The organism is Synergistaceae bacterium, assembly GCA_012728235.1.
Lineage (GTDB): Bacteria > Synergistota > Synergistia > Synergistales > Synergistaceae > JAAYFL01.
The window spans coordinates 57672-115342 of sequence record JAAYFL010000016.1 but is presented as its reverse complement, the minus strand read 5'-3'; the positions used below and the strand labels follow the sequence as shown (position 1 = coordinate 115342).

General features: G+C 37.0%; 49 protein-coding genes, 4 tRNA genes and 2 pseudogenes (1 of these 55 only partly in view). 7 read left to right on the top strand and 48 right to left on the bottom strand.

Annotated features, from left to right (window positions below):
* Both GXZ13_01325 and GXZ13_01320 read right to left on the bottom strand, forming a co-directional pair.
* A protein-coding gene (locus GXZ13_01325) for a ComF family protein (GenBank protein NLX74481.1) crosses the window boundary here: on the bottom strand, positions 1-609 show its 5' portion. It extends 75 nt beyond the left edge of the window; only the first 609 of its 684 coding nucleotides appear in the window; its start codon is at positions 607-609; its stop codon lies off the left edge, out of view.
* Between the two features lie 66 nt (positions 610-675).
* Positions 676-1878, bottom strand: coding sequence for a methionine adenosyltransferase (locus tag GXZ13_01320; protein ID NLX74480.1), 1203 nt, complete (start codon positions 1876-1878; stop codon positions 676-678).
* Positions 1879-2056: 178 nt separating this feature from the next.
* Between GXZ13_01320 and GXZ13_01315 the strand changes: the two genes are divergently transcribed.
* Complete coding sequence (locus tag GXZ13_01315; protein ID NLX74479.1) at positions 2057-3712, top strand: hypothetical protein; 1656 nt, start codon at positions 2057-2059, stop codon at positions 3710-3712.
* Here the strand turns inward: GXZ13_01315 and GXZ13_01310 are convergent.
* From GXZ13_01310 to GXZ13_01295, 4 genes are all read right to left on the bottom strand, one after another.
* A complete protein-coding gene (locus tag GXZ13_01310; GenBank protein NLX74478.1) occupies positions 3651-4619 on the bottom strand; it encodes an RluA family pseudouridine synthase in 969 nt (322 codons plus the stop codon). The two genes, GXZ13_01315 and GXZ13_01310, sit on opposite strands and share 62 nt — an antisense overlap.
* A 34-nt stretch (positions 4620-4653) precedes the next feature.
* Positions 4654-7431, bottom strand: a complete 2778-nt coding sequence (ileS, locus tag GXZ13_01305) for an isoleucine--tRNA ligase (protein NLX74477.1) — start codon at positions 7429-7431, stop codon at positions 4654-4656.
* Between the two features lie 198 nt (positions 7432-7629).
* Positions 7630-9615: a hypothetical protein gene (locus tag GXZ13_01300; protein ID NLX74476.1), complete on the bottom strand. Its 1986-nt coding sequence runs from the start codon at positions 9613-9615 to the stop codon at positions 7630-7632.
* Positions 9616-9635: 20 nt separating this feature from the next.
* A protein-coding gene (locus tag GXZ13_01295; GenBank protein ID NLX74475.1) for a peptide chain release factor 2 occupies positions 9636-10740 on the bottom strand; the annotation gives its coding sequence in 2 pieces (ribosomal slippage) (positions 9636-10667 and positions 10669-10740; 1104 coding nt in all).
* A 120-nt stretch (positions 10741-10860) separates the two neighbouring features.
* On the opposite strand from GXZ13_01295, the gene GXZ13_01290 reads away from it, so the two are divergent.
* Both GXZ13_01290 and GXZ13_01285 read left to right on the top strand, forming a co-directional pair.
* The gene (locus GXZ13_01290) at positions 10861-11328 is read left to right on the top strand and encodes an HTH domain-containing protein (GenBank protein NLX74474.1); all 468 of its coding nucleotides are present in this window, start codon (positions 10861-10863) and stop codon (positions 11326-11328) included.
* A 24-nt stretch (positions 11329-11352) separates the two neighbouring features.
* The gene (locus GXZ13_01285; GenBank protein ID NLX74473.1) at positions 11353-11874 is read left to right on the top strand and encodes a biotin--[acetyl-CoA-carboxylase] ligase; all 522 of its coding nucleotides are present in this window, start codon (positions 11353-11355) and stop codon (positions 11872-11874) included.
* Between the two features lie 68 nt (positions 11875-11942).
* On the opposite strand, the gene GXZ13_01280 is transcribed toward GXZ13_01285, so the two are convergent.
* The 26 genes from GXZ13_01280 to lepB form a co-directional block, all read right to left on the bottom strand.
* Positions 11943-13040, bottom strand: a complete 1098-nt coding sequence (locus GXZ13_01280) for a YjgP/YjgQ family permease (protein NLX74472.1) — start codon at positions 13038-13040, stop codon at positions 11943-11945.
* Between the two features lie 35 nt (positions 13041-13075).
* Positions 13076-13549 carry an HAD-IIIA family hydrolase gene (locus GXZ13_01275; GenBank protein NLX74471.1) on the bottom strand — a complete coding sequence of 158 codons (474 nt, stop codon included), beginning with the start codon at positions 13547-13549 and terminating at the stop codon, positions 13076-13078.
* A gap of 16 nt (positions 13550-13565) precedes the next feature.
* Complete coding sequence (gene lpxA, locus GXZ13_01270; GenBank protein NLX74470.1) at positions 13566-14369, bottom strand: acyl-ACP--UDP-N-acetylglucosamine O-acyltransferase; 804 nt, start codon at positions 14367-14369, stop codon at positions 13566-13568.
* Positions 14366-14842 (bottom strand): 3-hydroxyacyl-ACP dehydratase FabZ, encoded by a 477-nt coding sequence (fabZ, locus tag GXZ13_01265; protein NLX74469.1) that lies wholly within the window; start codon positions 14840-14842, stop codon positions 14366-14368. The genes lpxA and fabZ overlap by 4 nt, the downstream gene beginning before the upstream one ends.
* A 35-nt stretch (positions 14843-14877) precedes the next feature.
* Entirely contained in the window at positions 14878-15696 is an 819-nt protein-coding gene (gene lpxC / locus GXZ13_01260) for a UDP-3-O-[3-hydroxymyristoyl] N-acetylglucosamine deacetylase (GenBank protein NLX74468.1), read from the bottom strand.
* Between the two features lies 1 nt (position 15697).
* On the bottom strand, positions 15698-16729 hold the full coding sequence (gene lpxD, locus GXZ13_01255) for a UDP-3-O-(3-hydroxymyristoyl)glucosamine N-acyltransferase (protein NLX74467.1): 1032 nt from the start codon (positions 16727-16729) through the stop codon (positions 15698-15700).
* A gap of 19 nt (positions 16730-16748) precedes the next feature.
* A complete protein-coding gene (locus tag GXZ13_01250; GenBank protein ID NLX74466.1) occupies positions 16749-18017 on the bottom strand; it encodes a hypothetical protein in 1269 nt (422 codons plus the stop codon).
* Positions 18001-19896: a BamA/TamA family outer membrane protein gene (locus GXZ13_01245; protein ID NLX74465.1), complete on the bottom strand. Its 1896-nt coding sequence runs from the start codon at positions 19894-19896 to the stop codon at positions 18001-18003. Before GXZ13_01245 ends, GXZ13_01250 begins: the two co-directional genes overlap by 17 nt.
* An 87-nt stretch (positions 19897-19983) precedes the next feature.
* The gene (locus GXZ13_01240; protein NLX74464.1) at positions 19984-20634 is read right to left on the bottom strand and encodes a hypothetical protein; all 651 of its coding nucleotides are present in this window, start codon (positions 20632-20634) and stop codon (positions 19984-19986) included.
* A 49-nt stretch (positions 20635-20683) separates the two neighbouring features.
* The gene (locus GXZ13_01235) at positions 20684-21301 is read right to left on the bottom strand and encodes a sigma-70 family RNA polymerase sigma factor (protein NLX74463.1); all 618 of its coding nucleotides are present in this window, start codon (positions 21299-21301) and stop codon (positions 20684-20686) included.
* Between the two features lie 255 nt (positions 21302-21556).
* Positions 21557-21632: transfer RNA gene (locus GXZ13_01230), tRNA-Thr, on the bottom strand.
* 9 nt (positions 21633-21641) lie between these two features.
* Positions 21642-21717 (bottom strand) — tRNA-Glu (locus GXZ13_01225).
* 7 nt (positions 21718-21724) lie between these two features.
* Positions 21725-21800 (bottom strand) — tRNA-Lys (locus tag GXZ13_01220).
* Positions 21801-21875: 75 nt separating this feature from the next.
* Positions 21876-22370 (bottom strand): DUF501 domain-containing protein, encoded by a 495-nt coding sequence (locus GXZ13_01215; protein ID NLX74462.1) that lies wholly within the window; start codon positions 22368-22370, stop codon positions 21876-21878.
* Between the two features lie 123 nt (positions 22371-22493).
* Positions 22494-22916 carry a S1 RNA-binding domain-containing protein gene (locus GXZ13_01210; protein ID NLX74461.1) on the bottom strand — a complete coding sequence of 141 codons (423 nt, stop codon included), beginning with the start codon at positions 22914-22916 and terminating at the stop codon, positions 22494-22496.
* A gap of 109 nt (positions 22917-23025) precedes the next feature.
* Positions 23026-23391 carry a response regulator gene (locus GXZ13_01205; GenBank protein NLX74460.1) on the bottom strand — a complete coding sequence of 122 codons (366 nt, stop codon included), beginning with the start codon at positions 23389-23391 and terminating at the stop codon, positions 23026-23028.
* The gene (gene codY, locus GXZ13_01200; GenBank protein ID NLX74459.1) at positions 23391-24239 is read right to left on the bottom strand and encodes a GTP-sensing pleiotropic transcriptional regulator CodY; all 849 of its coding nucleotides are present in this window, start codon (positions 24237-24239) and stop codon (positions 23391-23393) included. Before codY ends, GXZ13_01205 begins: the two co-directional genes overlap by 1 nt.
* Positions 24240-24265: 26 nt before the next feature.
* The gene (locus GXZ13_01195; protein ID NLX74458.1) at positions 24266-25156 is read right to left on the bottom strand and encodes a tyrosine recombinase XerC; all 891 of its coding nucleotides are present in this window, start codon (positions 25154-25156) and stop codon (positions 24266-24268) included.
* 123 nt (positions 25157-25279) lie between these two features.
* Positions 25280-26617 carry a methylenetetrahydrofolate--tRNA-(uracil(54)-C(5))-methyltransferase (FADH(2)-oxidizing) TrmFO gene (locus tag GXZ13_01190; GenBank protein NLX74457.1) on the bottom strand — a complete coding sequence of 446 codons (1338 nt, stop codon included), beginning with the start codon at positions 26615-26617 and terminating at the stop codon, positions 25280-25282.
* Entirely contained in the window at positions 26604-28745 is a 2142-nt protein-coding gene (gene topA, locus GXZ13_01185; protein NLX74456.1) for a type I DNA topoisomerase, read from the bottom strand. The genes GXZ13_01190 and topA overlap by 14 nt, the downstream gene beginning before the upstream one ends.
* Positions 28746-28759: 14 nt before the next feature.
* Positions 28760-29857 carry a DNA-protecting protein DprA gene (dprA, locus tag GXZ13_01180; protein NLX74455.1) on the bottom strand — a complete coding sequence of 366 codons (1098 nt, stop codon included), beginning with the start codon at positions 29855-29857 and terminating at the stop codon, positions 28760-28762.
* On the bottom strand, positions 29842-31356 hold the full coding sequence (locus GXZ13_01175) for a YifB family Mg chelatase-like AAA ATPase (GenBank protein ID NLX74454.1): 1515 nt from the start codon (positions 31354-31356) through the stop codon (positions 29842-29844). Before GXZ13_01175 ends, dprA begins: the two co-directional genes overlap by 16 nt.
* The gene (locus tag GXZ13_01170) at positions 31353-31808 is read right to left on the bottom strand and encodes a YraN family protein (protein ID NLX74453.1); all 456 of its coding nucleotides are present in this window, start codon (positions 31806-31808) and stop codon (positions 31353-31355) included. Before GXZ13_01170 ends, GXZ13_01175 begins: the two co-directional genes overlap by 4 nt.
* On the bottom strand, positions 31798-32397 hold the full coding sequence (locus GXZ13_01165; GenBank protein NLX74452.1) for a ribonuclease HII: 600 nt from the start codon (positions 32395-32397) through the stop codon (positions 31798-31800). The genes GXZ13_01170 and GXZ13_01165 overlap by 11 nt, the downstream gene beginning before the upstream one ends.
* A 2-nt stretch (positions 32398-32399) precedes the next feature.
* Positions 32400-33233 (bottom strand): GTPase RsgA, encoded by an 834-nt coding sequence (gene rsgA / locus GXZ13_01160; protein ID NLX74451.1) that lies wholly within the window; start codon positions 33231-33233, stop codon positions 32400-32402.
* Entirely contained in the window at positions 33234-33749 is a 516-nt protein-coding gene (gene lepB / locus GXZ13_01155; protein ID NLX74450.1) for a signal peptidase I, read from the bottom strand.
* A gap of 366 nt (positions 33750-34115) precedes the next feature.
* Here lepB and GXZ13_01150 point away from each other — a divergent pair.
* Positions 34116-34190, top strand: a tRNA-Val gene (locus GXZ13_01150).
* A 321-nt stretch (positions 34191-34511) separates the two neighbouring features.
* A complete protein-coding gene (locus GXZ13_01145) occupies positions 34512-34700 on the top strand; it encodes a hypothetical protein (GenBank protein ID NLX74449.1) in 189 nt (62 codons plus the stop codon).
* A gap of 8 nt (positions 34701-34708) precedes the next feature.
* Here the strand turns inward: GXZ13_01145 and GXZ13_01140 are convergent, their stop codons facing one another.
* Both GXZ13_01140 and GXZ13_01135 read right to left on the bottom strand, forming a co-directional pair.
* On the bottom strand, positions 34709-36073 hold the full coding sequence (locus GXZ13_01140) for a glucose-6-phosphate isomerase (protein ID NLX74448.1): 1365 nt from the start codon (positions 36071-36073) through the stop codon (positions 34709-34711).
* Between the two features lie 91 nt (positions 36074-36164).
* Positions 36165-36407: an NrdH-redoxin gene (locus tag GXZ13_01135; GenBank protein NLX74447.1), complete on the bottom strand. Its 243-nt coding sequence runs from the start codon at positions 36405-36407 to the stop codon at positions 36165-36167.
* A gap of 150 nt (positions 36408-36557) precedes the next feature.
* Here GXZ13_01135 and GXZ13_01130 point away from each other — a divergent pair.
* Together GXZ13_01130 and gltA are read left to right on the top strand one after the other, a co-directional pair.
* Positions 36558-37403 (top strand): annotated as a pseudogene (locus GXZ13_01130) (sulfide/dihydroorotate dehydrogenase-like FAD/NAD-binding protein).
* On the top strand, positions 37394-38812 hold the full coding sequence (gltA, locus tag GXZ13_01125; GenBank protein ID NLX74446.1) for an NADPH-dependent glutamate synthase: 1419 nt from the start codon (positions 37394-37396) through the stop codon (positions 38810-38812). Before GXZ13_01130 ends, gltA begins: the two are co-directional and overlap by 10 nt.
* A 77-nt stretch (positions 38813-38889) precedes the next feature.
* Here the strand turns inward: gltA and hcp are convergent, their stop codons facing one another.
* From hcp to miaB, 14 genes and pseudogenes are all read right to left on the bottom strand, one after another.
* Positions 38890-40518, bottom strand: a complete 1629-nt coding sequence (gene hcp, locus GXZ13_01120) for a hydroxylamine reductase (protein NLX74445.1) — start codon at positions 40516-40518, stop codon at positions 38890-38892.
* Positions 40519-40549: 31 nt separating this feature from the next.
* A complete protein-coding gene (locus GXZ13_01115; protein NLX74444.1) occupies positions 40550-41743 on the bottom strand; it encodes an anaerobic nitric oxide reductase flavorubredoxin in 1194 nt (397 codons plus the stop codon).
* A 117-nt stretch (positions 41744-41860) separates the two neighbouring features.
* Complete coding sequence (locus GXZ13_01110; protein NLX74443.1) at positions 41861-42841, bottom strand: DUF1893 domain-containing protein; 981 nt, start codon at positions 42839-42841, stop codon at positions 41861-41863.
* A gap of 204 nt (positions 42842-43045) precedes the next feature.
* Positions 43046-45139 carry an elongation factor G gene (fusA, locus tag GXZ13_01105; protein NLX74442.1) on the bottom strand — a complete coding sequence of 698 codons (2094 nt, stop codon included), beginning with the start codon at positions 45137-45139 and terminating at the stop codon, positions 43046-43048.
* Between the two features lie 186 nt (positions 45140-45325).
* Positions 45326-46783 carry an Asp-tRNA(Asn)/Glu-tRNA(Gln) amidotransferase subunit GatB gene (gatB, locus tag GXZ13_01100; protein ID NLX74441.1) on the bottom strand — a complete coding sequence of 486 codons (1458 nt, stop codon included), beginning with the start codon at positions 46781-46783 and terminating at the stop codon, positions 45326-45328.
* Positions 46783-48275, bottom strand: a pseudogene (gatA, locus tag GXZ13_01095) (Asp-tRNA(Asn)/Glu-tRNA(Gln) amidotransferase subunit GatA). The gene gatB and the pseudogene gatA overlap by 1 nt, the downstream one beginning before the upstream one ends.
* Positions 48268-48606: an aspartyl/glutamyl-tRNA amidotransferase subunit C gene (locus GXZ13_01090; protein ID NLX74440.1), complete on the bottom strand. Its 339-nt coding sequence runs from the start codon at positions 48604-48606 to the stop codon at positions 48268-48270. Before GXZ13_01090 ends, gatA begins: the two are co-directional and overlap by 8 nt.
* Positions 48599-50644: an NAD-dependent DNA ligase LigA gene (gene ligA / locus GXZ13_01085; protein NLX74439.1), complete on the bottom strand. Its 2046-nt coding sequence runs from the start codon at positions 50642-50644 to the stop codon at positions 48599-48601. The genes GXZ13_01090 and ligA overlap by 8 nt, the downstream gene beginning before the upstream one ends.
* Before the next feature lie 7 nt (positions 50645-50651).
* Positions 50652-52175 (bottom strand): lysine--tRNA ligase, encoded by a 1524-nt coding sequence (gene lysS / locus GXZ13_01080; protein NLX74438.1) that lies wholly within the window; start codon positions 52173-52175, stop codon positions 50652-50654.
* A 38-nt stretch (positions 52176-52213) separates the two neighbouring features.
* Positions 52214-53296, bottom strand: a complete 1083-nt coding sequence (locus tag GXZ13_01075; protein ID NLX74437.1) for a tRNA-dihydrouridine synthase family protein — start codon at positions 53294-53296, stop codon at positions 52214-52216.
* A gap of 20 nt (positions 53297-53316) precedes the next feature.
* On the bottom strand, positions 53317-54078 hold the full coding sequence (locus GXZ13_01070) for a type III pantothenate kinase (GenBank protein NLX74436.1): 762 nt from the start codon (positions 54076-54078) through the stop codon (positions 53317-53319).
* A 102-nt stretch (positions 54079-54180) separates the two neighbouring features.
* A complete protein-coding gene (locus GXZ13_01065; protein NLX74435.1) occupies positions 54181-55449 on the bottom strand; it encodes a ComEC/Rec2 family competence protein in 1269 nt (422 codons plus the stop codon).
* A 151-nt stretch (positions 55450-55600) separates the two neighbouring features.
* Positions 55601-56311: a hypothetical protein gene (locus GXZ13_01060; GenBank protein ID NLX74434.1), complete on the bottom strand. Its 711-nt coding sequence runs from the start codon at positions 56309-56311 to the stop codon at positions 55601-55603.
* A gap of 15 nt (positions 56312-56326) precedes the next feature.
* Positions 56327-57640, bottom strand: coding sequence for a tRNA (N6-isopentenyl adenosine(37)-C2)-methylthiotransferase MiaB (gene miaB, locus GXZ13_01055; GenBank protein NLX74433.1), 1314 nt, complete (start codon positions 57638-57640; stop codon positions 56327-56329).
* Between the last annotated feature and the right edge of the window lie 31 nt (positions 57641-57671).

Genomic DNA, 57671 nt, shown 5'->3' with positions numbered 1-57671 from the left:
ACCGCTATCCTCTATTGCCGCTTTTGCAGCACGCATGGTTCCTCCTGTGGTATAAACATCATCAACCAATATTATTTTTTTATTACGTACAGATGATTTTGAAATAATTGAATCTAACGGTAAGGTTGCTCTCTGAATTCCATGCATATCAGTTTGATTAGGTCTATTCTTTTTCCAAACCAAGATAGAGTCATCTAACTTTATTTTACGTGCCTCTGATATTCCTTGGCCTATAAGGCTTGTTTGATTATATTCTCTTGTAGACCTTTTATGTAGAGGAATAGGTACAATTAAATCCGCCGATGGTAAACAAGCATTTTGTGCCACAAGTTTCCCCAGTATAACACCTAAAGATTTTATATTTTTATATTTTAGTCTTAGGAGCAAATCTCGGGGCAACCCATCATGTATTGTTGCTGCAAAACATGGAACAGAGTCCTTACAGCAGGGAACGCCATACTTTCCTCCGCATTCAAGACAAAAAGGAGGTAACGGGTCAATTATGGACTCTATACACTCAAAACAATACGACTCAACTATTTTCCCACAAACTGGACAAACCTGAGGCCATACAAGATGTGTAAGTATTCTCTTTATTTCTTTAAACAACAATGCTGTATGCATAACTTAAGAATTAAAGTCCGTCAAGAAATTACATAAACGGACTTTTGAGTTTTACATAAACCTTTGAGATGCTTCTTTAAGAATCTCTGCCTTGTCTGTTTTCTCCCATGCTGGCATCGGATGGATATCAATCCGTCCCATATGCCCATAAGCCGCGATTCTTTTATATTGGGGCTTGCATAATTCAAGATTTTTTATTATAGCTCTAGGACGGAAATCAAAATGTTCGCGTAATAAACGAGTTATTTGTTCATTTGGAATTTTCCCTGTACCAAAGGTCTCGACCATTATTGAAACAGGATTTGCTACTCCTATCGCATAAGCCACCTGAACCTGACACTTAGAGGCTATGCCCGCAGCTACTACATTTTTTGCGGCATACCTCGCCATATAAGCACCAGAACGGTCCACCTTTGTTGGATCCTTCCCAGAAAAAGCTCCTCCGCCATGGGGCACTGCACCACCGTAAGTATCCACGATAATTTTTCGTCCAGTTAGACCACAATCTGCTTGAGGGCCTCCTCTGACAAAAGTTCCTGCAGGATTAACGAAAATTTTAAAATCATCTTTTATTAGGTTAGTTGGAATAATATCTTTTATCACATGCTCCTCAATGTCTGCTTTTATCTGCGAAAGTGCAACTGCAGGGTGATGTTGAGTGCTTATGACAACAGTATCTATTCTTTGGGGTCTTCCATCTATATACTCCAATGTAACTTGGCTCTTCCCATCAGGGCGAAGGTAAGGGATTGTTTTATTTTTACGCATTTCAGTAAGTTTGCGAGTAAGTTTGTGTGCAAGGGAAATAGGCATCGGCATTAATTCCTCTGTTTCATCACATGCGTAACCCACCATCAGTCCTTGATCTCCAGCTCCAGTTTTATCATTCTCGTCATCAGAATTATCTAGAGCTTCTTTTGCCAAATCAACTCCTTGCTTGATATCTGGAGATTGTTCATCTATGGCCGTTATAACAGCACAAGTTTCACCATCAAATCCATATTTTGCCCTTGTATATCCTACTTCCTTTACTGTTTCTCGTGCTATTTTCGGAATGTCAACGTAACAATTTGTAGTAATTTCTCCTGCTACAACAATAAGTCCCGTGCTTACAAGAGTTTCACACGCTACTCTGCCATCTGGGTCTTCTTGTAAAATCGCATCAAGGACTGCATCAGATATTTGATCAGCGAGTTTGTCAGGATGTCCTTCCGTCACAGATTCAGACGAAATTAAAATCCTTTCTTTGCTCATTTTCAAACACCTCCATTATATTTTGATATACTTCTTAAACAACTATTCTAATCCTTCTAGCATTTTAACCTAGATTTATAATTGTGTATACGCATTTCAAAGTACTTTTTTATTTAATAGTAAGAAATAATAGATTGTGGTAATTTGTATATATTTAATTGTGATGGGAGTGATATTTGTGTCTTTTGGGCCCGAACTAGTTTATGAATGGAACAAAATGCTTGAAACAATTTATAACCATAAAGTACAAAAAATTTATGGAGGATGCAGCTGGTGTACACTTTCATTTTCTTCTACTATCACATTATTGCTTTCATGGAAAGTTCAAAATTGTGGCATAACTTTTATTAATAATGATAATCGTAAAAAACTTATAGGTACAGTAAAACAGACCCATCCAATAATAGGGGCTCTAAAGAGACATTTACACGGCACGGAACTCCTTACCTCGCAACAAATTAAAAGAGATAGAATCCTAATGCTCACTTTTAAAAAAACTTTTGGAGCTGGATTTCATAACAAAAAACATCTTGTTCTAGAAGCAATACAGAACCACGGCAATTTTATTCTTATAGAAGATGACGGGACAATTATTGAAGCTGCAAAACATATATATCCATCAGAGAACAGAGAACGTATTATTGCCTCAGGACACCAATATATATTTCCAGCTGAGTATAAAGGCATAACATTAGAAGAATGGTTAGAAAAACCAAGACAAGAATCACTTAAAAATATAAAAGGTATTGGAGCCCCCTTACTAAAGACTATTTTTGAAATGCCGTTAAACGAACAAAAAAAACATCTTAGTTCATTTTATTCCAATACAAAAAATACAATGAAAATTCAGAAACTAAACAGATATATTTTCCCTTTTCCTGTTAATTTAAAAAATGCCACTGTATATAACAACTTACTTGCTTCCTCTACTGAATTAGTTTTAGATCCTATTTTAAATAAAAATGCGGATCAAAGGAAAAGGGTTATAAATCTTTTTTTAACGAAAGAAATAGCTAGAAGAGAAAAACAAATTTCAGACATATCCAAGCTTCTAAAACAGGACAATTCTCTAACTTATAAAAATTATGGCAATATAATTTTAAATAACATTCAAAATATAAGACGTGGCGAAGATAGAATATCACTAACTAGTTATACTGAGGCTGGCGAACCCGAAACAAAAGAAATCCCCCTCAATCCTGCTTTAACTGCCACAGAGAATGCAGATTTATATTTTAAAAAATATAAAAAAATTACAGCTTCAAAAGAACGAGCCAGTAAAATACTAGAAAAAGTTATGAATGAGATGCAAGATTTAAATGAAGATTTACTTCTTGCAATGTGTATAAATGACGATGAATCTCTTTCTACGATTGAAAAAGAACTGAAAATAAATAGAACAAAAGCAAGAATAAGCAAGGTTCCTAACGAAAAACAATTTCCACCACACAAGCGCATTATGTTGGGTGACTCAATTATATTGATAGGCCTTTCAGCTAAAGGTAATAGGTATGCCACTTTTAAATTTGCAAGGTCGAACGATATTTGGTTTCATGCTAAAGACATTCCTGGAGCACATGTCATTTTGCGCAATAACAACATTGGAGAGATATTTAATGATAATCAGCTACTGAGTTTTTGTGCGTCTCTTGCTGTTTATTACAGCAAGTCAAAAGATTGCGGTAAGGTGAGAGTAGATTATACATTAAGAAAATATGTGTCGCCTATTAATTCAGAAATTGCCGGCGTTACTTACCGCGAATTTAAAACTCTCAATGTGGGCAGTGATTTTTGGGAGAAATATCTTTTAAAAAACTCACAAGATCTTGAGTAAGAGGGCTTACAAAACAAATCGTCTCTCGGGTTTTGGGATGTTTAAAACCTAGCTTCCACGAATGAAGAAACACTCTATTACAACTGTCAAACGATGAATGTCTTCCAGGTGCGTAGAGTTGGTCTCCAACAAGGGGGTGATTTATGGCATTCATATGGACTCTTATTTGATGTGTTCTTCCAGTGTGTAAAGTGAAATGTACAAGGGAAAAACCAGAATTACTCCAAATGACATTGTAGCCTGTTCTCGCATCCCTTCCATCTTCTACAATACTTCTTTTATATCTATTATACGGATTTCTCGCTATAGGTAGTGAGATTTCTCCTATAAGGTTTTTCGGGGTACCGTAACATAGCCCGATATACTCCCTGTTTACACGGCTCGCTTTAAAATCTCTAAACAGTGTTTCCTGTGCAAGACCATTGCGAGCCACGACCATTAGGCCTGAAGTTGTTCTATCTAGTCTGTGAACTATTCCAGGCCTATTTACACCGTTTATATTTGCAATATCAGGGAATCTATATAAAAGTCCATGTACCAAAGTTCTGTCCCAATGGCCTTTAGATGGATGTACCACCAAGCCCGAGGGTTTGTTTATAACAACAATACTGTCATCAAAAAAAAGCACTTCAAAGTCAACTTCTGTCGGAATTAATTCTGTCTCTTTTATTGCAAACATATTAACGCTTACAATATCTCCCTTATTGACCTTAATCGATGGTTTTATGTATCTCTGAGGAGTAAGTTTTACTCTGCCTCCTTTAATTAGCCTTTGAGCATGCCCTCTACTAACAGCTACTTCTTGCGAAATTACAAAATCTAACCTGTGACCGGACTCCTCTTCTTTAACAATAAACTCTACAAGCGTATCCTTATCTCGCTCTCCACCACGGAGCTGGGGATACATTTTCTTCGAGTTATAATTTACATCTGAGTTTTTTTTATCCAACGACATCCTTACAACGATGACAGATGCCGTTAAGCAAAACCTCAGGTCTTTTTTTCCAACAGCGCGGGCATTTTTCATGAGAAGACTTTGTAACTCCAATAGATATCCCTGTATTGGGATCTTCATAAAGCACATTCGCATTTTTCACTTCACTTACAATCTCACAAGAAGACACGATTGATACTTTCTCCCAATCAGCAATAGCTATTTTTGTTTTTAAGTGTTCATATTCATTTCTCAACATAATTTGGATGTGTGCATCAAGAGGGTGTCCGATTTCGCCTGAACTTCTCGCAGACTCAAGGCCTCTTAGTATTGATTGTCTTGCATCCATAACACAGTCCCATGTCTTTTCAATATTGTCATCAAACACGAACTCGTTCTCTAAGGGCCAATCGTTAAGAAACACACTCTTTGATAATGTCGAATCCATTTCTCTTAAATGTTGCCATATCTCTTCTGCGGTAAATGAAAGCACTGGCGATATCATTTGAGCAAGCATTTTAAGAACTGTCCACATTACAGTTCTTACAGAACGTCTGGATAATGAGTCTTTGGAATCTGCATAAAGACAATCTTTATTTATGTCTATATAAAAAGAGCTTAACTCAAAGTCACAGAATTGATGTATAGCTATCATTGGCTGATGAAATTCGTATTCATCAAAACCCTTGGTAACACGTTCCCTTATTTTGTTAAGCTTTGTCATAATATATTTATCTATATCCGAAAGCTCTTCAGGCTTAACAATATCAGTAGATGGATTAAATTCTTTAAGATTAGCAAGAAGAAATCTAGCTGTGTTTCTAATTCTTCTATAAGATTCAATTAAGTTTTCAAATATTTCGTTTGATATGCGAACATCTCCCCGGTAGTCGGAGGAAGCCACCCAAAGCCTAAGGATATCTGCTCCATTTTTATCAATTATCTTTTCAGGAGTCATGGCATTTCCGAGAGATTTAGACATTTTCTTTCCATCTCCCGCCATTATAAAACCGTGAGTTAGAACTGCTTTATAAGGAGCCAAATCTCGGGTTGCTACACTATTAAGTAATGATGTCTGGAACCAACCTCTATGTTGATCACTGCCTTCCAAATAGAGATCTGCTGGCCAACTAAGGTCCTCCCAGTTATCTAATACGGCTGAGTGGCTTGAACCTGAGTCAAACCATACATCCATTATGTCTGTCTCTTTTTTCAGTTTTTTACTTTTACATTTAGGGCATACGGCCAAGTTGCCAATAAGTTCTTCTACTGATAAGTTCCACCAACAATTACTTCCAAATTCTCGGACTTTTTCTGCTACGCACAATACTGTTTCTTTGGAAAGGATAACCTCTCCGCAATCCTCACAATAAAATGCTGGGATGGGCACTCCCCAAATCCTTTGACGGCTAATGCACCAATCAGAACGCTCCTTTAACATATTTGACATACGCTCTTTTCCCCATTCTGGTATCCATTGGACCTTATCTATGCAACTAAGAGCTTTTTCTTTAAATTTCGTTACGGCCACAAACCATTGATCAGTTGCCCTAAAAATTACCGGTTTTTTGCAGCGCCAACAATGTGGATATGAGTGTGAAATTTTTTGATGTCCTAATAACCTATCGGACTCAGTCAAAAGTTCTAATACTTTTTTCCCACCTTCAGATAATGACATTCCTGCAAATATTGGCGTATCTTTATAATAATGACCCGTTTCATCTACGGGGTTATAGATATCGATCCCATATCTCATCCCTGTTTCATAGTCATCCGTTCCATGTCCAGGAGCGGTATGAACACATCCTGTCCCTGATTCAAGAGTCACATAGTTGGCTAATACGAGGGGTGTTATCCTGTCATAAAATGGATGTTTCGCTTCCGAATTTTCAAGCTGTAATCCCTTACAAAGTATTATAGGATTAGTAAACTTTAACCCTGTTGCATGTGAGACGAAATCTCTCATATCTTCTGCAAGAAGATATACTTTGCCATTAGCTTCATAAAAGCCATAGTTAAAATGAGGATTAAGAGCAATTGCCATAGAAGCCGGGATTGTCCAAGGCGTTGTTGTCCAAATAATTACGTTTACATCTCTATCTTTTAGTTCAGGAAAAAGTTTTGCTGCACCTTCATATTTATATGCTACAAATATGGACGGAGACGTTTCATCCGAATATTCTATCTCTGCAGCAGCCAAAGCTGTTTGACAGTCAGTACACCAATAGATAGCTTTCTGACCTTTATACACCAAATCTTTCTGCACCATCTCAGAAAACCCTTCAAGTTGGGTTGCTTCATATGCAGGGACGAGTGTCATATATGGATTTTCCCAATCCGCAATTACTCCAAGCCTCTTAAATTGTTCGGTTTGTACTTTAGCAAACTTTCGAGCATATTCTGCACACTTATCTCGAAGTTCTACCGAAGCAATTTTATCTCTATCGATCCCCTGCTCCTTGAGAACTTTTAATTCAATAGGCAACCCATGTGTGTCATAACCCGGAACAAAAGGAGAAAAATAGCCTCTCTGCCATTTATACTTAACAACAAAATCCTTCAATATTTTATTTGTAGCAGTGCCAATATGTATGCCTGCATTTGCATAAGGGGGGCCGTCATGCAGTATAAAGCTTTTTTTACCTTTGTTTTTCTTTTTCAGCTCTTCATATAAATTAATATCTTCCCAATATTTTAATAAATCCGGTTCCCTCTGTGCCAAATTCGCACGCATTGGAAAAGAAGTTTGTGGGAGAAACAAAGTATCTTTATAATCTTTTTGCATAAAACTGCCTCCTGCTTATTTAAAATATGATTTTATTGTGTGTAACATAAATGAATAACTATGACAACCGCTTATTATAGTCTACTAGGTTATTTTGAGCAAATAATTAAAATTTTACTAAGAAATAATAAACAAAAATTAAAACATTTATTCCTCATCTAATTTTTATTACCCGTCAAACAAGTTTATGTTTTTTGTCTAGTTGTCTTTCTTCTTTTCATTATTTTCTATCTGTGGTACATCACTTATCTTTACGAATTTCCTTAAACTCCCCTCAACAAAGTACTCTGTATCAGTTACTACGAGAGTTCCTTCTTTTATTTTTTCTTGCTGTATTTCATAATTCAAGCGAGAGTCTGTCATATTACTAGGCAAATCAGGTCCAGATTCTCCTTTATTTTTCGCTTTACCAGCAACCGGTGCATTTATCTCTGCTATTATCTGATTATTTTTTTCAACTGCATCTAGCTCCCGCAATAAATCAGAAATATTTGTTATAGATGAAAGTCCATTATTTGATTTAGAATTATTTTCTTTTGCACTTTCTCTGCCGGAACGAACTGAAATTTCGCACATCATTGCGGCATCTTTGGGAATAGCCAAAGAAATACGTTTTTTTCTAGCCTGTTGGCGCCAAATTCTCGTTGTTACATCTAATTCTAGCTTTTCTCCCGGTGCATAAGTGTCTTTTGAATCTACTAGCTCAAGTTTTTCTATAAAGATAATTTTGGGATCTCTTGTTACACTTACTTCAACGCTAACACCAAAAGGACGTATTTCTTGAAATTGGTTCAAAGAAAAAACTTTTGTTAAACCTTCTAATTCTTCAGTCATTGCATCAACAAGCGAATTACTTGAAAAGAAAATATTCTCTCTCTTCCAACTCTCTTTCATATTTCCGCCTGAAAATCTGAGCTTAACTGTCGCCGTCCCTTCACCTTTTCGTCCCCATTCATTTTCAATTAGTGCTTTTATCCCAGAAGCACCTATTGCAGGACCTGTAAATGAATCTGAGAGAGTTTGAAAGCGCTTCAAAACGTCATTCCCCGTGTCTTTATCATGAAATTTTAGTACATAACTAGAAGCCGGTGCATATTGTCCAATTTTTCCAGCTATTGCTACCGGCCTATCCTGCGTTACAGTTCCTATGATGTTCCCCAAACTGCCTAACTTAAATGTATTGTCAAGTCTAGGGATAATTTTGATAATAGAAGCTTCTGTTGCTGGATAAGAAACGGCTCCGGCATTAAGCATTGGATGTGCAAAAGCTAGGAATCTCCCATCTTTATCCACTGCACTTAATGTCCCTATACTACCCATTTGAATATCACCCCAGGCTAAAGCAACTCCTATAGCGGCCCCTGGTTTGAGAATGTTATTGCTCTTTGCATTAAAACTTGATGTCGAGGTAGACCCGTAAGGAAGCATCGTACATCCAATTTTTTTCTCTAAATCTTTTACTAATTCCGGTGACATCCCATCCACTAAAACCGGCATATTTAAAGGGATTAGTTCCCTTTTGCTAAATATTTCGAGCTTATCATTATCCCTTAAGGCTAGGAATTTTGTTAAATTTATTTCTTCAAATAAATCTTCGTCACGCCTACTTGAATATTTATTTTGGATGTTTGAATTACGTTTTACATCGTCTGTGCCATTGTTTTTTTTAGTTTTATGTTTTTCAGCACTATCAGTTTCCACCAAATCTGGACTGAGGGGTGATGTTGGTACAATTTGTGGTATTTCAAAACCGGGGATACGCTCCGGCCAGTCTAAAGCTGAAATCATGTCTTCTATTGGAGTAGCAAGCCCCAAACTCTTTTCTGAGAATGACCACCCATATCCTATAGCTCCTATTAGTTTCCCGTCTATATAAATAGGAGAACCACTCATTCCTGCAGCAATACCACCGTTAGCATTTACCTCCTTATCTTCAATTTTAAATAGTATAAGGTTTTTAGGACTCGTTTTACGGGGAAGAACTCCTAATATGCTTACCTCAAATGGTGTAATTTCTGTCCCGGAAATAACGGTATATGCTTTACCCTTCATTCCAGATTTTATTTTATCGATCGGCATTATAGGCGATGACGGATTAAATGTATGAGCACTGGCAACAGTGTCACCCGTAAAATAAAGTAATAGTAAAAAAATAAACGTCAGTATATAATATTTTCTCTTCACTGTTTTCACTCCTATATAAATTAACCGGTCGTTTTCTGAAATCTTAAATAATTCATTATAAAATCATCTATCTCCCCATCAAGGACAGCCTGTGTATTGCCTGTTTCATATGAAGAACGATGGTCTTTTACTAGTTGGAAAGGATGGAGCGTGTATGAGCGAATCTGACTACCCCATGAAATTTCACGTTTTTCACCTTGAAGATCATCCATATGATTTCGACGCTCTGCCAGCATTCTTTCATATAATCGAGACCGAAGAACTTGCATGGCCGTAGCTCTATTCATGTGCTGCGAGCGTTCTGCCTGACAACTAACAACAATACCGGAAGGTATATGTGTAATTCTCACAGCAGAATCCGTCATATTAACATGCTGTCCTCCTGCACCCCCTGAGCGAAACGTATCTATTTTTAGATCTTCCGGCTTAATTGCTAACTCAACGTTATCAGGAAGAATAGGGGTGACTTCAACAGAAGCAAAGCTAGTATGTCTACGTTTAGCCGAATCATAAGGTGATATCCTGATTAACCGATGAACTCCTTGCTCGCCTCTTAAAAAACCATAAGCATAGTCTCCATTTATAGACACTGTTACACTTTTAATACCAGCTTCTTGATCTGTTATCTCGTCTATTAGTTTTACAGTATAATTATGAGATTCTGACCATCTAATGTACATCCGGTACAATATTGCAGTCCAGTCTTGAGAGTCAAGTCCGCCTGCTCCGGCATGTACACTTAAGATTGCTCCGGCGGTATCATATGCTCCATCTAATAAAATAAGCGTCTGATATTCTTCTATGTTTTTTTGTAACAAAGAGGAACGCCTATAAAATTCTTTTTGTAGTTCAACGTCTTCAAGCTCATTTAAAAGCTCTGCATATGTCTCTAACTCTTCTATTTCACCGCTGACAGCATTCAATTTATTTATTTTATTTTGAAGCATTACTGTCTCTTTAGATATATCCTGAGCATCCTTTAGTTTCCAAAAGTCAGGCTGTTCTGCAATTTTACGAAGCTCTTCTATTCTTTTCTCAATTGTGGCAAGGTCAAAGACTTCCACGCAGTTCGTCATAAGACGAGTGCAAGTTCATCATGACAGATGTAACTGAAAGATCTATCATTTCATAAACCCTCCTAATAATTAAACGTTGCTTTTATTATATGCTTCAAGAGTATAAAGTATAATAGTTTTTTTACCTATTGAAAATCAATCTATATTTTAATTGGAGGGTTACTCTAAAATGGGAAATGATGAGAAAACTCAGCTTAAATTGGACCTGCTTTCTATACTTTTAGAAAACCAGAATAAGCTTGTTCCCTCTTTGTTTATAGAAAGAGAATTAGGCATTACAAAAGAAATAATATATAAACAAATTAATTTTTTAAGAAATGAAGGATTAACTATAGACTTCACGTCTGACGGGAATTATATGCTTTCCAACGTATCTGAAATAAAAAAAATTTCGCCGTCTTATATAAAATTTTTGTTAAAAGAAAATACTTTTTTTAATGATTTTATATATTTTAATGAAGTAGGATCTACCCAAGAAGTTATTAAAAAATATGCTCAAGATGGAGTCCCTCAAGGTCTTGTAATAATTTCAGATCTTCAATATTCCGGGAGAGGAAGAAAGGGGCGTTTATGGTATAGTCCCAAAGGGGAAAATCTTTTATTTTCCTGCCTTTTTAGACCAAATTTTGACCCTTAATATGTTAACTTAATAAATCTTGCAGTGGGAATTGCAATACGATCAATTTTAATTGAAAAGTATAACATTAAGACTGAACTAAAATGGCCTAATGATATTTTAATAAAAAATAAAAAAGTGTGTGGAATTCTTAGCGAGGCAGCTTGTGATTCGGATAAGATACACTATATTTTAACTGGCGTCGGAATAAACGTGAATATGTCGAAAACAAAAATTAATGATGATATAAAAAACGATGCAACCTCTCTTTTAATTGAATCAAATTCATTAGAAAGCATCTCTCGCTCAAACCTTCTTGTTGAAATTTTAGAAAAATTTTCTTCTACCTTGAAATTATTTGATAATAAAGATGGAATAAAAAGAATAATAGAAGAATACAGAAATATTTGTTCAACTATAGGAAAAGAAGTAATGATTATTCAGGACGACGTAACGCTCATTGGAGACGCAATAAATATTTCCAGCCAAGGTGCACTTATTGTTCGCATTAACGGCAAGGAAAATCTGTTTTTTGCTTCAGACGTAAAACACTTGCGGTTAAATTAAAAAAACAAATTATGCCATTCCCACTTTACTTTTATAATTAGTAAAAGCTTATATGTATTCTTGATATTTTAACCCAGCTTATTCGCATTCTTACACATTAAAAGACCTATTATTAGGAATACTATATTCGCTATCCACGCTGCGATATAGGAGGGAATATATCCTGCTTCACCAAGCGACTGTGTCAGGGATAAAATTACATAGTATACAAAGACAATTATTACGCTTAGACCAAGACCAAGACTTGAGCTGGAACGTTGTGGGCGACTTCCAAGAGCTGCTCCTACAAGTGCGAGCACCATACATGCCCACGGGACAGAAATACGCAGGTGAAACATCATCCACAACTTAGAAGAGTTTATCCCGCTCTTTTCATTTAATTTTATAGTTGCTAAAAGTTCTTTCATTGTCATTTGTTCGGGCTGTTGCGTCGATGCTTTTGCTATTTCGTCGGGATTCATATTTATATTAATCTTTTGTTTCTCAAATTTGAACAAAAGACTTACAAGTCCATTTTTATTTACTTCAAAAACATTCCCATTATTTAACCACCAACTACCGTCTATCCAGTTCGCTGATTTAGCCGAATTTATTCTACTTAGACGACCATCCTCAAACTCTTGAACGACTACTTGAGACATGTCTCCGTTTTTTATTTCCATTTTATTTATATATATAACTCTTTTTAAAACTCCACCACTCTCTTCTTTTATAAAAATCTTCTCGTGAAACTGAGGTGGAGACTGTTTCCATACTTCAAAGAGCATTACGTTAGAAGCTGCTCTCTCAGTCAACGGTACAATCGTTTCGTTTATAAAAAAAGCTGTAATTGATATAATAAAAGTAGCGAAAACTACAGGCTTAACAATCCTACTAAAAGACAAACCAGCCGCCTTAAGAGCAATCAATTCAGAATTTGCAGACATCCTTCCAAAACCAGTAAGCGTAGCTAACAAACAACTCATTGGGATAGTGTATGTCATTAATTTTGGCAAATAATATATAAATAAGCGTATAACAACCCAGACAGAAACCCCTCTTTGTATAACGAGATCAGCTATTTGGAATAATAGGCTGCCGGCTATTAATATTATAGTAAAAGACATTATCCCAAATAGAAACGGACCCATTAGCTCTCTTAAAATAAACTTATCTAATGGCTTCATTCTTAAAAGACTGAGAAATTTCTTGTTTTGAATTATCACAGACTGCCACCATTTATTTTATGTATATATTCTGCACACTCTCTTATTGCACCATTTCCACCAGATTGTTCTGTACACCAATCAGCAGACTCCTTAATTTCAACAACAGAGTTCTTAGTGGCGATTCCTACACCAGCCCACTTTATACACTCTAAATCAGGGATATCATCTCCTGCATAGGCTATTTCTTCTTTTGATATTTTGTATTCAATAGCAATTTTTTTCAATTCTGTAAGCTTATCATTAGTCCCATTTATACAAACGGTTATGTTTAATTCTTGGGCTCGTCTCTGAGTTGCGGGTGAATATCTTCCACTTATAAAGACCACTTTGACCCCCGACTTAATAAGAGATGTCAAACCGTATCCGTCTTGAGTGTTAAATCGTTTGTATTCATTCCCTAAACCATCCATATATACGCCACCGTCAGTTAAAGTCCCATCGATATCTAAAGCAAACAGTTTTATCATAACTATAAATATCTCCCTACTTGCTATGCCAGTCTTGTGTAATTCTTGATGCGAAACCGCGTTTCGTTGCTGCAGCAAAGTCCACTATTAGCTTAGCTTCAGACAACTCTCCATATAGCGCAGCGACTTGAGCAATACCATCTTTTATTCCCAATCCTGAGTTATATATGATTCTATATATATCACGTAAAATACGACGAGTTTCCGCATTAAATCCCTGTCTTTTAAGTCCAATTCTATTAATGTCGTAAACTCTACATGGATTCCCTGAAGCCAAGCAGTAGGGGGGAATGTCCTGTATGATTTTTGAGAAGCCTCCCACCATAGAATAATCTCCGACATGCACGAACTGGTGGAACCCACACATCCCACCCACAACAGTATGATCGCCAATATGTACATATCCGGATAACCCCGATTTGTTTGCTATTGTACAAAATGATCCAACTCTTACGTTGTGAGCTATATGAACACCTTCCATGATATATGCATTGTCACCGACACGCGTGATTTCTCCTTCACCTGTTGCCCTATTAACAGTAACAAATTCACGACAAACAACATTATTGCCAATACGCACCCAGGTCTCTTCTCCTTCGTAGCTAAGATCCTGTGGTAATCCGCCTATTACAGAGTGTTCGTATAACACACAGTCTTCTCCTAGTTCGGTAAATTCACATACATGAGAATTTGCTCTTAGAACTGTTCTGTCTCCGATTTTCGTTTTCTTTTCAACAATAGCATAAGGACCAATAGTCACATTATTGCCAATTTCCGCCTCTTTGGACACTATTGCTGTGGGATGTATGTTTATACTCATCTTTTATTCTCCGTCTTTAATGTTAAACCCGAAGATATGACAAAACCCATGACTGCTTCTGTAACTATCTCACCATCTACTGTGGCTGTGAATTTAAATTTACCCACTAAGCCTTTTCTTTTAATCAAAGTAGCTACTGTTTTAAGCTGATCTCCAGGTTTAACCGGCTTACGAAATCTTGCTTTGTCAATTGAAGTTAGATAGGCCAAGCTTCTTTGTTCTCCACGAAAATCTCCTTGGAAACTCAGTAAAATTGCTCCTATCTGTGCCATTGCTTCCAGAATTAGAACTCCAGGCATAACTGGTTCGTCAGGGAAATGGCCTTGGAAAAAAGGCTCATTATAAGTAACGTTTTTATACCCTGTTACTTGCTTAATGTCTGGTTCATCGATTACTTCCTCTATTCTATCTACCAAAAGAAAAGGATATCTATGAGGTAAACATTTTAATATTTGATTAATATCTAATTCCAAATCTTCGCCTCCTCTAATTAATACAAATAAGTATTTTATCGCATATATATTTTTTTTAATCTTTCTACAAGTTTTCTATGAAGTCCATGACCACTGCATATACCTAAGTAGTGTCCCGTAGGAATCGGCCCCATAAGGGCTAAGTCTCCCAAAAGATCTATTATCTTATGTGTGGCACATTCAAATGGCAAACGCAAGCCTCCCTCATTGAGGAGCTTATCTTTATCAAAAACCAGTGCGTTATCTAATGTTCCTCCTTTCGCAAGGTCGGCTTTTTTGAGAAAATCAAGTTCATAAGTCAAACCAAAAGTTCGTGCTTTAGAAATTACACCTAAAAATTTTTCTCTGTTTATTTCGTATGTTATTTTTTGTAATCCTATTGGTGTTCCAGGATAATCAATAATATATGTCATTTTGAGTATTTCTGATGGAAAAACAGAGATTATTTTTTCATCTTTATGTTCTATCACAAGTGGCATAGAAATAACTCTCCTTGGTGTCACCCCTTCTATTTCGACATAGCCTGTCTCATCAATCGCTTTGGCGAACAAATGAGCACTCCCGTCCATAATAGGCACTTCATCTCCGTCTAAAACAATTATTACTGCATCTAATTCCATTCCAACGATGGAAGCCAGTAAATGCTCCGCAGTTCTTACGATTGAACCGTCAGGAAGACGAAAAGATGTTAAGCGGGAGTCCTCTTCTACAACGGCATCTACAATATTATATAGACCGTTTTTTGTTTTAAATCTGATGCCGTAAACATCAGATGGGGACAGTGTTAATTCGTTTTTTTTACCTGAATGAAGGCCTGTTCCCTTAAAATTAATTTCATTTTTTATCGTTTTCATTTTAATCGTCTTTTTGTGTAAGTCCTTCTATTTTTTCTTTTAGTTCTTTAATTTCTTTTATCAATTTCGGAAGGGTTCTTAATGCTACTTGTTGACGAAGCTCCTCCCTATGTTCTTGTGCGGGGAATCCTGAATATATTTTATCTTTAGGGACATCTTTGATAACACCCGCTCTAGCTCCTATTGTTGTCCTTGCTCCGATTGTGGCGTGATTGGCTATCCCTACTTGTGCCGCAATTGTTACGCCTTCTTCTAAAATAGTGCTACCTGCTATGCCCGATTGTGAAACAAGGATACAATTAGCACCAATACGACAATTGTGTCCTACTTTTACGAGGGAATCAATCTTAGTTCCCTTAGAAATTAGAGTTTCTCCAAAAGTCGCCTTATCAATACAACTGCAAGACCCTATCTCTACATTATCTTCTACTACAACGTTTCCTATTTGTGGAATTCTTAACAACCCTTTTTCTCCATCTGGCATAAAGCCAAACCCATCAGAACCTATTACTGCATTTGAATGAATAATACAATTTTCCCCAATTGTTACGAAATCATGTATTACTACACCCTGTTCAATTATTGTGTTTTTACCTATAGTTACATGCTTACCAATCCAAACATTTCCAAGAAGTACAGCATCATCACTTAATACAGATCCTTCTGAAACTACAGAATTTGGACCAATATAAACATTTTCACCTATAGTCGAATGCCCCGACACTAACGCACTTTTTGATACAAAGGGTTTTTCTATTATGAAAGAATCAAAATATTCAAGCAAAAAGACCAGGGCACGACGAGGATCTTCCACTTCTACGCCAGAAGCCCCTTCGGGGATCCAACCTGGCTTTGTAAGCAATACCATTTTAGATGTTGCTAAAGGAACAAATTTACTTTCCCATAGTGGAGAAATAGACCCGACCTTATATTTATCGATAGACGTTATGCTGTTTATTGAAAGTTCTGGATTCCCTTTGAGAACGCCACCTGTCATGCTTAAAATTTCTTTAAGTTTTAGTTTTTTAGCCATAACTTATCTCCCTAAAAGTCTATAAATTTCCCAAAATTCTTAACCCTAACATATTTGAGTCGCGTGAATCATAATGAAGTTCAAAGGATATATATTCTGTAGCTTTCCAGCCTAAAGCAGTGTTTAACTCGCCATCTTCTCTAATTCTAACCCATGCATAAGGTTTGCGTAAACGAGGGTCAATATTTAATCTTACCCACCATAAATCATCTCTTGATGACCATTCTCCACCTAACCATATATCTCCCCACGGGGACCATCTAACTCCTAAGCGCCCTTCAGGATTCCAATCTTGTAACTGAATAATTCCCTCCCCATACACTTCCATTATCCAGTTTGGAATCACTTCAACTCTTTTCCCTAAGTGTACACCAAACTCAGCTGATTTTTCCTTAGTCCCTGCATATACAGAAGCCCATGCCCCTATCGAATAGCGTCGACTTTCTAGTTTAACATTCATTTGCGAAAGAGGGGCTGCTTTAAACTCTACTTTTGAGAAAGATGCCGTTTTTTCTACAATTCCTCTCGTTTGGAGAAAATTTTCCGCCCAATTATTTATTTCTTTGGAATGAAGCTGTACCCATAATACCGGAAGCCCTATAAAAAGAGAAAATTCCTTCATCAAATCTTGTTTTACATCACCTTGCAAAAGTGTAGGAAGGGAATTTGATATAAAACTAGAATTAAAAGCTAAAATTACTGGCATTTCCGGCGAGAAAGTTACTTCTAACGTTGGTAACTCTTCTTTGGAAAAAACAACAAAAGACGTTCGCCAGCCAGGTAAGATATGAGTCAATTCTTTTTCTATTTCTTCTTTTAGCACAATATCACACCAGGCAAGCGATTCTAATGGCAAACCCTCTACTAATAATTCTATTACCCTCTTAGCTTTAATTAAATCGGATTTAAACCACTCTAAGGGTGCTCCTTTTATCTGTGGTTCATTAAATTCTAAAGCCCAATTATTGGGTGGCTGATCTGCTATGAATTTTAAAGAAACTATTTGTGAGTCAACATTTATTGTATCTAGTCTATAACCTTTGAATAACTTTTCTGAAACAGCAGTAAACACTGCAATCAACTCTGTACTGTTCATTCCTGACGATAGTTTTTGAGCCACAGCGTTTAAACTCCGGCTAACGGCTTTCTCTTGCCAACCGGACAACCCTTCTACGTTAACAGAATAAGAATAAGCAGGGGATATGCAGACAGTAAGAGTTGCGGCAATGAAAAATGCCGCAACCCAGCTTTTAATATATTTAATAATGTAGCTAAAATAATTCTCCAAAACCAAAATGGAACCTGTCTTCACTGCCAGAAGCGTAATCAAGACGCATATTGCCAAGAGGCGTATTTAAACGAACACCAAACCCTGGAGCAGACCCTATATCACTTCCCAAGCTTATATTTGTATCTCTGCGCCAAGATCTACCAATATCATAGAATACGACAAATCCAAAGGCTTTCTCTATTGGAATTCGCAGCTCTAAATTAGCAAGCAGCATGTCTTCACCACGAAACTCTTCATCTTTATAACCACGTAAAGTTGTATCTCCGCCTATTGCATACATTTCTTCGTAAGGGACATCACCAGAAGCCGAACCGAGCATCAATCTAGCTGCAAACATCGGTGGTCTGTCTTGAGTATTTGTAAAAATAGAAGACTCAAAGAAGTTTTTAAATAAGTGCCCTACCGGCAAATAGTATTTGGTTTCTAGCCAATATTTAAAATAATTAAAATCCTTTTTATTTACAGTTGCTCTGCCATACTGGAGGTTCAGAATCTGAACATCTCCCTTACTATAAGGAAGGTATTCATCTATGTTTAGTCGGCGGAAAGATAGTAATCCCGAGTAATAATCACCTTCACCCAGGTCATCAATTACCCTTCTTCCCTTATCATTTATTCTGTCCTTGACATCATCGAAAATCAATCCGTCAGTAGGGACATTTTCAACAGTATGCCAGTCCAGCGTAAAGTACCAGTTATATTTTGAAGTGTCACTAAATTTACGACCAAATCCGTAATAGGCTCCTTTTTTATCCCTGTCATACTTGAATCCATCGGGATAGGTATTTCCCTTAATGTAGTAACCCAAATTATTCCAGGCTCGCTTATAGGCTCCTACTCTCCAAGCTGTAACCTTGCCGCTCATATAGGGTTGCTCATAAGTTATCCAATATTCTGATCTGTTACCCAACTCAAATCCTGTGCCCAGCTTATAACCCTTTCCTCCAATATTTGTGTTTTCGTAGCTCATCCCGCCACCAAAACCACTCTCTGTTCCATAAGCTACATTAAATCCAAGGCGACCAGTTTTTCCCTCTTCAACAGTCAAAATCAATATGACTTCGTCCGCCTTTTCACCTGGTTCGAAGTTGACATTAACGTCACTGAAAAAGCCCACAGCCTGTAACCTATTCAAAGTAAGGCGAAGTTTATTTGAATTAAATAATTCACCCTCTTTTATTTTCATATACCGTCGTACAACATATTGCTTCGTTATTTTATTTCCTTGTATAATAATTTGCTCTATTTTTGGCTCTACTATAATGACAGTTATTTCGTTTCCACTTATTTTTACATCAGCGATATTAGCCATTACATAACCGTCTTTTTGATATTTTTCTTTAATTCTCTGGATATCATTGCGGAAAAATGTTCTGTTAAAAATCATTCCGGGTTTTGTAAAAACTAAATCTAAAAGTTTCTCTGATGAATATACCGTGTTTCCTTCGAATTTTATTGATCCTACGATAGGGTTCTCTTGCACAACAAAAACAACTTCCACTCCTCCGTCTTGGTCTTTTACTTTATAATCGGCGGCCGCGAAGAAGCCTAGTTCAAATATAGATTCAGCATCTTTACGAAGTTTTTCTTCGTCTACTGGTTCATCAATCTTCGTCGTTATAGCACTAAGTATATGTTGAGTAACTACTTCTTTATTTCCTTCAATTTCAATCGAAATCACTTTGGGACCCGGAAGATTAGGTATTTCCTGTTGATCTGTGTCGGTTGCTTTTACACTCTCATTTTCATGAGGAACGATATTGGCCGTATCAGTTTGCACAAGGTTTTGTGCCGTTCGTATATTCTCCCCTAAAATAGCATCTTCAGATGCTTGGGATGTTGAAAAAAATACAAATAAAAAAAGTACACCTAACAAAAAAACGTCTTTTAGGCGAAGATGCAAACGAACCACTCCTCTTGGTAATCTTATTTAATTCCTAGACATATTATTATGGTAATAATATTATTTTACAACCTTAATTCCGAACGAATCTCCTCTTAAGGCTCTCTCTCCAACCTGTATTAATGAGAGCAAATCATCTTGAACTGTGGTTTTTACAAATGACTTATTTTTACTTTCCTGGGCATTACTCTTTAGATTGTCATCAAACAACTCTTCTTTGCTATTTCCCTGTTCTTTTTGGTCACTTTGCTTGGCATTATTTTTATGATTAACAGATGTATTGACGTTTGTCTTAAGAGGCGTCAATGCCATACTTGAACCTTCAGCAAAATTAGAACGAAAAACCGTCAACAATTCTGCCTCTTCTTTTGATAACCAGCTTAAATTTTTTATATTGAAACTATTTTCACTAGACACTTTTGAAACTACTGTCATGTTTTCTGATTCTGTTGCTATCGGGATACTAGTTAAGGAGACAATCAACAAAGCTATACCAATTGTTTTTATATGCAAGGGTATTGTAGATAATATTTTTTGGAATCTAAAATCATGTGAATCTTCTATAAGAATTCCATATAATTCTTCTCTCAATTCACGAGCTTCCGCGTTTAGACAATCAGAAGCAGCCACAGCGGAAGACCACTGTTTGCCTTCACAGGCTCTTGACAGTCTATCCAACCAACGCCTCAATCTTATAATTTTCTTTTTCATAATTTGTCGCCTCTATCCGAAAGAATAAGAATCATAACATTATCACAGGTTAAGGAGTAGAAGTGGTTTTTAGCACCTCATTTTCTAGCCACTGCCTTAATTTAGATAATGCATTTCTACGTATTCTATATACATGGCTGACATCTATTTTTATTTCAGAAGCAACTTCTTTTGCAGCCCTTTGGTCTAAAACCAAAGCCTTTAATATATCGGATTCCTTTTTCGACAAATCTGCTATCGCTTTTTCCAAATCAACGCTCCATTCGGCGGATATAGCATCATTGGATAACAGAGACTGTCTCATGCTCTTTTTTATAAACGCGACTTCATCTGCAGGAACCGGGGCCTTACCCTCAACTCTTTGTAGAAAATTTATAAGGCTACCCTTTATTTTATAATATGCATATGTAGAAAAACGGTTATTTCTACTAATATCAAAACCATCTACGGCTTTAATAAGTGCCAGCATGCCTTCTTGTATCATGTCTGGATAAGAACTATATGAAACCTTGTAGTTTTTCGCAAGCCAATAAACCATTGGCCTGTAAGAAAGTATTAACTCTTCTCTAGCTTCATCATCACCGTTAGAACAAGCCATCCATAAGTCTGCTTCATGTTTTTCTTTTATTTTTTTTAATGTTTGCTCGTTGTTATGATCTTCGCTCATTTTGTGATATCTCCACAACTAAACGTTTTGATAGTCTTTTCATCACGCATTTTAAACAATTTTAACATATATAACTATAAAATAACTAATTCTAGGGAGCTCAAAATCTAACTTTGTATCTACTGTGTTTATAACGAGGGAGATGTTTGAAAAAAATCTTTATAAATACAATTTATTATTTATATTTTATAGAATAAATAAATTTTTCTAAAAAAAAAGATCCCCGATATAATAATCGGAGACCTTAATTATCACTGGAGCCAGCGTCCGGACTCGGACCGGAGACCTGCGCATTACGAGTGCGCTGCTCTACCAACTGAGCTACGCTGGCAGAATAATTTGGCGGTCCCAAGGGGATTCGAACCCCTGTTTTCGCCGTGAAAGGGCGGTGTCCTAGGCCTCTGGACGATGGGACCGCGTAAATGGTGAGCCGTTCGGGACTTGAACCCGAGACACCCGGATTAAAAGTCCGGTGCTCTGCCGACTGAGCTAACGGCTCACGCTAACTACACGATGGGTAATTCTACAGTTTATTGCAAAAATGTCAATAGTTTAGTCAAAAATTTAAAGTTTTTCATAATTTATTCGGGTCACAAAAAGCTTCCGCACATTCTAAAACTCCAATTTTATCGTTTAACCATTGAGCAGCAGGGTGTTTCCTCATACCTAGCCATGTAGCCACTTGTAAGTGAAGGCACTTTACTGCAAAAGGAGCGTGTTTAACGTCTATTCCTCCAACCCCTTTACTGAGTAAATATTCCATTGCCTTATCTGGTATTTTTTTCGTACTACTAGTACTATTTATGGGCTTTATGGTTATAAGCTTCTCTCGTAAACTAGAATAGGCTTTATGCCACTCTTCTACTTCCTTTGGCTTGCTTCGGAATATTTCTTCCAAATTACTAATCTGCTTAGCAGATTCAAGCCTCCCACATTTTTTTATTAAGAATGGACATGTCAACCAAAAGACCGTGGGAAATAGGATTTTTTCTAAAGGTAAAGGACTACAAACTAATACTTGTGGATAGCCAAAAGTACAACGTTTTGCAACCGCAACAATGTAAGACAAATGAAAATTACGTCCCCTATTTTGCTTTAAAAGAATTTTGTGATCATTTTGGGTTAAGGGAGTCCAATGAATTGAACAAGATTCTCCTGGACAATAATAAGAGCTCTCGTTTTTAGAATTCATTTAATTAGGTTTTTTAGCAGAAACGCTTCCCCCTCCGCGTCGTTTCGTTCCACGAGAATCTTTTATTTTGTTATTTAAATCAGCCATTTTTTCATCGCTAAACTTTAAGAAGTTGCTTAATTTTTTTTCAAAATCTTCCTCTCTCTGCTGCGGAACAACGGGTTCTGTTTCTTTTTGCTGAGCTATCTTCATTGAAAGGTCAATTCTATTTTTTTCATCTATTTTTATGACTTTTGCTTTTATTTTTTGTCCTATTTCAAGAATGTCTTCAACTTTTTTTACGTACCCGTGAGAAAGTTCTGAAATATGAATCATTGCTTTTTGACCAGATTCAAGCCTCACAAAAGCCCCGTATGGAGCTATATGCTCAACTGTTCCTGTGAGGACGTCACCAACTACAACTGTTGACGATTTTTCTTCCATTTGCGGTTCAAACCTCCAAATTTTATCTTTGTTTTTAAAAAAATCATTTTACTGTCAACGTTGGATTTTACCATATAAAAACACGTTTGACACAATTTATAATGTTTTTTTATTTAATACATATTTTTTTTAGGACAAGATTTACGTCATCAGTCTGAAATGGTTTTATAAGAAAATCTTTAGCACCAGCTACTATTCCTTCTAGGACCATCTCCTGTTGTCCCAATATACTCAACAAAATTATATCAATTTCTGATTGTACGGATTTGAACGACTTTATGCAATCGACTCCGTTTATCCCAGGCAGTAACATGTCCAATATTAAAATATCAGGAGATAACACTTTAATTTTATCCAGAGCTTCTTCTATACTTGTTGCTTCTCCAACAACCTCATAAGAATTTTGCGAAAGAATTTCCTTAAGAACATTTCTATTATGAGCAGATGCTTCCGCTATTAAAATTTTTTTATTCATCATATTCTCCTTTTATTTTCAAAAACGACTCCTAATTCTTCAAGAAATAAGGGATTGATAACTTTTATATACGTTCCCTTCATACCCAAACTGCTGCTTTCAAGTATGCCGGCACTACCTAATTTTCTTAATGCATTTACAATTACACTTCTGGTAACACCAACTCTATCTGCTATTTTACTGGCAACGATAACCCCTTCGGTAGCACCCAACTCTTTTAACAAGTGTCGAATTGACTCAATCTCTGAATATGAAAGAACTTTCATTGCCATCTGGACAACAAGAAGCTCTCTACTATGTTTCTCTATTAGGCGCCCTCTGTCATTTAAAATTTCAAGCGCAAATACAGTAGAGAGATACTCAGCTAAAACAAGATCTCTAGTGTCAAACTGATGGCCAAACCGTGCTAATATCAAAGTGCCGAGACGTTCACCGGAACCATTAATCGGCACTATAAGAACATTTTTATTTGAATAAGTACAAGGTTGATCTGCATATGCACATAATCCATGATCTGTGTAGTTTAAAACAGATTCTTGTATATTATTCATTTTATATACGTAGGATTTAGGCATTGATTCTGCTAAGAGGATGTCATTCATAATAGAACAGTTATATTCACTAATCCAAGCATATCCTAACAAAGTTCCGTCCTTACTCATTACATAAACATTAGCTACGGATAAATCGGACATAAGCCTTGCAAGTTTAGGATAATCAGGTGCACCTACATTTTTGTTTGATTGTAAAACCCGCCCTACAATCCTGGTTTTCTCCAAAAGATCTTGCATCGCTGCTGGGCTATCTATTTTTGGCCGTGCTTCCATTAATTCCTTTGGCGTCTCCATAAAAATCCCCCTTATCCCCTTAAGTTCTATTCATTTGCTCTTGGGTGGGCCGACATATAACTCCTCTTCGCCTCTTCAACAGTTATAGTAAGGTATCTCTGGGTTGTTGCTATGCTCTCATGTCCTAAAAGCTCCTGAATGATTCGAAGCGGAGCTCCGTTTTCAAGCATGTGTGTTGCGAAACAATGTCTTAACGTATGAGGTGATACCCCATGCAGACCAATTTTAGTAGCTGAACGTAAGACAACTCTGTGCACCGTTCTTACTGTTAATCTTTCTGCGTTGCTTTTTTTTGATGTAAACAAAGGGCCTTTTTGTGTCGTGTTGTTTATTAGAGACCAATCTTCTAACAAACCCAATGTTTTCTTACTAAAAGGAACTATCCTTTCTTTCGAACCCTTACCCATAATTCGAAGAGTCCTTGTCTCCAGATCAATCATTTCCCAATTTAATTCAACCAATTCAGAAACTCTCAGACCGGAACCATACATAAGCTCGAGAATTAACCTATCCCTATCATAATTTTTGCCCAAGCTTGGCCCTTCTGTTAAAAGTCTATCTGTATCCTCATATGAAAGGGCCCTGGGCAAAGAAGAAGGTAATTTCGGTCCTTTCAGAGGTGCTGCAGGATTTGATGATAAAAACCCTCTTATAGTGAGCCATTTTAGGAACCCTCTAACTGCCGAAAGTTTCCTAGCAGCAGATGTTTTTGAAATTCCGATGCCTATTATATTGCTTAAGAAAATCCTTACTGCTTCTAAGTCTATATCTTTTATGTCGCCTATACCTTGCTTTTCTAAATATTCTGAAAATTGCTTTAGGTCCACAGAATAATTGACAAGTGTGTTCTCAGAACGACCTCTTGCTTGTAAGTAGTTTATAAAAGAATCAATATGAGAAAGAATATTGTTAGACATATTATGATTTTAACAGTTATAGCACAAATTTCAATAAATTTATTGTGTAGGGATGTAGTAACTTAAAGATAAAAGGAGTGTTTTTACTTGATTGCATTAAAAACTCTAAATACTTGTTCAAAATCAATCTGAGACAAAAAGATGCTTATACGTATTAATAAATCTATTAATATGTTCCTTAGATCTTTTTGCGTAAGCTTCACAACGCAACGTCCGCTTGTAAATTTTTTTCCCAGGTAATTTGGGAAAGATGCCTAAGTTGACATTCATTGGTTGAAAGGTCTCTGGAAGAGCAGAGTATAAATAATATAAAAGAGATCCCATGGCTGTCTCTGGAGGGAAAACAGGCATTTCATGCCCCATAATATGTGCAAACATAAAAATAGCTGAAGCCATCCCTGTTGAAATACTTTCAACATAGCCTTCAACGCCTGTTATTTGACCCGCTAAATACAGCGGTTCCTCGTTAGACAAACGTAAAAAGCGGTCAAGTACTTTAGGTGCACAAACAAATAGGTTTTTGTGCATAACGCCCTTACGTACGAACTCTGCATTCTTAAGTGCTGGAATTAAACGAAAAACCCTTTCCTGCTCTCCCCACTTTAAATTTGTTTGAAACCCTACCATATTATAGAGTGTGCCATCTTTATTATCTTGCCGTAGCTGTACAATTGCACAAACTTTTTTATTATTATCTATTGCAGAAGTTAATCCGACCGGACGCAATGGACCAAAAAGTAAAGTTTGTACTCCTCTTTTTGCTATCACTTCTATCGGCAAACATCCTTCGAAATGGTGAATTTCTTCTTCAAAACTATGTCTCTGCGCCGTCTCAGCCTCCGTCAAAGCTTCCCAGAACTCATGATATGTTTGTTCATCCATTGGACAATTAATATAATCGCCCTTGTCCCCATATCTATTAGCCTTAAAAGACAATTTTCTGTCGATACTTTCATAGGTAATTATAGGTGCAACCGCATCATAAAAATAAAGAAAATCTGCTCCTACTTTTCTCTTTAATTCTTTTGCGAAGGCTGGTGAAGTTAAAGGACCGGTCGCTATAATTGTAGGTAACGACGGCATTGAAATTTGCTCTTCTCGTATTATCTTTATTTTGGGATGATTGCTTATTTTATTCTCAACTAATTCTGAGAATAGATCTCTATCAACAGCGAGTGCATTCCCAGCAGGGACTTTTGTTCTCTCTGCACATTGAAGGAGCAGACTGTTAAGTGTCCTTAATTCTTCCTTTAAGATCCCTGCTGGGGTTGTTGTATTTTCTCCGCCAAAAGAATTGCTACAAACAAGTTCTCCTAAAAAAGAAGTTGTGTGTGCCGGAGTTGTTTTATTTGGCCTCATTTCATATAAATGCACATGAATGCCTCGCTCTGCTAATTGCCAGGCAGCTTCTGTTCCAGCCAAACCCCCACCTATAACTATTACTGTTTTAGTCTGACTCAATTTTCTTTGTTAAAGCAGAACCTTCTGCCCCGTTTTTGTTCGCTTTTAATTTGGGGTTTTGCCACGTTATATAGTCACAGTCAGGGAATCTCGAACAACCGTAGAAAAAACGTCCCTTAACTTTGCCTTTTGTGGCTCTTCTTCTTACAAGTTCTCCCTCTTCGCATTTAGGACATTTGATTCCAATGCTTCGGACTATTTTTCTTGTGTATTTACAGTCAGGATACCCAGTGCACGCAATAAATTCCCCAAATCTGCCATGCTTTATAATCAGCTCGTTTCCACAGTCGGGACATTTTTCGCCAATAAACTCAGGTTCAGGATGCATATTCTCGGCATTTTTTGCCACATCATCTAATATTGGCTTAAAACCACTCCAAAACGAAGATATTATTTCACGCCACTGCTTTTTACCCGATTCAATCTTATCAAATTCTTCTTCCATTTCAGCCGTAAAGTCTTCATTGATAAAATCAGAAAAATATTTTATTAAAAACTTATTTACCAATAATCCTAGTTTAGTTGGGATTAACCTCTTATCTTCTTCAGCAAATTCGACATATCTACGTGTAAATAACGTGTCTATTATTACCGCATAAGTAGAAGGACGTCCTATCCCCTTTTCTTCAAGCACTTTTATTAATCCTGCTTCTAAGTAACGTGCTGGTGGTTTTGTGTATTTCTGATCTTTCTTTATATCTATAACTTGTAAGGGCTCACCATCTACTGCCGTTTCTATAATTGTGCTCTTTACTCCCAGAGGATAAAGTTTTCCCCACCCATCAAAGTCCACTACAATTCCTGCCTGTTTCAAAGTATAGTCTCCACTACTACATGTGATTGTAGATCGAGATATGCGTGCAGCTTCTGTTTGACTAGCTATAAAACGACTCCATATGAGATTATACAAACTATATTGTTCGGGAGATAAAAATTCTTTTATAGATTCTGGTGTTAAAGATGGGTCCGTTGCTCTTATCGCTTCATGTCCATCCTGTATGTTAGCTTTATCCTTGTATTCATTAGCTTTTGTTGGCAAATATTCTTTGCCTAATTCTTTCTCTATATATTCTCGAGCCGCACTAATCGCTTCTGGTGCGATCCTTAAACTATCTGTTCTCATATAGGTAATCAATCCAGTAGGACCTCTTCCTGGCATCTCTACTCCCTCATAAAGAGATTGTGCTATTCTCATCGTTCTTTTTGAGCCGAAACCGAAACGGCGTGAAGCCTCTTGCTGCAGGGTGCTTGTCTTAAATGGAGGCAACGCTGATTTTGTCGTGCTCTTTTTTGAGAAATTATCTACTTTTAGAATATTGTCTTTTATTTCTGTCTCTATTTTTTTTGCCTCGTCGGCATTCTTAATTTTTAAGGACTTACCTTTATATTTATCAACCCGTAAAAGATAGTGTCTATTTTCTCCATCAACCGACTTCGCATTAACATCTATCAGCCAGTATTCTTCAGGAATAAACTTGTTTATTTCGTCTTCTCTGGCACAAATTATTTTTAGGGCTACTGATTGCACTCGACCGGCAGAAAGTCCTTTTTGCACCTTATTCCAGAGCAATGGGCTAAGTTGATAACCGACTAAACGGTCCAACACCCTGCGTGCTTGTTGTGCATCCACCCTGTTCATATCAATTGTGTCTGGTTTAGATATAGCTCCTATTACTCCATTCTTTGTAATTTCATGCATCCTTATCCTACACTTTGTTCTTGGATCTAACTCAAGCAATGTTGCTAGATGCCATGAAATGGCTTCTCCTTCGCGGTCAGGGTCCGATGCTAAGAATGTCGTCTTACTTACAGATGATGCGTTTTTAAGCTCTTTAATTAACTGCGCTTTTCCTCTTACATTAATATACTCGGGGTCAAAGTTGTTTTCGATATCAATTGCCAATCGTGCTTTAGGTAAATCTCTTACATGTCCAATGCTGGCTAAAACCTTATATTCATTTCCTAATATTTTCTCTAGAGTTCTTGCCTTGGCAGGAGACTCAACAATTACGAGTTTTTTCCCCTCAAAATCAGAAACTTTTACGCTCCCCTTTTTAGCTGTCTTCTTGCTTGTCTTTTTAGGAGCAATTTTTTTAGTTTTAATTTCTACATCTTTTTTTGTAGTCATATATGACACCTCTTTCAGATATTTACGCTATACCTGCCGGGAGCTGATGTGTAAACTATTTCTTTTGCAGATAAAATCGCAATCGTTTTTAATACGTTTGCGGCGTCCATCTTAACTTCATTTGCGATATTGTCTATAGTGTGCCCACCTGAACGAAGTAGAAAATGCACTACTGTTATCTCTTCTGAAGACAGGGACTCTATATTTATTTTTTTCAATTTGTCTGACACATTAGAAACAGATTCAAAATGCTCTTGGATACCCCAAAAAACATCATCGTTGATATAAGGATATGCACCATCAAAAATAAGCCTGTTACAGCCTTCTGAAACTTGCATATTTATAGGGCCGGGAACAGCCCAAACCTCCTTGCCTAGATCTATGGCGATCCGGGCCGTGATCATAGCTCCACTTTTTATAGGGGCTTCTACCACTATAAGCTTCTCTGAAAGAGCAGCTACTATCCTATTTCTTCTAGGGAATCTCCACGGTTCCCCTTTTGTTCCTAGCGGGAACTCTGAAATTAACGCACCTTTTTCACGGATTCTAGCAAAAAGCTCTGAATTTGAGCGAGGATAATCTATATCTACTCCATTTCCTAAAATAGCAAAAGTTCTACCATTAATTTTACAAACACCGGAGTGAGCAAATTCATCTATACCTGATGCTCCCCCACTTATTAAAGATATGTTTGCTTGTGCAGAACACATTCCAATGCGCTCCGCTATTCTTTGCCCGTATACTGTTGATTTCCTTGTTCCTACGACGCCAATGGTCTTAAAAGAAATGTTTGTTGTATGTCCCTTCCAATAAAGTAGTAATGGCGCATCTTTTAGAACAGAAAGAGTTTCTGGATAGTTGTTATCGAGAAATGTCGTTATTTTTATACCAAGTTTTTGGCTTTTTTCAATTTCTCTTTCAGCCCATCCCCTTTTTTCGTCTTCTCTTATTTTTGTTAATGCAGATTCAGTAAATCCTAATTCCTTAACTTTTTCAATGCTGCTTTTCCATAGCATTTCAGGACTCATTTTTTTTGCTATTATCTTTTCCCAAGCCCGGACATCTAAGCCCGCTTTATTTAACAAAAGTAGTGCTTTTAGGACCTCATCCACGAAAGAGCTTCTCCTTCTCTATAGCTTAACGCCTCTGCGACATGTTGTATTTCTATTCGCTCTGTATCTTCAAGATCTGCTATCGTACGTGAAACACGAAGCACTCTAGAAAGACCTCTACCCGAAAGTCTAACTCTATTAAGTGATTTCAATAAAAATTCTCTTACTTCGGGTTTAATTTGCACATGATGACGAAGAATTTTTTCTGGTATTTCTGAGTTACACTGAAATCCTAATTTATTCCATCTTTTTTCCTGACGTAAACGAGCCTCTTTTACTCTTTTCCTAACATCAAAACTACTTTCACCGTTTTTGCCTTCTAGTGATACAAGCTCCTCCGGCATAAGTCTTGGAACTGATATGTGCAAGTCAATTCTATCTAATATAGGACCGGATAAACGCCTTCTATAACGATCTAATGCAGAAGGAGAACAGCTGCACCGCTCAACAGGATCTCCGTAGTACCCACATGCACATGGATTACATGCTGCAACCATAAGAACCTTGGCGGGGTAAACTACACTTCCAGCGGCTCTGCTTACCGTTATATGTCCATCTTCCAACGGTTGGCGAAGGGACTCCAAAACATCCCGTGTAAACTCAGGAAATTCATCAAGAAAAAGAACTCCTCTCGAAGCCAAACTTATTTCTCCTGGACGTAGATGCACTCCTCCGCCACATAGTGCAACGGCACTCGCGGTGTGATGCACTGATCGAAAGGGCCTTTCCTGCAAAGTTGAAAAATCTACTCCTGCCGTACTTTTTAGCAAGAGTACCTCTATTAATTCTTCATACGAAAGAGGTGGCAAAATGCTCTTTAAAGCCCGGGCCAACATTGTCTTTCCAGAACCTGGCGACCCTACAAAAAGAATATTATGATGTCCGGCCGCAGCAATTTCTAGTGCTCTTTTAGCTACGGTTTGTCCTTTTATATCTGAAAAATCGGGATTTGCTTCCGGCTCTATATCGTTTATAAAAGTGTGCTCAACCAGAGGTAGTTCCTTCTTACCCTTCAAATGTTCAAATAAGTCGTTCAAAGTTGAGACTTTGTATGCTCTTATTCCCTCTATGAGCCCTACTTCATCGGCATTTTTTTCAGGTATATACAAATCAAAGTTTTTCTCTTTTGCTAAAAAAGCAGCAGGTACTGCTCCTTTTACCTTTCTCAGCCGCCCATCTAATGCTAATTCTCCTAGAAATAACGAGGGGTTCTTTACTTTTACCCCCCCCTGTGAACAGGCAATACCAACTGCCATTGACAAGTCTAATAGTGCTCCTTCTTTGGGTATATCTGCCGGAGCAAGATTAATGGCCACTCTCCCTTTGATGTTTATGCCTACACTCCTCAGAGCTGCTCTAACTCTTTCTCGCGCTTCTTTAACAGCAGTATCCGGTAACCCTACTACTGATATTTGAAATAGCCCCCCTGTTGTTTCAACTTCCACTTCCACTGGAATGGCTTGTATTCCGCGCAATGTAATTCCGGAAACATAATTCACAGTATCGCCTCCGTGATATTTTTTATGTGTTCAGTATCGTAAGAATTATCTTCTTTTACCGTAATTGCCAGAAGGTCTATTCTCCAAAAAGCGGAGTATTGTTTGTTCTCTACCCAAGTCCTACACGATCGAATAAGTTTTTTGAGTTTTTCTGGTCCTACTGTTTTATCAGGGGGCATTATCTTGCCAATCGTTCTCGTTCGAACTTCTACAAAAACTAAGTCACAGGTTTCACTGTCTTTTGCAATGATATCTATTTCGCCCCAACGATACCTGACGTTTCTATCGATTATTTCATAATCGTTAGATACCAAATACTCGCACGCGATATCTTCTCCCATTCTACCTAGACGTAAATGTTTTGGAAGAGAAATAGTTTCAGTTTCTTTTATATCTCTCTTCTTTACTGCATGCTCTTTAATATAAAGTTCAAGTGCTCTCTCAAGAGACATTTTCTTCAGAAATGAGCACACCTCTAAAAGACATCCTATGTATTGGAGAGGGGCCAATTTTTTTTAATTTTTCTCTATGTTTTAAGGAGGGATATCCCTTATTAGATGCAAAGCCATATTCAGAATAGATTTTATCTAATTCAATCATTGCATTATCGCGTAATACTTTTGCTATCACTGATGCTAAAGCTATCACCGGAACCCTGTCATCTCCTTTGACAATACATTTCTGTTTTATAGATACATTAGGAATGTTCTGATTCCCGTCAACAAGAACTAAGTCCGGAACAATAGGAAGTTTTTCAATGGCTCTTCTCATGCACCACAATGATGCTTGTAATATATTGATACTATCTATTTTTTGGGGAGATGCAGCCTGTGCCCTCCAAACAACTCCTAGTTCTGACAATCGTAAAAAAAGCCTCATTCTTATTTTATGAGAGATTTTTTTTGAATCGCGCAGTCCTTCTCCTAGAAGAATAGCGTGTTGGCGTTTATTTATAATTACTGCTGCTGCAACAACAGGACCTGCTAAAGGACCGCGTCCAACTTCATCAGTACCAGCTATTACAGGAATATGCCCCAGCATAATTAAAGAAGCTCCCATAGAGGAGGCTCATTGGGTTTTTCCAAACTCATACATCCAAATTTTCCTGTAGCAAAGGCTTCTAGAAAAATCTTGCCTGAAGTTTCCAAATCTATAACACCACCGGGTAATAGTTTTCCCAACCTATTCCCAATATTTTTTAATATATCTGAAGTTGTACCTTCAGGTTTTATACCCCATGTTTTCTCTAATCCAGACCAAATATCTTTTTTAATCATAAAAGATATGCACTCTTTTGCGTGTTCTTCGTAACTACCTATTACTTGTCCTTTTGATGATCCAATCCAAGAAAGAATTCTATGAGCTCTTTTGTCACTGTGCGGATCAAGTATCCCCGGGGAATCTGCCAATAGGAATCCTTGACCTCTAAACCACGAGACACCTTTTGTTACACCTGGGACTCCCCCTACTAATGCTGCTTTACGTCCAACAAGTTGATTAATTAGGATTGATTTCCCAACGTTAGGTATGCCCACAACCGCCAATCTCAGATCTCTGTAATAAGGCTTCTTTCTCGTTATATCTTTTTTTAGTTTACTTACATTCCCTTTTCTTAGGTCTAAGGATTGTGCCATCATGCCTTGTTTATTTAAAAAACGAACCCATTCATTAGATACGTTTTTTTCAGACAAATCTGCTTTTGAAAGAACCACTATTATTTGAATTCTATTTTCAAAAATATCTAATAAGGGGGACGAAGAAAGGTTCGGGGCCCTAGCGTCCCGAACCTCAATTATAAAATCTATTGTATTGGCAAGTGCTTCTAACTGTCTCTTGCCTTTTGCCATATGGCCAGGGTACCAAACTGTACGGCCCATTTATTTAATTAATCCAATCCTCGTTATTGGCCAATATCTAAAAACAGCGGGACCTCTCAAAAATTTCTTGGGCACAAATCCCCAGAAGCGTCCGTCTTGAGAATTGGGTCTATTATCTCCCAAACAAAAATATTTTTTATCTGGGACTTCTATAGGTTCCATGTCGTATGTATCTGTATTTTTAACGTAGGGTTCAAATAATTCTTTCTCATTTATGTAGACTGTACCATCGCGTATTTCGACTTTCTCTCCGGGTAACCCGATTATTCTTTTCACGAAATCCCTTCTGGGGTCAACTGGATACTTAAATACAGCTATTTGTCCTCTTTCAGGCTCTGTTTTTGGTAAAGAATACCAAAACTTTAAAACAAGTACTCGATCCCCTATTTCTAATGTTGGGACCATAGAAGAGCTTGGAATCCAAAAAGCTTGGATAACAAAAGTCCTTAATATAAGAGCTAATATCAAAGCCCAAAAAACAGTTTCAATTGTTTCACGCCACCATGGTTTCGGCATGTCTATATAACCTCCAATATATTATATCAATAATTATTTAACTCAATTTGTACACAAGTCAAAAACACAAATGTTTATATTCACAGTGAACATAGAAACTTTTCCTAACTCTTTATGATTTTTGATAGTCAAATGTTTTTTTAAATTAGTTTTACACATTAATACTAATGCAAAATAGAAAAAATTACTTTTTTAGAAACACTAAAGAGTCCTTTGCTATATAATATATATACTCAATTAGTTACTAAGTGTAACATATAACCTATATAAATTTAATACGCTTTATAGTAATTTAAAAAACTCTTTAATGTGATTAACAGTTGATAAAAAACAGTTTAACTAGTATACTTTCTTTGCTTTATTTTAGGGCGATTAACTCAGCGGTAGAGTATCACCTTCACACGGTGGAAGTCGATGGTTCGAACCCATTATCGCCCACCAGACAATTATTAAGCGATTTCGAGATCTCGAAATCGCTTTTTTACTACTATTTATAATCTGATATTGAGAGAATTTCAAGCTTTATCTTCTTCATATACTTTATTTTTAATATAACCTTATAGATATATTATACCAGCTAAAACAAGCAATATAAATTGGCAAATAGTATATTTATTATCCAAAATATTCTAATTATGTTTATTATATATTTTTAGTTTTAACTAAATTACTAAGTTTTTGTTTTGTTACTAGCTCATTAAGCTTTGTTGTAGTAACATGTATATAGACCTAATATTATAGTATTTTCGGAGGTTTCTTTATATGGCAAAACAGCAGGACGAAGGCGTATACTTATATATTGACGATAGCGGAGCAAGATACATAACGGTCGTTGACGCATTCGGGGAAGCCAATATGATCCCCTGGAAACAGCCGGGAGAAAAAGGGAATGTAATTGAGAAAAGTTGGAATTTACAGGGACAATTTATAAAACTTACTATATCTTACTAGTCTAAAGGTTAAAATTTTATAGATTTGTTTTTAAGTTTTGTAATATATTCTTTTACTTCTTTTACATCATCTGTAAAATCTTTACAACCCATAAGTCCGCGCGTATACCGCTTCCCCTGCTCAACACTAGGCTGATTGAAAGGATTTATATCTTTCATTTTCCCAGTGAGAGCTGTTAAAAACTGATAAAAAAAGATTAGAGCTCCCAGTGTTTTTTCGTCCAATCTTTCTAGCTCAATTAGCACTACAGGACGTTCTGATTTTATTAAAGCAGCAACAGTGCTAATCGCTTCTAATTTCAACATCTCTCCTATCTCCATAGAATTAAGATATGAAAGCGAAGAGAAGGCCTTTATATCAGTGCTGGGAATAAAAATCTCTTCATCTTGTTTTTTTATCGTAATAATTGTAAAAAACTTGTCTTCTGGGCCATCCAAATATAGTTGAAGCTGTGAATGTTGATCAGTTGCACCAATTGAACGCAGAGGGGTGGTCCCTTTTCTCTCTTTACCCAAGCTCTCACCCCAAAGCTGAGCAAACCACTCTGTAAAAAATAACATCTTACTGGAGTAAGGCATCATTACAGATATATGTCTGCCTGACTTTTCATGAAAACAATTTAGTTTTGCCAAAATACAAGCTGGATTAAGGTCGCAATCAGACGAAAAAAGGAACTTGCTCATTTTTTCCGCTCCAAAAAGTAAGTTGTCTATATTAATTCCCATCGCATGTGCCGTTACGAGCCCTGCTGATGATAATACAGAGTATCTCCCGCCTACTGATGATGGCAAGTCAATAACCTTACAACTACACTCCTTAGAGAAATCCCTAAACATACCGTCATTGGGATCAGTTATAACTAATATATTATTATCTACGTCCCCCCGCACAAAATCGAGGGTCTTCATTTTTTCCCTAAACCACAAGAATTGTGCTGTAGTTTCTACGGTATTACCAGATTTACTTACTCCTACAAGAGCAACGCTACCTTTTTTTATTTTATTCCAGATGGAAATCATTTTTACAGGGTCAGGATTGTCGGCTACGTAAAACTTAGGGTGATTTTCTAAATCATTAAAATAGTCACCTAAAATTGCCTGATTGAGCATAAGAGAACCTAATGAAGAACCGCCAATCCCGACCTGCACTATAGAGTCATAACCCTTAAGCCAGTCTCCCATCGCTTTAATAGTGGTCAGATTGCTTTCGGGAAGTGAAAGCCAACCATAACCACTAAGATCAGAATCCTGTCCTTTTAAGGAATCAAGTGCTCTAATACAAATGGTATTATATGTTTTATTGAGTTTTTCAAAAGACACGTTGGAAGTGCCTAGTGCAGAGCCAAAATTAAATTCTATAATAGTATCGTTCATTTCTACCTCCTGAATATATCAAACACTATTTCAGAATATCTTAAAATGTATATGAAAAGATATATCCTGGTAAGCAGGCTATTATTCTTTATTAGATAATTTTTTGCTCTTGAAGGGTACTCTTAATTTCGTCAGCATTAAAACCTACTATGAATTTCTCCCCTATTTGAACAACTGGAACACCCATCTGATTGGTTTTCTTTACTACAAACATTGCAGCTTCTTTGTCTTCCGCAACATTTTTTACCTCAAAAGAAACTCCGAGTGAAGTAAGATACTCCTCTGCTTTAACACACCATGGACAAGTTTTTGTTGAATAAACGATAACTGACATTGCATTCTCTCCTTTGTGCTTATATTTTTGATTATATTAATTATATTTATTTTTTTATTATAGCCTAAATTAACTATTACGCACGAAAAAAAACCTAATTTATCATTTATAATTAAACACATTATGTTTTGAAATCCAAGGAGGTTCGTCATGTTTACCATTGTTTCTAAAGAGAGTATTGCTCCGAGTGAATTTGATATTTGGATCAAAGCTCCACGAATTGCACAACAAGCAAAAGCAGGGCAATTTGCTGTTCTGAGACTTGATGAATCTGGAGAAAGAATTCCTCTAACAATAGCCGATAGTGATGAGAATAAAGGCTTAATTAGATTTATATTTCAAGTCGTAGGAAAGACTACAGCAAAAATGTCAATGCTGAACATAGGAGAAAGCATTCTGGATATTTTGGGTCCGCTAGGAACCCCAAGCAAAATTAAAAACTATGGTTCTGTTTTAATGATTGGCGGCGGGGTTGGAATTGCAGCTCTTTACCCCATAATAAAAGCACTCAAAATAGAAAATAATCGAGTAATTACAATTCTGGGGGGCAGAACTTCTGATCACGTTATAATGAAGGATGAATGTGCGAAATACTCCGATAAATTAATAATAACAACTGATGACGGATCTGAAGGCACTAAAGGGGTTGTAACCGATGCAATAAGAGCTCTCATTTAAAATGGAGAAAATTTTGACTATTCATGGTGTATTGGCCCAACAATAATGATGAAATACTGCTCATTAACAGCCAAAGAAATTAATCTCCCAATCTATGTTTCTTTAAATTCCTTAATGGTGGATGGAACAGGAATGTGTGGATGTTGCCGTGTTTCCATTGATAGCAAAATTCTCTTCACCTGTGTAGATGGACCTGAGTTTGACGGCCAAAAAGTCGATTGGAATGAACTAATGAATAGGCTTAAGCAATATAAAACAGAAGAAAATAAATCCTCTGAAAAATACTTATCAGAAGTAGGTGAACATCCTTGGCTTTAGATTTTTCAAAAGATAAAACCCCCATAAAAGAACAGGATCCCAATTTAAGAATAAAGAATTTTGAAGAAGTTTGTCTGGGATATTCATTGCATGAAGGGATGTTAGAAGCAACAAGGTGTATAAATTGTAAAACTAAACCTTGCGTTTCCGCTTGTCCTGTTTCTATAGACATTCCCACTTTTATAAAACAAATCAAAGAGAACGATTTAAAGGCTGCTGCTACTACGATAGATAAATACACAAATTTACCTGCAGTATGCGGGCGAGTTTGCCCTCAAGAATCACAATGTGAAGGTGTTTGTACTGTTGGCAAAATAAAGGGTTTCCAACCAGTAGCAATTGGGAAGCTTGAACGACTAGTGGCGGATTGGAAATATACTAATAAAAAAACATCTAAAAGTGAAAATATAAAAAATTCTTTTAAAAAAGGAAACGTGGCAGTAATAGGTTCCGGCCCTTCAGGGTTAACAGTTGCAGGTGATTTGGCAAAACTTGGCTATAAAGTAATAGTTTTTGAAGCACTTCATTACGCGGGAGGTGTTTTAACATATGGCATACCAGAATTTAGATTGCCCCAAAAAATTGTAGAAACTGAAATCTCTGCAATGAGAAAACTTGGCGTGAAAATAGAATGTAATGTATTGGTCGGTAAAACAATTACAATGCAAGAAATAATGCAAAAATTTGACGCTTGCTACATATCCGTGGGGGCAGGCACTCCCCTTTTTCAAGGGATCAAAGGGACTAATCTGAATGGGATATACTCAGCAAGTGAATATTTAACCAGAATAAATCTTATGCATAGTTATAAATTTCCTCTTTACGATACTCCTGTAAAAATGGTTAAAAACGTCGCAGTTATAGGAGGAGGAAACGTTGCAATGGACGCGGCACGTTGTGCCAAAAGGCTTGGAGCAAAGAACGTTACTGTATTCTATCGCCGTACGCTTGATGAATTGCCGGCTCGAATTGAAGAATACTTTCATGCCGTTGAAGAAGGAATACGCTTTAGCTGGCTCACTAATCCAATAGAATATTCTGACAATGGGAAGGGAGAGGTTGCTTCCATTAAATGCATTAGAATGGAACTTGGGACGCCGGATGAATCCGGACGGAGAAGACCTATCCCAATCAAAGATAGTGAGTTCTCTCTCAAAGTAGACTGTGTGATTGAGGCAATTGGTCAAGGAGCAAATAAGGTCCTTTTAGACACCTTCCCTGAGTTGGAGTTAAATAAAAAAGGCTATATTAAAGCTGATCCGAAAACTGGAGCTACATCTGTCCAAGGAGTATATGCGGGTGGGGATATTGTAACGGGAGCAGCTACTGTTATTCTTGCCATGGGTGCTGGTAAAACTGCAGCTATTGCGATAGATGAATATATTAAAAACAAAAAAACTAATAAATAGTCTGATTAAATAAAAATAGGAGGGAGATGCCAGACTGCAATCACTCCTATTTTTATTTTAAATTGCTTCTATACTTTTTATGCCATAAACATGGCAACATCATCCTCAACCGTACCAATTCCAGCTATACCAAAGTTTTCGATTAACACTTTAGCCACGTTGGCAGATAAAAATCCAGGAAGCGTAGGACCAAGGTGTATATTTTTAACTCCAAGATATAGAAGGGCCAGTAAGACGATGACAGCTTTCTGTTCATACCAAGCAATATTATACGCGATAGGAAGTTTGTTCACATCATCAAGCCCGAATACTTCTTTTAGTTTTAAGGCTATTAGTGCAAGAGAATAGGAATCATTGCACTGTCCAGCATCGAGGACTCTGGGAATACCTCCGATATCGCCAAGATCAAGTTTATTATAACGATATTTTGCACAACCGGCAGTAAGAATTATTGTGTCTTTAGGTAGTTTATTTGCAAAATCTGTATAGTATTCTCTTGATTTCATTCTGCCATCACAGCCAGCCATAACAAAAAACTTCTTAATAGCACCAGATTTAACTGCTTCAACTACTTTATCCGCTACAGCAAAAACCTGGTTATGGGCAAACCCACCAACGATGTGTCCTGTTTCTATTTCTTTCGGGGCCGGCAAGGTTTTAGCCATTTTAATAATTGCAGAAAAATCTTTTTTCCCAGAAACATCTGTAAGAATATGTTCGCATCCTGGGAATCCTGCGGACCCTGTTGTGAAGATTCGTTTTTTAACCTCTTCTTTTTTTGGAGGAACTATACAATTTGTTGTAAAAAGAATAGGACCATTAAAAGATTCAAATTCTGAAACCTGCTGCCACCATGAACCTCCATAATTGCCTGCGAAGTTATCATATTTCTTAAAAGCCGGATAATAATGAGCAGGTAACATTTCACCGTGAGTATATACATCTACTCCTGTACCAGTTGTTTGCTCTAACAATTGCTCTAAATCAGTAAGGTCATGACCTGAAATTAGAATGGCAGGGTTTTTTCTTACCCCAATGTTAACATTAGTAATCTCAGGATTACCATATTTAGAGGTATTAGCCTCATCAAGTAAAGCCATTGCTTTTACACCATATTCACCTGTTTTAAGTGTTAAAGCTACAAGTTCATCTACACCTAAGTTGTCATCTATAGTCGCCGCGAGTGCTTCGTATATGAAAGAATTTATTGAAAGATCTTCTTTACCTATATTAAGAGCATGTTCCAAATATGCGGCCATACCCTTTAATCCATAAATCACAAGTTCTCTTAAGGAACGAACATCTTCATTCTCAGTAGCCAGGACGCCTACAGTTGTTGCTTTTTTCAACATGGACTCTTTTGTATCTGACTCAAAAAGAGCTGAATCATGCAATTTATCACTTTGCACCTTATCTCTTAATGTGTTTCTAAGTAATAACATTTTTGTAATTTGTCTTTCTATCGCCTCTGAATCAAAGTTAGCGTTTGTAATGGTCATGAAAAGACTTCTTAGAACTTCATGATTTGTCTCAGGAATGTCTGCTGTTACGACTTGGCCTTTTACAACTATATCAGAAACTCCTTTTAAGGTATAAATCAATAAATCTTGAAGATTTGCAACCTCCTCGTTTTTTCCGCAAACCCCGGTCACTGTGCAACCTTTATTCATTACGGTCTCTTGACACTGATAACAAAACATACTCATAAAAATTCTCCTCTCTTTGGATTATTTTAAATTACTGTGCTTTTGCTATTTTTATCCCGAAGTTTAAGGCTTCACTCTTTACATTTTCATCAGGATTCCAATTATTTTTCAATCCGTCTTCATCAATTAAAGTAAACCCTGCATCTCGCATCGACTCAGAAATGACTTTTGTAGCCTCCCCACTCCATCCGTAACATCCAAATGCAGCAGCTTTCTTATTTTTAAATTTAAGACTCTTCATTAGCTGTATAAAACCAGCTACTTTATGAAGTACGTTGTTCCCTACAGTGGGGGAGCCTATGAGCACCGTTTTTGACTTAAATACCTCTGTAATCAAATCGTTGCTGTCATTCTTTGCCAAATTAAAGAGCTTGACAGTAACATCTTTATCTACGGATTCTATCCCTTCAGCTATTTTCTCTGCCAAGGTTTTAGTGGCACCCCACATTGTTTCATATATGATAGTTATTTGATTCTCTTGATAATTGTCTGACCACTTAGAATAAAGATCCACTATTTGCATTGGATTTTCTCTCCAAATAACACCGTGGCTTGTCGCAATAATATCTATGTCCAAATTTAAAGATAAAATTTCACTTAGTTTTCTTTTTAGAATTGGGCTAAAGGGAGCCAAAATATTTGCATAATATTTTATTGCCTCGCCATTTAACTCACATTGGTCAACCAGATCGTTATAAAGTTTTTCTGTCGCATAATGCTGTCCAAATGCATCATTACTAAATAAGATGTTGTCCCTAGTAAGATAAGTTGCCATGCTATCAGGCCAATGCAACATAGACATTTCTACAAATATTAATTCCTTGCCGTTTCCTATATCTAACTTATCTCCAGTTTTAACTATATTAAAATTCCAATCTTGGTGATATTGTCCTTTAAGCGATTTCACTGCGTTCGCAGTGCAATATATCGGTTTATCTGGAATCAATTTCATTAATTCCGGGAGAGCACCGCTATGGTCAACTTCACCGTGATTTATAACAATATAGTCGATATCTTCAAGATTAATTTCTTTTTGTAAATTGGAAACGAACTCCTCTGCAAAAGGCTGCCATACTGTATCTATTAATACTGTTTTCTCTTCTTCTATAAGATAGGAATTGTATGTTGATCCTTTATGTGTCGAATAGTCGTCACCATGAAATTTAAGAAGTTCCCAGTCTACCTTGCCAACCCAAGAAACATTATTTTTAATCAGTTTTTTCACTATAGTTCACACCTTCCTTATTTTATTTTCTACAATTTTTTATTCTAAAAATACATAATATAAAAATAACATAACAAAAAAAAATAATACATCGGTACAATATGCATTTTTTTGTATTTACTTTAACTTATTAATTTTCTCGAATGTAGCTAAGATTTTATTTACACCTTTTTTCGTATTATCTTCATCTAAAACCGAAAACTCCATGGGACAAATCCCATCTCCCTTTCTATTTTTTATATTTTGAGACAAAATATCCCAACTTCTGGGGACATTCTTTTCTTTTAAAAATCTTGCTGCGGGGACACTTATTACTTCTGCAAAAACTTCTCTTACTCCCGCAGAAACACATATCATTGCTGCTGCCTTTCCTATAACTTTATCTACTACGATAGATTCTCGCAAATTTTTCTTTCTTTTTTTATAAATAGTGATTAAAGGGGAAATGCCTCTTCCCTTTTCTTCATCGACTATCTCATTGTTTTTTATTAAGATACAGTCACTTACCCCTGAAGTAATATTATTGCGAACTTGCTCAAGCAGAAGCGGGGATAAGGATAAAGAATCTTTTTCTTGAATTCCAGTAAATTTATTTATCTTTATTTCAATCAGTTTTGCCAAAAAAGGCACTGTAATTAACTGAATTATTATTCCAGGTATTCCTTTTAAAACTGAATAGATAGCTGTTAAAATAACTAATTCTCCATTTTTAAAACTTAATAAAAAAGCGAGCAAACACCCATTAGCGATCCTACCCAACATTACTGAAAGAGATAGAGATAAATAAATTGAAGATTGCCTAACTCTATAAGTCCAACCACTAACAAAACCCAATATGGCCAGTTCACATATTAACACCGGAAGCATTGGAAATGCAGAAGGCATTCCTGTTAACACACTAGATAAAACCGGTGTTATAATCCCACAAAGAAGCCCATATAATGGCCCGCACGTTAAACCACAAACAAGTACAGGGAAATGCATGGGCAAAAGGAATACACCTCTTAGACCAAAGGCATGTCCCAAGAGATATGGAATCAGCACACCCAATGCTATTAACATGCCAGATAAGACTTTGATGTTTGTTTTATTGTTCAATTTTACGATCCCTTATAGATAATATATTCTTATGCTTACATTCTTTTATTCTTAAACACATCTCAAACTACCCCTATTACTTTGCTTAATTCAAAAATAAACATCCAGTTAAATAATAGAGATATTTACGAGATTAAAGTTAATGCGGCCGTTTAGTTTCTAACAGCCGCATTAACACTGTCTAATAATTCTATTGATACAAAACTACTCTTCCTTACCCTCTTCTTCTCTTTCACTGGCAACTTGCTCAATTATCTTTTTTGAAACATCTGCAGGGACTTCTTCATAATGTGAATGTTCCATAAAAAATGTCCCCCTACCTGACGTCATTGAACGTAATATTATCGCGTATCTAAACAATTCGGAGAGAGGACACTGTGCTTTTACTACTTGTAATTTGCCTTCTCCGTCTATTCCCATAATACGTCCTCTACGGCTGTTAAAATCCCCCATAACGTCACCCAAACACTCTTCAGGAACAGTTACTTCTACATTCATTATCGGTTCAATCAAAATAGGCATCGCTGTTTCCATACACTTTTTAAAAGCCAAAGATGCGGCTATTTTGAAAGCCATTTCTGAAGAGTCGACTTCATGGTATGAACCATCATATATTGCACAAGCAAAGTCTGTAGCAGGGAATCCAGCCAAGTAACCTTTTTGGGCGGCCTCTCTTAGTCCCTTTTCTGCCGCTGGAATATAGTTTTTTGGGACAACTCCGCCAACGACTCTATCTATAAATTCAATGCCAGCGTTCTTTTCCAGTGGAGAGAGTTCAAACCATACATCTCCATACTGGCCGCGACCTCCTGACTGTTTCTTATGCTTCCCCTGTCCCGTCGCCTTTTTCCTTATTGTTTCGCGGTAAGGGACTTTAGGAGTACGTGTTTCAAGCTCGACCTTGTATCTTTCTTTAATTTTTGCAAGAACAATGTCTATATTCATATCTCCCATACCAGAAAGCACATCGTCACCTGTTTCTGGATTTTTATCAAAAGATATTGTGCGATCCTCTTTTAACATCCTTGATATTGCGTTGCCTAGCTTATCTTCATCGGCTCGGCTCTTTGGCATAACTGCAACGCTGTAAACAGGTTTGGGAAATTGAATTTTTCTGAACTGCAGATGAGATCCCTTTATACCCAAGGTATCTCCTGCTGTTGTGCTTTCTAATTTTGGTATAGCAATTATATCTCCCAAAATTATTTCTTTTATTTCGTTATTTTCTTTACCCATCATTTGACGGAATGAACCAACGCGTTCACTCTCATCTTGAGTAATATTATGGATTAATTGATCGCTTTTAAGTCGTCCTGAAAAGACTTTTACAAAAGATAGTTTCCCAACGTAAGGATCAATCATTACTTTAAAAACAAAACCTAAGAATGCCTCGTTTTCATCAGGTGGGATGTTAACTAACTCTTCTCCTTTTAGTGCCGCACGATTAAGCATATCTTTCGGAGAAGGCATATAATATACAAGCATATTCATAAGTTGAACTACACCTATATTTGCTGTAGCTGAGCCTGGTATAATTGGGTATATTGCCCTTGAACAAACTGCTTTCCTTAAAACATCTCTAATTTCATCCGGTGAAATATCTTCTCCTTCTAAATATCTCATAAGAAGATCATCGTCTGCTTCTACCACACGTTCTACAAGATCTTTGTGAGCAGCTGCTATTTCTTCAGCCATTTCAGCAGGAGCTTCAGTTTTTATAAATTCTTTGCTGCCATCACCTTTGTACATATAAGCTTGACCAGTACGCACATTTACTATGCCTTTAAAATTCTGTTCTTTTCCGATAGGGATATAAAGCGGGACAGCTTTATCAGATATGTTTTCTTGGATGTCCTTAACAGCACTATAAAAATCCGCATGCTCTCTATCCACTTTGTTTACAAAAAAAATTGCAGGGGTTTCAAAAGTTTCTGTAAAATTCCAAACGGCTTGTGTCTGTACCTCAACTCCGGCCGTTGCGTTGATAAGCACGATTGCCCCGTCTGCAACCCTCATAGCTGAACGTTGTTCGCCTACAAAATCAGCAAACCCGGGGGTATCTAATAAGTACATTGTTTTGTCTTTGTATGGAACAGTTGAAAGGGAGGTGCTTATAGAAATACCTCTTTTTTGTTCTTCCTGATCAAAATCTGAAACGGTGTTTTTATCCTCTATTTTCCCCATGCGAGAAATTAACTCCGCGTTATACAAAATTGCTTCATTAAGAGAGGTCTTTCCAGCGCCTCCGTGCGAAATAAGAGCTATACTACGAATATCTTCTGGCTTACGTGTCCCCATAATTTCACTCCTCCTGAAACTGTGTGTGTTTTTATATATAAATATAAATTGATTTATAAGTAAAATTAAGTATACAGAATCTTTGGTGAAAAACAGTTACAACTTGTTGATAATAACCTTAATCTTGAATAATAGTCAATAATATATGATGAGTACTAGTTATTTTTCTACTTATTAAAGACAAATCTATTCTAAAGTTCTTTTAAGAATATCTATGACCTCTTGATGATCAGCAGAACCTCTTGTCTCACGCATAACAAGGCCCTGAAGATATTTTATTTTTGCTCCTTTTTTATCTTGTCCAGAGCGAACAACTTCCGCAGCTTCCGGCTCTGTTTCTATAATTTTATTAATAACTAACTGGAGATTGACTCCTGTAACTCGACCGGAATCACCGCCACAATCGTGTAAGGCTTTGTCTAGCCCCATATTCTTCTCTAACATGGCTGACATAACATCTTTTGCCAATGTATTAGAAATTTCCTTTTTATCTATTTTTTTTATAAGGGTTGCAAGATCTTTTGAAGCAATTGGAAAGTTTGATATATCTATTTTTTGATCCCTTAACACACGCAGAACTTCAGTACGTATCCAGTTTGAAGTCCTTGCGGCAGAAGCCCCATTTTTAACGCAGTCTTCAAAATAATCTGCTAGCTCTTTCTGTTCCGTAAGTAAAAGACTTTCCTCAAAAGATATCTTATATTTTTCTACGATTCTATTTCTCTTGTCCCAAGGCATCTCTGTCAGGGTATGGCGTATTTTTTCGACATATTCGATATCGGCATTAATAGGAGCCAAATCCATTTCAAGAAAATAGCGATAATCATTTGCATTTTCTTTCCCCCTCATAGAGCGGGTAACTCCCACTGCATCATCCCATAACCGTGTTTCTTGAATTAATGCTTCCCCCTCATCAAGGATTCTATTTTGCCTAGCGATTTCAAACTCTAAGGCTCTTTCAATAGACTTTAAGGAGTTAATGTTTTTGATTTCTACTCTCGTACCTAAACTTCCGTCGTCTTTTGATAGAGAAACGTTTACATCCACACGAAGTGATCCCGACTCCATTTCCCCATCAGAAACTTTTAAATAACGTGCCAGTTGACGAATTTGTGTTATGTATGCAACTGCCTCTGCTGAAGAATTTATCTCTGGTTTTGAAACTATTTCAGAGAGAGGCATGCCTCCCCTGTTATAGTCAACGAAAGAGTGTGAAGCACCGGAAAGACGACCGTCCGCAGTTTGATGTACTAGCTTGCCGGCATCCTCTTCTAAGTGAAGATGGTCCAAATGCACTCTTTTCTCTTTCCCTTCAACTAAAATATCTAAATATCCGCCCATAGCAATTGGATGATCATATTGAGTTACCTGATACGCTTTCGGTAAATCCGCGTAAAAATAATGTTTCCTATAAAATCTAGTCTGATCTTGTATGTTACAGTGAAGAGCCAGCCCTAGCTTCACCGCTTGTTCTACCGCTAGTTCATTTAAAAGTGGCAAAGTTCCAGGAACGGCCAGACATATCGGGCATACATTTGTATTGGGTATGGCTCCTACATAATCTGTCGAACAACTACAAAACAACTTGCTTCTTGTTTTAAGCTGCAAATGAATTTCAAGTCCTATTACAACTTGTCTTTTCATTAGTTCACCCCTTCATCTGATATTAGCTCAGCAACATAAGGAGAACCAATATTTTTTTCTATGATAGTTGCTATTGAGAGCAAAGTTCCATCTTCATACCTCGGGCAACAAAGTTGAACATTAGTAGGAACACCCTCTGGTGTAAATCCGACATTTAAACTTAACGCAGGAATACCTGCTAAGTTAGCAATACAAGTAAAAAAGGTTTTTAAATAACTTTGTGCATCTAACTCTTCTATTATCCCTTCTCTATTGGGCAATGTTGGACTTACAGGAGAGATAAGAACGTCAGCCTTTTGATATAGATTCATAAATTCCTCTACTATCAACTGACGCACTTTGGTCGCAGGGATATAGTACTCCTCGTAATAGCCTTGGGTGAGAAACGCTGTTCCAATAATAATTCTGTGTCGAACTTCTTCTCCAAAACCACTACTTCTACTTTTTTTATACATTTCAGAAAGATTCTTCCCATCTTCATGATAGCCATATCTCATTCCGTCGTAACACGCTAATTTCGAACTTGCATCTGAAAAAGCTACTATATTATAACAAGCCACCGCATATTTAAGGGCTATAGGAAGTTCGACCTCAAATACATCGGCCCCCTCCTCTATGCAAATTTTAACAGTTTGATCTATTGCCTCTAAAAGCTGCTTATCCACTAATTTTTTATCATAACCTGAAAGAATCGCAATTTTCTTGCCTTTTAATTCTTGTTTGCCTTTTCCCAAAAGAGAAAAAGATTGCCTATCAAAAGCATCGCACGTTGAGTCATTTGTGTCCGCCTTTGCCAAGACATCCATAACTGTAGCCATATCTTCTATACTTCTTGTAATTGGTCCTACTTGATCCAACGAAGATGCGTATCCAACCACCCCATACCTGCTAACCTGTCCATATGATGGCTTCATGCCATGCACTCCACAAAAAGCAGACGGCTGTCTTATTGAACCACCAGTATCAGTTCCCAAAGCTATAGGACAAAAGCCTGCAGCAACAGAGCAGCACTTCCCCCCGAACTTCCGCCGGCGATAAATGATATGTTCCTAGGATTCTTCGTCCTTCCAAAAAACGAGGTTTCGGTTGTATCACCCATCGCAAATTCATCCATATTAGTTTTTCCTAAGAGCACTGCTCCTGCTTCTCTCATGTTCTTGACGGCTGTCGAATCGTATAATGGGACCCAGTTTTGTAACATCTTACTCCCGCATGTAGTTTTGATTCCCTCTGTACAAATATTATCTTTAACTAAAAATGGAACTCCGGCCAATAACCCAGGATTCTCCCCTCTAGCTATAACTGCATCGACTCTTGTGGCATCCGCTATAGCCTGTTCCTCAGATAAAGTTATTATTGAATTAAGGAACATATCATGCTTTTTTATATGTCCGATAAAGGAAGACAGAATCTCTTTCGCTGTCCATTTCTTATTAATTATTCCATCTGTAATCTCTTTAGCTGTAAGATTAATAAAATTAACACTACTCATCTATTTCTCCATTACTGCTGCTTTCTTCAAGAGCCATAATTCTCGGAACCCGGAAAAAGTCTCCTTCTGAAACCGGTGCCTTTTCTAAAAATGAATCCCTTCTATCCCATATTTGGGGGATATCTTCCCTTCTTTTAGGCAGAGAGTGCATTTCCCACTCAAAAGTGTTTACTTTTGTTAAATCCAAATCCCTCATGTCATCACACATATAAATTAATTCATTAATTTTATTCAAAACTTTCTGAAATTCTGCTTCCGACGGCAATTTGATTTTTGAAAGATCAAAAACTTCTATAAGTTTATCTTTTGTCATGACTATTTTTTTATTCACTGGGTTCCCTCCGTTTAGAAAAAACATTAAGCCTCTCCATAAATTCTTCTTCACTTAACACTGTAATTTTAAGAGCAACTGCTTTATCATACTTACTGCCAGGATTAGACCCAACTAGGATAAAATCCGTATTCTTACTTATGTTTTCTGTAGTCTGTCCACCATATTTCACTATACTCTCTGTCGCCTGAATTCGCGTCATTGAGGAAAGCGTTCCGGTTAACACAAATCTCTGTCCATACCAAGGAAGCTTTTCTCTGCCTTCAACATGTTCGGTTGCCTCTAAATTGACTCCTGCCATTCTTAATCTATCTATAACATCAGTATTGTGAGGTTCAGTAAAAAAGGAGCTTAGTGACTTTGCAATTATTGGTCCAATTCCGTCCATTTTTTCAAGTTTATTCTCGTCTTCGGCCGCCACTTTCATTAAGTTATCCAAAGACATAAATTTTTCTGCTAATACACGTGCCATTTTCTCCCCTACATTGCGAATTCCTAGGGCGTTTATTAGAGCATAAAGCGGCCTATTCTTTGAATTCTCTATTGATTTTAGTATATTGTGAGCAAGTTTTGTTTCAACTCTATCTAAAACAATTAGAGAGGGCTCATCGAGGGAGTAAATATCTGCAATATTTGCTATTTTTTTTGTTTCAACAAGCTGTGTTATTATTTTATCGCCTAATCCTTTTATATCCATTGCTTGCCTTGAGGCGAAGTGTACAATTCGCTCCTTAATTTGAGCTGCACAAGAAATATTTGTACACTTCAAAACAGATTCCCCCGGAAGTCGCAGGGTTCTCGCTCCACAAACCGGACAACTTTCAGGTAAAAAATAGGGTTTTGAATCACCTTTGCGTTTACTAAAATCTACACCTATTACTTGCGGAATTATTTCTCCAGCCTTATGTACCGTAACGGTATCTCCGATTCGTATATCTTTTCGATTTATCTCATCCTGATTATGTAGGTTGGCTCTTTGAACAATTGTTCCAGAAAGATGAAGTGGCTCAAATACTGCTGTGGGAGTAAGAGTTCCAGTTCTTCCTACCGTCACTTCAATATCTTTAATTAAAGTCTGTTTTTCTTCCGGTGCAAATTTATAGGCTATGGACCATCTTGGAGCTTTAGCCGTAACACCAAGTACATCTCTTAACTCTATATTATCCAGCTTTATTACCACACCATCAGTGTCAATCTTATGTAAAATTCTTTTGTCCGACCACATGTCCAGATACTGCATTATTTCCCCAAGATTTTTACAAAGCTGCTGTTCCCCCTGTATAGGTAAGCCTAACCTACTTAACTTGTCGAAGGTTTCCATTTGACTTTTTACCCCAATTTCTTGGGGGTCGATTATTTGATAAAGATATACCTTTAATTTTCTGGTCGCTGTTACTTTAGAGTCAAGCTGTCTTAAACTGCCTGCGGCTGCATTTCTTGGGTTTGCAAAAAGCGGTTCTCCTGCTTCTTCTCTAGCATCATTTAATAAAACAAAGTCTTCTTTGTCTATGCACACTTCTCCACGAACCTCTAAGCGTCCTTTGATCAATTCAGACAGTTTAAGGGGCAATGTCCTTACGGTTTTTAAATTATCAGTTACATCCTCTCCTACAGACCCATTTCCTCTGGTAGCTCCACTGACAAACAACCCATCTATGTATACTAAGGATATTGCAACACCATCTATTTTGGGTTCGCATGTTACCTTTGGAGATGTTAAGCTTAACATTTTTTCTAATCGCTCATAAAAACTTATTACCTCTTCCTGATTAAATGCGTTGTCTAAACTCATCATAGGGATCTCGTGTTTTACTTTGACAAAACCCACTCTTGGCTCTCCGCCAATCCTGTGCGTAGGAGAATCAGGGGTAATAAGGTCTGGATAGGCCTCTTCTATGTTTTGTAGCTCTCTGAATAGCTTGTCGTATTCCCTGTCTGATATTTCCGGGTTATCTTTTTCATAGTAGAGCTGAGCATGCCGATTAAGCTGCTCTCTAAGGAAATCCGCTCTCTTTTTATGGATATTAGACTCACCCATTTTTTTATTATTCCCTTGGCTTCATTGTAGGAAATAGGATTACATCTTTAATGCTCTTAGAGTCAGTTAAAAGCATAACCAGTCGATCTATACCTATTCCCATTCCAGCTGTTGGAGGTAATCCGTATTCAAGTGCATTAACAAAATCCTCGTCAAACGGATGAGTCTCATCTTCTCCTTCTTCTTTTTTCTTAGCTTGATCTTCGAATCTTGTTTTTTGATCAATAGGGTCATTAAGCTCATTAAATGCATTTGCCAACTCCCATGAATTTACGAATAGTTCAAAACGATCAGTGAGATTGATATTGTCTTTATTTCTTTTTGCGAGAGGAGAAATTACTGTGGGATAGCCAGTCACAAATGTTGGTTGAATTAGTTTCTCTTCTACAAATGTTTCAAAGAACATCGGGAGAATATCATAACGAGTATTGTGTTCTTTAACATCAAATCCCTTTAAAGCGGCTTGCTTTCTTGCTTCTTCATCAGTTATTGTTGAGAAATCCAAATCTGTATATTCTTTTACAAGTTCCGTCATAGACACTCTACGGAAAGGTGGGTTTAAATCAATCTCTGTGTCTTGGTAATTTATTATTCGACCACCAAGTACATCTGCGCATCTCACAAATATTTCTTCAGCCAACTCCATCATATTTTCGTAATTGCAGTAGGGCCAATATATCTCTATTGAGGTAAATTCTGGGTTATGCTTTATCCCCATACCTTCATTACGAAACTGTGGTCCCATCTCGTAGACCCTTCCCATCATTCCAACAACCAAACGTTTTAAGTAAAGTTCCGGTGCTATTCTTAGGAACATCTCCATGTCTAGCGTATTGTGGTGCGTGATAAAGGGACGTGCATTAGCTCCTCCAGCAATAGTTGAAAGGATGGGCGTATGAACTTCAAGTGTATCGTGTTCATCCAAAACCTTGCGTATTGTCTGGACTATCTTCGTCCTCTTTCGAAACGTATCACGTACTTCCGGGTTTGCAAGTAAATCGGCATAACGTTGGCGGTAGCGGATTTCAGTATCCTTTAAACCATGCCATTTCTCAGGCATAGGACGAAGTGCTTTAGATAGAATTCTAAAATCTTTAACTGACAAAGTTAGCTCCCCACGCTGTGTACGAAAGGCAACCCCCTCTATTCCAAGAAAGTCCCCTGCATCTACCCATTTTTTAAAAAAAGAGTATTTTTCTTCTCCCAACATGTCAAATTGAAAACAAAGCTGAATCTTGCTTTCGCCATCATCAAAAGAAGCAAAAGCAGTCTTACCATGACGACGAAGCAACATTACACGTCCTGCTGTTTTTAAAATATCATCTGACCATTCTTCTTCTTTTAGAGAATCATAACTACTTCTAATATATTTTAATGAATCCTTTACTTCCCAATAATTTTGCTCAAAAGGGTCGTACCCGGTTTCTTCACGCAATCTTGCCAACTTATCTTTGCGCTGACGAAATATCTCTTCTTCAGGCAACATGTTTTGTTGTTTTACTTGAGACTCACTTTTTGTTTTCTCTGACATTAAAACCACGTCCTCTTTCTACTTAAATAGTTCTTTTTTTATAAAAACTCACCTATAACACCGTGCGGAAACTTGTCTTTTGTAAATTCTAATTTGGGTCCAGAAGAAAGTTCCTCCCAGTTTAAAAGTAGTTCTTCCATTTCACTCCATGTTCGTGCAAGAGCACCTCTTCTACGTATCTGTGTTGCTCCTTGAAACCCTTTGAACAATGCTGCAAGCATCCTGCGTGAAATCATAAGTGCCAATGCCTGTCCTTCGGTATTATAAACGCTACGCCCTAATTCAAGAAGAAGCTTTGCCTGCGCATCTAAATCAGGATTAGTTAAGCAGTCTTGAACACAATATCCAAGCATTTTTAATGTTTTGGGTATTAAAAAAACATCACGCAATGCACCTCTTGCTGCAAGCACTGCGGTACAACCAGCTTTTAGATAATCCATCATAATCTCAGGTGTATAACAATCTCCACTTCCACCAATAAAACCGGGGAATTTCAGAGCAACTTTTTCAACTTCTTGCAATGAAGCTTGTCCTTCATATCTTTGCGATGCTGTTCTGCCATGTACAATAATAAAGTCCGCTCCCGCTGAAAAGAGATTATCACAAAAATCAATAGTCGTTATCTCTCTTTGTTGTGGAATTATTCTAATTTTTGACCAGATAGGAATCCCTAATGTCTTTAATCTTTTTATTATCTTATATGATTCTAAAGGGTTTTCTAGTAACTTAGAGCCACACCCTTTTTTTGTTACTTTAGGCATTGGACAAGCCATATTTATTTGTATAGCTTCGAATTTTCTAATATTTAATGCTATTTCTGCACCGCGTATAATTTCTTCTGAATTAGATGCAAAAAGCTGTAGTACGACAGGACGTTCGCTTTCTATACCATTCAAAAGTTCCCTTGTTTTGCGACCTCCCCTATAAAGCCCTACTGCACTTACCATTTCTGTATGAACCAAACCGGCTCCTAAGTTTTTATGGAAATTACGAAGCGACGCAAACGTTATTCCGGCCAGCGGAGCGAGCCACACCGGATTATCTACTGTTACCCCTCCTATTTTCTTTGGAAATCTGTTGGGAAGATTGTCAATTAACTTTTTATTTATTTTATCTTGCAAAACAATGTCACCATCTTTGATTAACTGTTCCTTTCGTAGATAATCCTCATTCCCTCAAGAGATAACCACGGATCGACTTCCGTTACTATCTTAGAATGAAATGCCAATATTTCTGCATGCCCTCCTGTGGCCACAACTTTGCATGGGGCTCCCAACTCCTTAAAAACCCCTTCTATTAATGTATCGACCATGCCTACTGTTCCATACACAATTCCAGATTGTATAGCTTCTATCGTGCTTTTGCCAATATAGTTATCTGGTGCTTTAAGTACTATCTGCGGTAGTTTGGCTGTATGTGAGAATAAAGCTTCCATTCCCAATTCCATACCGGGAGAAATAATACCACCTATATACTCGCCTTGTTGCGAAATAATATCTAAAGTTATGGCTGTGCCTAAATCTACTATAACAAGAGGGTAGCCATATTTTTCAATCCCTGCTACCGAATTTAATTTTCTATCTGCTCCTACCTCTGCCGGGTTTTTCATATTTATTTTCAACCCAGTATTTAAAGATGCATTGACCTTCATACATGGTACACCTATGTATTGTTTAACTCCTTCAATGAACATTTCATCAAGAGAAGGAACTACGCTTGCATAAATGGCGGCTGTAATATCCTTTTTTCTTATTGAAGATGAGTTCAATAATTCTAATATCATAATTCCTACTTCATCCGTTGTCCTTTTTTTAGATGTAAGACGCCATTGTTCTATTAATTTTTTCTCAGAAAAAACACCCGCTACAGTATTTGTGTTGCCAATGTCGAGAACGAGTAACATAGGAATACCTCCATAAGTAAAAAACATATAAGTAACATAAAGCTTAATTATATAACAAATTATATTTATTTATATTTCAAGGATTCGACCATTTTATAACACCTAAATCAATAATAAAAAAGTTGATGCAAGTATCACCCCAATAAATAAACTTTTTTTGGGCGACATTCCTGATGCAAATGCTGTTGCCGTAACTATAATAAAAACAGAGGTAAAGATTAATGGCAATGTAGAAATAATTGACCAAGGAAAAACTTTCGCGAAAATATTTGAGAATATATTCCATGCTTCTAAAACACATTCTGCAGGTGCTGCCAAAACTTTAGCAAAAGGAAGGTCTATGAGCAAGGGAATTGAGACCAGGATTATTATAGGAAATAAAATGGCGAACAGCGGAACTGCAATAATATTGATTAAAGTTCCTGCTAAAGGCACCTCTTGAAATGAAATTGATACTAAAGGCGCCGTAACGAACCAGACTAAAATAGACGGGATGCATATTCTAGACAAATTAAACCACTTAACGTTTATAACAGACGAAAGAAAGATTGTTGCAAGCATAGAAAGGCGCCAACTTATGTCATAAAATGACCACGGATTAAAAAGCAACATCAATATCCCGGCTATGGCTACGCTATTAAACGCATTTTTCGGTTTACCCAATAATAATCCTATAAGAAATATCTGTAACATAAGTGCTGCCCTTACTGCTCCCGGCGGAAGACCTGTTAATAAAACTGCTCCCCATATAAGTAATGTAGTTCCAATGATTTTTTTCTTTCCTCTACGTAAAAATAACGTAGAAATTAATGCAAGTAGACCAATGTGAAATCCTGAAACCGCTAATAAATGAGATGTTCCAACTTTTCTGTGTATTTCAGAAAGAGCCTTATCTTTTTCTCCAACTGTGAGCGCGAGCATATATGCACTTAAATTTGTTGGGAGTTTATCCTTGATAATTTCTCTTAAATAATTTCTCCACCTATAAACACCAGACGGAGGAGAAATTTCAGCAAGTTCTAAGATTACAATTTTTTTAATAGCACCTTTAGAACGCCAAAAAAGATTCTCGTCAAATTTTTTCTTATTTTGTCCGGCTCCTTTAAAGTCAAACAAAGCTCCTCTTACTACGACTCTAGATCCTTCTTCAGGAGCTAAAGAACCATGTGTATAAGCAACCAACTTGCCACATTTGGTTTTTATTAGTATTGCCTTTGATTTGCCCCACTGTCGATTAATGAGCACCTTGCCTGTCGTTTCAATAGTAGAAGGCAATATATTTTTTTTGTTTATTTGCAATAAAGAGTAAAATGAAAAAAGAAAAGAAAGTGTTAACAGAAAAATAAACATTGTAATTCTATCAGATGACATTTTTTTCTCTCCTGCTAACATCCAAGAAGCTCCAAACAAAATTGAAGCAAAAAGAGCGTAGAAGATTGAATAATTGCGACTGTTCAAAAAAAGAGCACAGCAAAGTACTAATAAAACAACGTAAGCTGGTGCAGTCGCTATAGGGCTTTGATTATTTGATGGCTGTAACAAAATCTTTTAATCCATCGTACTTTTTTGCTCCTATTCCTTTTATAAGCATTAAATCCTCTATCCTAGAAAAACTACCCTTCGTTTCTCTGTAAGCAATTATAGATTGAGCCGTTTTGGGGCCGACACCAGGTAACGACTCAAGCTCATTTTGTGTGGCAGTATTGACATTAATCAGAGACTTGTTGACATTTCCGTAACCACCCGGTACAACATTCCCCATGTTAGTATGAGTAGAAGGCGTTGGTGATGATTGTCCATCTAAAACCTCTCCCTTACGTGGAAAATGCATATGCACTCCATCTCCCAAAGAAGCTGCGAGATTGACCGCCTCTTTGTTCGCCTCATTAGCAAACCCTCCTGCTACTTCTAGTGCCTGATACACACGAGAATCAAATGGAACATGATAAACGCCTGGATTTTTTACAGCTCCAGTCAAATAGACAACCCATATTTTTTCTTCTTCAGGAGATTCAACAACTATTTTCGATGCACGTGAAGATTGATTAACCACAGAAGTATTATTACTCGTAACATCTATCGTGTCCTCCATAGTAATGGTACGTGAAGACATCTTTTCTTCCGTTTCTTGACCAAAACGTCCCTTAAACGAGTATAGCAATGCTGCCGCAAGCAAAAAACAAACTATGCTCGTTATGACTAATACATTCTTGTTCTTTTCTGAATTATGCATTATGCCCCTCCGATTTTAGATGCGTTCTCCTTCAAGAGACCAGTTATTTGCTTTCGTGATTTTAGCTCTGATGAACTGACCTATCTCATCTTCCGGCGCTTTTATAATTACGACTTTATCTGTCATAGTCCTTCCTTGGAGATATCCCTCTCCTCTTGGTGCAATACCATCGAGAAGTATTTCATATTCTCCGCCGACATATTCTTCATTTAACTCTCTTGATATTACAGTTTGTGCGTTATTTATTTCATTCAATCTTCTAATTTTTACTTCTTTTTCCACATGATTACTCATATTTGCAGCTAGTGTCCCTTCACGTGGAGAATAAGCCGCCGTGTGTACAACATCGTAGCGCACCTCTTTAAGAATATTATAAGACTCATTAAAATCGTCTTCAGTCTCTCCGGGGAACCCAACAATAAGATCTGTTGTAAGGCTAACCTCTGCAAGTGACTCTCTTATTTTTTTCACTAGAGTTAAATACTGTTCTACAGTATATCCTCTATGCATCATTTTCAATATTTTATCGCTACCAGATTGAATGGGAAGATTTATTGAAGGACATATCACGGAAGAGTCTTGCATCACATCCAATATCTCTTTATCAAAATCTTTGGGGTGTGATGTAGTAAAACGTAAGCGTTTTAAACCGTTTAGCATAGATATCTCTTTTAATAGTGAGGCGAAACTGAATAACCCTTCCCTGTCTTTTCCATACGCATCAACATTTTGCCCTAAAAGTGTTACCTCCGTTACTCCCATGTCAATTAAGGCCCTTATTTCTTCTGTAATACTCTTATGTTCACGCGACTGTAAACGACCCCTTACATATGGAACGATACAATAGGAGCAAAACCTATCACAGCCATATGTAATTGTTACATATGCCTTATAAGGATTTATTCGTTCTTTTGGCACAATTTCAAGGTCAATGAGCTCACGAGGATCATTATCCATAAGAAAACGTGTTTTTCCGGCTCTTATTACATCCTCAATCTTATCAGGGACAAGTCCAAGATGCCTTGGCCCTGAGACAAGTTTTATACAACGAAATTTTTTTGCCAAATCAACGCCTATCCTCTGGGCCATGCATCCCACAAGTATCACGATAGGAGAGCCGTTAGCTCTGAACCTTAAGTCATATCGCCCTATTGTGCTTATCACCTTATGTTCAGCTTTTTCGCGGATACTACAAGTAACCAATATAATTACATCAGCTTCTTCTTCAGGACACTCAACCCATTTTTTATATATCATGGCTGTGCGCAAACGATCTGCATCGTAATCGTTCATTTGGCAGCCGAAAACTCTAATAGCAAATCTTGACAAAGTAGTATCTCCTTTTCTTGTAATTAAAATA

What these genes read in the sequence shown, in the direction of transcription:
- lpxC (NLX74468.1), bottom strand. Translation starts at nt 15,696, where the DNA reads ATGAAAACGATAAAAAATGAAATTAATTTTAAGGGAACAGGCCTTCAT.
- GXZ13_01070 (NLX74436.1), bottom strand. Translation starts at nt 54,078, where the DNA reads ATGTTACTCGTTCTCGACATTGGCAACACAAATACTGTAGCGGGTGTT.
- GXZ13_01135 (NLX74447.1), bottom strand. Translation starts at nt 36,407, where the DNA reads ATGTCAGTTATCGTTTATTCAACAAAAACTTGTCCATGGTGTGTTAAA.
- GXZ13_01140 (NLX74448.1), bottom strand. Translation starts at nt 36,073, where the DNA reads ATGAACGATACTATTATAGAATTTAATTTTGGCTCTGCACTAGGCACT.
- GXZ13_01210 (NLX74461.1), bottom strand. Translation starts at nt 22,916, where the DNA reads ATGGAAGAAAAATCGTCAACAGTTGTAGTTGGTGACGTCCTCACAGGA.
- rsgA (NLX74451.1), bottom strand. Translation starts at nt 33,233, where the DNA reads ATGGGCCGTACAGTTTGGTACCCTGGCCATATGGCAAAAGGCAAGAGA.
- lysS (NLX74438.1), bottom strand. Translation starts at nt 52,175, where the DNA reads ATGTCAGAGAAAACAAAAAGTGAGTCTCAAGTAAAACAACAAAACATG.
- GXZ13_01165 (NLX74452.1), bottom strand. Translation starts at nt 32,397, where the DNA reads ATGCTGGGGCATATTCCTGTAATAGCTGGTACTGATGAAGTTGGACGC.
- ileS (NLX74477.1), bottom strand. Translation starts at nt 7,431, where the DNA reads ATGCAAAAAGATTATAAAGATACTTTGTTTCTCCCACAAACTTCTTTT.
- GXZ13_01275 (NLX74471.1), bottom strand. Translation starts at nt 13,549, where the DNA reads ATGATAAAACTGTTTGCTTTAGATATCGATGGGACTTTAACTGACGGT.
- GXZ13_01235 (NLX74463.1), bottom strand. Translation starts at nt 21,301, where the DNA reads ATGAGCGAAGATCATAACAACGAGCAAACATTAAAAAAAATAAAAGAA.
- lepB (NLX74450.1), bottom strand. Translation starts at nt 33,749, where the DNA reads ATGCCGAAACCATGGTGGCGTGAAACAATTGAAACTGTTTTTTGGGCT.
- GXZ13_01310 (NLX74478.1), bottom strand. Translation starts at nt 4,619, where the DNA reads ATGTATCCCCAGCTCCGTGGTGGAGAGCGAGATAAGGATACGCTTGTA.
- GXZ13_01060 (NLX74434.1), bottom strand. Translation starts at nt 56,311, where the DNA reads ATGCATAATTCAGAAAAGAACAAGAATGTATTAGTCATAACGAGCATA.
- GXZ13_01145 (NLX74449.1), top strand. Translation starts at nt 34,512, where the DNA reads ATGGCAAAACAGCAGGACGAAGGCGTATACTTATATATTGACGATAGC.
- topA (NLX74456.1), bottom strand. Translation starts at nt 28,745, where the DNA reads ATGACTACAAAAAAAGATGTAGAAATTAAAACTAAAAAAATTGCTCCT.
- GXZ13_01320 (NLX74480.1), bottom strand. Translation starts at nt 1,878, where the DNA reads ATGAGCAAAGAAAGGATTTTAATTTCGTCTGAATCTGTGACGGAAGGA.
- GXZ13_01195 (NLX74458.1), bottom strand. Translation starts at nt 25,156, where the DNA reads ATGTCTAACAATATTCTTTCTCATATTGATTCTTTTATAAACTACTTA.
- GXZ13_01205 (NLX74460.1), bottom strand. Translation starts at nt 23,391, where the DNA reads ATGAATAAAAAAATTTTAATAGCGGAAGCATCTGCTCATAATAGAAAT.
- codY (NLX74459.1), bottom strand. Translation starts at nt 24,239, where the DNA reads ATGGAGACGCCAAAGGAATTAATGGAAGCACGGCCAAAAATAGATAGC.
- hcp (NLX74445.1), bottom strand. Translation starts at nt 40,518, where the DNA reads ATGAGTATGTTTTGTTATCAGTGTCAAGAGACCGTAATGAATAAAGGT.
- lpxD (NLX74467.1), bottom strand. Translation starts at nt 16,729, where the DNA reads ATGGCTAAAAAACTAAAACTTAAAGAAATTTTAAGCATGACAGGTGGC.
- GXZ13_01280 (NLX74472.1), bottom strand. Translation starts at nt 13,040, where the DNA reads ATGAAGCCATTAGATAAGTTTATTTTAAGAGAGCTAATGGGTCCGTTT.
- lpxA (NLX74470.1), bottom strand. Translation starts at nt 14,369, where the DNA reads ATGAGTATAAACATACATCCCACAGCAATAGTGTCCAAAGAGGCGGAA.
- ligA (NLX74439.1), bottom strand. Translation starts at nt 50,644, where the DNA reads ATGGGTGAGTCTAATATCCATAAAAAGAGAGCGGATTTCCTTAGAGAG.
- gatB (NLX74441.1), bottom strand. Translation starts at nt 46,783, where the DNA reads ATGAAAAGACAAGTTGTAATAGGACTTGAAATTCATTTGCAGCTTAAA.
- GXZ13_01240 (NLX74464.1), bottom strand. Translation starts at nt 20,634, where the DNA reads ATGAAAAAGAAAATTATAAGATTGAGGCGTTGGTTGGATAGACTGTCA.
- GXZ13_01065 (NLX74435.1), bottom strand. Translation starts at nt 55,449, where the DNA reads ATGTCATCTGATAGAATTACAATGTTTATTTTTCTGTTAACACTTTCT.
- GXZ13_01290 (NLX74474.1), top strand. Translation starts at nt 10,861, where the DNA reads ATGGGAAATGATGAGAAAACTCAGCTTAAATTGGACCTGCTTTCTATA.
- GXZ13_01170 (NLX74453.1), bottom strand. Translation starts at nt 31,808, where the DNA reads ATGTCTCTTGAGAGAGCACTTGAACTTTATATTAAAGAGCATGCAGTA.
- fusA (NLX74442.1), bottom strand. Translation starts at nt 45,139, where the DNA reads ATGGGGACACGTAAGCCAGAAGATATTCGTAGTATAGCTCTTATTTCG.